The following is a 56,606-nucleotide window of genomic DNA, read 5'->3' as shown; positions in this document are numbered from 1 at the left end:
GCGCAAGGAAGAGGCACCCTTCACCACGGACCAACCGGACCGACCCCGCAAAATGGAGCGGCAAGCTTAGCCCGACCTAACCACCGGAGTCATCGATGACCGAATCGGCAACCAGCGCACGCCAACTCCCGCGCGGCAGGCACGGCCTGCCGCGCGAGCAGGTGGTCGCCTCGCAGCGGGAGCGCATCCTGATCGCGATGGCCGAGGCGATGGTCGAGAACGGTTATGTCGGCACCTCGGTCGCGGCGATCCTGAAACGCGCCGGGGTGTCCAGGGAGACCTTCTACGAGCAATTCCGTTCCAAGGAGGCCTGTTTCGAGGCCGCCTACGAGCGGGCCGTGCAGAACCTGCTCGGCCGCATCGCGGAGGCCTCCGACGAGCAGGCACCCGAGCCCGACTCGGACGGCATGGCCAGGATGGACCGGATCTTCGCGGCCTATCTGCAGCACCTGGTCGATGATCCGGCCAGCGCGCGGCTGTTCCTGGTCGAGGTGTACGCGGTCGGTTCGGCGGCGATCAGCCGCCGGGCCCAGCTACAGGACCTGTTCGTCGGCCGGATCGCCGACGTGCTCGGCGCACGGACCGACGAGCAGCGCTTCGCCTGCCAAACCCTGGCCGCCGCGATCAGCGCGATGGTCACCGGCCGGATCGCGGCCGACGACCTGGATGGTCTGCTCGCGCTGCGGGCGCCGCTGGTGAATCTGGTGCGTCGCGGCGGGGCGCTGTTCGGGGACGCCCTGCTTTCCTCGGACGAGCCGCGCTAGCGCTGCGTTATCGACGCGCTTCGGGGTCCCCAGCCGGGATCGAGGCCTGTTCGGGTTCGACCGGAGCCGGGCGCACGGCACGGATGAGCAGCATGGTCGCGCCGCCCAATATCGGTGCGATCGCGGCAAGCACGACGACGATCAGCCCGCTCAGTGTCGGAGCTGCCGTCGAGATCAGCGTCGCCGCACCGAAATAGAGGAACAGCAGACCCGAGCCGATGCCGATGGCCCGTTCCGGCAGGTGCTTGCCGACCAGGATGCCGATGCCGATGGCGAGTGCGTCGGCGGCGACCATGCCGATCGTCGAGCCGATCCACACACCGACCCAGTCGTAGTCGGTGGCCAGCGCCGCGGTCGCGAACATGGTCCGGTCGCCGAGCTCGGCGAGCAGGAACGCGGACAGCACCACGAAGAACGGCGCGGTGCTCGCCCGCAATGACTTCGGCGCCTGCTCCTCCTCGTCCGCGCGGAAGTGTTCACGCAGCGTCCACAGGCCGACGGCAAGGAAGGTGAGCGCGGCGACCAGCGAGATGGCCCGCGTCGGCAGCGCCGATCCGAGGAAGTAGCCGACGCCCACCGAGAGCAGGTGGACCGCGGCGGAGGCGGTCGCGATGCCGCCGAGCACCACCCACCAGCGGTAGCGCAGCGCGAACGTCAACGCCATCAGCTGGGACTTGTCACCCAACTCGGCGAGAAAGACGATGCCGATACTCAGCAAAACAGTGGCGATCATGATGTGTGCGGCTCCCGGGTCTCCGGCCTGCCGGTCGGAGTCTGGGTATGCCTCCGGCCGACAACGAATAGTTGTCTAGGCCGAAGGTCTCGCCCACCGGATTGTTCCGGTTCACACAGCCGGACCCGAACCCTCGTGGGGTTACGGGTCAGTATGTCGACTATGCAATTGCGGGCTACTCCCCTTCGCTGTCCCCGACTCTACCCGCCGACGCACGAGTGTGCCAACATGGTGTTGCCCAAATCGCAATGCGCGCAATAAGTTTGGCGATCCGTCCAGCGAGTTTCGGGTACCCTTACGCCGCAAGCAGCATGGCCAGAACCGCGGTGTCGGGATCGCTGATCGGGTCCAGGCCGACGCGGCTGACCAGCGAGGTGACCGTGCCGTCGGATTCCGCCTCGGCCCACGCGGCCCGGTGTTCCAGCCCGAGATGCGGCACCCCGGGCAGCAGCACGCAGCCCGACGCCGCGCCCGCGCATTCCGGCAGCGACGGCCGGGTTTCCGAGGGCGGATGCAGCATCAGCAGGGCGGCCGGCACATGATCGGCAAACCGGCCGGGCGCCAGCGCCTCCGCGCCGAGCACCGTGCCCTCGGCCAGCACCAACCCGACCGTGCCCGGCGCCGGATCGTCCGGTAACTCCTCGCGCACCCCGAACACCGTCGAGGTGGTCAGCAGGCCGGGCAGCGTGGCCACCCGGACGGCGAGCACCAGTACCTGGGCCCATTCCTTGGTGGTGTCCGGCCAGCGGCCGGAGATGACGAAGCCGCGCAGCGAGCCACGGGCATGGAAAGGCGTGATGCCGATTGGTCCATTCATCCGCATGGTGCCTCCCGTCGTATAACCGGGGGCGGCTTTGCCCGTCCTCTGTGGATTCAGAGAATGACTGACGAAACACCTGGCACACAAGTACCAAAGAGTGCCAGTTAACCGCAGGAAACGGCCTGACCAGCGGTTGCCTTCGCCCACATACAGTGATGCCGGCGATTGTTAGCCGGACTGATACCGCGCTGCGCCTCGGGCGTGTCCTGTGGAAACTGCCCGGAAACAAGCAAACCCGCGAACAGTGGTTCTGTTCGCGGGTTTAGCTGACCGCTATCGCAACCACACCGGCACTACCGCAGGTTTCGAGCGAAGCGAGATCGAGCATTACTCGTTTGCGGCCCGGCTCGGGCCCGAGTGGCCGATGCGATTGCGACGCAGTCGCGAGCAGCGGTCGCTCGGGCCCGAGCCATCAAGGGGCCGCAAACACGCCGCGCGAAGCGCGGCAATTAGATTCAGCCGAAGATGAGGCCCTTGCCCTGGCCGACGGCGCGCGCGAAGCGATCCTGCACGTCTTCCCAGTTGACGACGTTCCAGAACGCGGTGACGTAGTCCGCCTTGACGTTCTTGTACTGCAGGTAGAAGGCGTGCTCCCACATGTCGACCTGCAGCAGCGGGATGATGCCCAGCGGGACGTTGGCCTGCTGGTCGTAGAGCTGGAAGGTCAGCAGCTTCTGGCCGAGGGTGTCGTAGCCGAGCACCGCCCAGCCGGAGCCCTGCAGGCCGTTGGCCGCGGCGGTGAACTGACCGCGGAACTTGTCGAACGAGCCGAACTGGTCGTCGATCGCCGCGGCGAGGTCGCCGGTCGGCTTGTCGCCACCGTTGGGGGACAGGTTCTTCCACCAGATGGAGTGGTTGACGTGGCCGCCGAGGTGGAAGGCCAGGTTCTTCTCGTACAGGAAAATGGCGCCGTGGTCGCCGCTGTCCCGGGCGGCCTCGAGCTTCTCGAGTGCGGTGTTCGCGCCTGCGACGTAAGCGGCGTGGTGCTTGGAATGATGCAGCTCATTGATCTGCCCGGAGATGTGGGGCTCCAGGGCGCTGTAGTCGTAATCCAGATCTGGCAGCGTGTACTCAGCCACGATGTCCCTTCCTATGTCGGGCTGTGTGCGCCCATCTCGGGCACACCCAACCATCATTCGTACACCCGCTCGGTTCCAACCGGGCCTGATGCCCCCGCATTCCGTTGTGGGCTCGGGCTGTGCACCTCGAGGTCACCTCGGCACCGGGTCGAACCTCACAAATAGCATCGAACCATGTAGTCCTCGTGCCGGATACCCACAAGGTCAACGGTCATCCCCGTCCGCCGCCTATTCCCTAGGGCACCCACAGAAACGAATACCGCACATCCGGAAGCCGGGTGTGCGGTATCGGTGTCGGTGGCTCAGAGCGGCGGTGCGATGCCGGGCCGGGTAGCCCGCGGGTCGCCCGCGTCGTGGGCCTCCCACCAGCGTGCCGCGCCCGCGATGAATTCCGCCAGCGGGATCTCCCGGCCGGTCGAGTCGTTGATGAGCAGGTTGTCGAACCAGACGCGCACGTCCAGTTCGCGCGGGTCGATGCCCTCTTCCTGGGAGAACTCGAGGACGTGGGCGGAGATGTGCTCGTCGATCTCGGTGTCGAAGCTGAGCAGCTCACGCCACAGGGCCCAGCCGCTGTCGTCGAGGTCGATGAACTCCCAGCCGTGCAGCCTGCCGCCGCCGAAGCTGCGGATCGCCTCGTCGAGGCCGTTCAGTTGCAGGGGCAGTACCTGCGGTTCGAGGTCGTCCCAGTTCTGCATGCGCAGCGACGCCGCGACGCGGCCGACTCCGGTGAAGGTCACCTGAACTCGGTAGTCCTCGGTGGGCGTTCCGTTTTCCGGAAGCGTCAGCACCTCTAAGTCGAGTCGTAGTTGCTTGGTCGCCGCGTCGATCTCCAGACCGAGGCATGTCGCCTCGGACAGAGCGACGTTGAGCCCAGCTGTGTCCATGCCGTCGAGTAGCCCCCTGCTCACGTTCATGGCCACAGGCTACCGACAGCTACCGCTAGAGCCCAGTATTTAAGTTTTTCGCTAGTGTTCTCGTTTTTTATGGAACCGAATCGGACCGGCCGCCGTCCAAGTACGTATCGGAACCCGCTGAGCCCGCGAGTTTCGAGGTCGGCGGCGAATGACCGCTCCGGGATTGGATGCTGGAGGGGAGTCCCGGATCGGTCGTTCGCGCCGCACGTTCACGCCGCGAATCTGCTGTCGGCCCGGGAAACGTCTCGGATCGGGTGCCTGGGCTCGCAGAGTGCGTTAGCCGATGGGTAGCTTTGATAGCCAAATCCTGAACTGGTGCGCTGTCTAATAGCTGCAGCCTGTGGATGAAGTTGTGGATTATGTGGATAACTCTGTCGGAGGTATGCACATGCGCGCCCCGAGCGGGGCGTCGATCAGGGATCCGGGACGCAGAACATACCTGAAGTATCGGCTCGATGTCGAGTCGCCGACCGCCGAGGCGCGGGCCGGAACTCCACGGCACCCGCCCACCCATGGCAGGATCGAAACCGTGACGAGCCCCCATGTTCCTTCGGTCCCGGTGGACGCGGTGCCGAGCGAATTCGACAGCAGCCCGCCGAGCACGGCCGAGGGCGCGCGGGCGATCCTGCTCGATGTGCGCGAAGACGACGAGTGGCAGCTCGGGCACGCGCCGGGGGCCGTGCACATCCCGATGGTCGACGTGCCCGCCCGGGTGGACGAACTGGATTACGACGTCGATCTCTACGTCATCTGCAGGCAAGGCGGCCGTTCCCTCCAGGTGGTCGAATACCTCACGCACATCGGCTTCGACGCCATCCAGGTGAACGGCGGCATGGTCGCCTGGCAGCAGGCGGGCCGCCCGCTGGTCGCCGACGGTGACCGGCAGGCGAAGATCTACTAGTCCGGCAAGACACAGGAGGCACGGTGAGCACGGTCGTACAACCTTGTGCGCGGTGTGGCGCGCGCTGGGCCGTGCAGTCGACCCCGATGCACTGGTGCCCACGCTGCCGCGGCGTGCTGCTCTCGCCCGCGCCCATCGACGCGCCCGCCGAGCGGCGTAACTATCGCTGGGTGGCGCGCAGGCCCGATCAGCGCACCCGCCGGTCCTCGGTCGCCGGTCGCCCGCAGAGCCGGGAAACCCCGCGCTACACCCAGATTCCGCGCTGGGGCCTGCTCGACCCGCCGCCCCGACCCGCCGCCGCGCCGCCCCGTCCGCTCACCAGGCTGACCAAGTGGGCGTCCGTGCTACCGATCGCCACCGCGGCGTTGTTCGCGCTCGCGGCCGTCGCCGAGCTGCTGCGCTATCTGCTGCTGTTGCGTAATCGCACGCGGCTGATCCATCCCGCGGTGCTGGTCTGCTCCGATGTGTTCGTCGCCGCCGCCGCGCTGCTGGCTCTGTTGCTCGCGTTGCTGACCGCGGTGGCCGTGATCGGCTGGTTGATCGACACGCGCAGGCTCGCCTTCCAGGAAGCCGGCCGCGCCGACCCGCGCTCGGTGCGGGCACTGGTGCTCGGCTGCGTGATTCCGGTGGTGAACCTGCTGTGGCCCGGCGTTTTCCTGACCGAGATCGTCGCCGAACGCGCCGATCCGAGGGCGCTGCGGGCGATCCGGATCTGGTGGGCCGCCTGGGTATTCGGCGGTCTGGTCGCGGTGGCCGCGCTGCTGTGGCGGACTGCGGATTCGTTGCAGGTGAAGGCGGACGGGGTGCTGTTCACCGCGTTCACCGACCTGGTCGCCGCCGCGGTCGCGCTGTTCACCCTCGCCATGATGCGGGCGGTCGAGGAGCGAGATGTGCTCGGCCGCAGCCGGACCGCGCGGCGCTGGTTGATCGCCGTCGACCCGGCCGTGCCGGTGATCGAGCCGGTGCATCCTGGCGGGCGAGCGCAGCGTGCGGCCGTCGAGCCAGTGGGGGACACAGAGCCGGTGCGGGACACAGCTGCGGTGCGGGACACAGATGAGGACAACGGTGCAGTCGACCGTGAGCACGAGGAGGTTTTGACCAAGTGAGCGAGGCCAGTCGCGCACCGTTCGTGGTGGCGCACCGAGGTGCATCGGCGGCGCGCCCCGAACACACGCTCGCCGCATACGAATTGGCGCTGCAGGAAGGCGCGGACGGCGTGGAATGCGACGTCCGGCTGACCAGGGACGGGCACCTGGTGTGCGTACACGATCGCACCGTCGACCGGACCTCCTCCGGCACCGGCCTGGTCAGCGAGATGACCCTGGACGAACTGAAGGAGCTCGACTTCGGCGCGGACGGCGAAGCGGCCGAGGTGCTCACCCTCAGCGAGCTGATCACGCTGGTGCTCGACTGGCGCAGCAGGCCGACCAAGCTGTTCATCGAGACCAAGCACCCGGTTCGCTACGGCGCGCTGGTGGAGAACAAGCTGCTCGCCGAACTACAGCGGTTCGGCATCGCCACCCCCGCGTCCGCGGATCACTCGCGCGCGGTGGTCATGTCGTTCGCGGCCACCGCGGTCTGGCGGATCCGCCGCGCCGCGCCGCTGCTGCCGACGGTGCTGCTCGGGGAATCGTCGCGCTACCTCGGCGGCGGTGCCGCGACCACGGTCGGTGCCACCGCGGTCGGCCCGTCGGTGAAGACGCTGCGCGACCACCCGGAACTGGTCGACAAGGCCGCCGCGGCGGGACGTGCCACGTACTGCTGGACCGTGGACGACCCCGACGATGTGCGCCTGTGCGCGGATCTGGGCGTCAGCTGGGTCGCCACCAACCATCCCGGGCGCACCAAGGCGTTGCTCGACGCCGCCTGAGTCGCTCGAAACAGGCTCGCGCTGGTCACTTCTGGACCGAAACTCGGCTCGCGCGACAGCCGGGCGAAAGGTGGCTTGACAGAGTCGGTCCGATGTCCAGGTCGCCGCGGTCCACGGCGTGCGCGAACTGGGTTGTGCACCTGCGTAGTTGGCCGGTTGCCGGTCCGCGTTCCGCCCGGACGCTCGCTCCGACCGCGTTCGGTGCCGTGGCGCGCGGGGTGTCGCCGCGCACACCATGTAGGTTGACCCCCCGTGGGTAAGAGCAAGCGGAATAGTCCTAAGCCCGGAGGGAACCGGGCACTGCGTCTCGCCGAGCGGAAGGTGGCGCTGGAGCAGGCGACCCAGACCGTCGCGCGTCCCTTCGAGGGGCTGGCCGCGGAGTGCGATCTGGTCGCACTGTGCGAGTTCGTGCCGTCGGCGACCGCCGAGCTGAAGCTGGCGCCCGGTGTCGCGGCCGAGCGGTCGGTCGTGCTCGCCACCGTGCTGCCCGGCGCGGTGGCCGCGCTGGTCCGGGCCGGCGATCAGCCGAGCGGCTATGTCGGCGCGCAGGTGCAGTTCCAGGGCGCCGACCTCGGTGCCGATCTCGCCGCCGCCATCCTGTGGACCCAGTCCGCCGAGCCCGGCGACTCGCTGGCGTCGGTGGAGAGCGTGGCGGGCGGCCCGCGGCTGACCGACGTGATCGATCCCGGTGCGGACCTGGAACTCACGGTGCACCAGGACTTCGACTGGTGGGTGCCCGAGGGTGTGCAGCCCGACCCGCAGGTCGCCGCGACCATCGAGCAGGCCAAGCAGGCGATCAAGCCGTCGGCGCGGATCGCGCTCGGCCCGGACGCGACCGGCGCGGCGTGGTGGGTGGACGCGGGCGACAAGGCGCACATCCGCTGGGTCCGTCCGGAGAACGAGGACGACCTGATGCTGGCGTTGGCCCGCCTGCACGCCGCGGGTGGTCTGCACCTCGGCGAGGGCTCCCGGTTCGCAGGCTCGTTCCGCACGCACGGCGTGCTGGTTCCGGTCTTCGATCTGGATCCCGAACAGCACCCCGACGAATGGGTAAAGCCCGCACAGGAATTCGATGCCCGGCTGGCCGAGGCACTGGCCTCGGAGGTGCCGTTGACCGCCGGTGAGCGCCGGTCCAGGGACGGCCTGCGGTCGCGTCAGGTGACCCTGCGCTGATCTTGGCAACGGCACGGAGAATTTTGTGAAGAATCCCCCTTTCTAATATTGTCGGCGTTGGGTTCTCCGCTACTATCGGACGCTGGTGGACTCACCGACCTGATGATTGAAAGAGGAAAGACTCCATGGAAGAACTGATCGCCGCGCTTCGGGTACTGCTCAGCTCCATCAGTGCCAAGTAGGCCATCTGTCTGAACGACAAAAAGCCCAGCTCTTCGCGAAGAGCTGGGCCTTTTTGCGTTTAACCGGTAATGCGGATCAGATGGATCCACCCGCGGCCGAAGGTGCACCGGAAGCATCGCTGGCACCACTCATTTCCCTGGCGATGAACTCTTCCAGATCGAACAGGTTGGACCCGGCGCGCTCGGCGATGGTCAGCAGGGTGGTCATGTTGGCGACCTCCTCGACCTGCTCCTTCAGGAACCACTGCATGAACTGCTCGCCCAGGTAGTCGCCCTCTTCGCGGGCGGTGCTCGCCAGCTGGATGATCTGGTCGGTGACCGTCTTCTCCTGAGCCAGGGCCAGCGCGATCGGCTCGTGCACATTCTCGAACTTCGACTTCGTCGCGTCGATGCCGGACAGGTCGACAGTGATATCCCGATCGAGGAAGTACTGGATGATCATCATCGCGTGGTTGCGTTCTTCGACCGCCTGCGCATAGAAACGCTTGGCCAACTGCGGCAGGTCCGCATTGTCGAACCACACCGCGATCGCGATGTATTGATGCTCGGCGTTGAATTCATGCCTGATCTGATCATGGAGCAGGCCGTGGAATTTGCTGCGTGGGGACTCCGGATGGCTGGACATAGTATGGGACATTAGCGCTGGTCACAGTGCTTGTCATCCAAGTGCAACCTTATTGAGGCTAGTATTGCCTAATTAATTCTTCGCTGCCCCAGCCATTCTCGGGGTCGCGTTGTCGACCCGTTGCGGGGCCCGAAGTTCGCGCGCGATGAAGTCTTCGACGTCGAAAAGATCACTCGTCGAACGGTCGATCACGGTCAACAGCGTGGTCATCTTCGCGACCTCGTCGACCTGTTCCTTGAGGAACCATTGGATGAAGCGCTCGCCGAGATAATCACCCGATTGGCGGGCCGCGCGCGCGAGCCCGGTGATCTGCCCGCTCCTGGTCTGTGCCGTCGCCAGCAGGAAAGCTATTGCGGCACGGGGGGATTCGAAGGTGGACCGGACCTCGTCCAGGCCGCCGATCTGGATCCCCAGATCGCGGTCGAGCAGATACTGGACCATCCGTAGTGCGTGTGCGCGTTGCTCGTCGGACTTGGCGTAGCAGTGTTTGGCCAACTGCGGCAACCGATTCGAGTCCAGATACACGGCGGCCGCGAGGTACTGCTGCGCGGCCGTGAAACCGCGACGAATCTGCGTGCTGAGCAAAGTGGGGAACGGCTGATCGAGCTCGGTATCCGTCATGTAATCGACGCTACCGCGTCAGCAGGTCCTCCGGAATCGGTCTGTCCGAGGCAATCGCATCGAAGAACTGGCCCGCCTTGTTCTTGTCCCACAGCAGCACATTGCCGCTGTCGGTATCTTCGAAGCCGCCGACCGGCACCGTCGTCGGTATCGTGTCGCCGCGCATCGCCCAGCCGAGCTGCGCCAGATTCCAGATATGGTCGCCGTCGTCGACCTTCAGCGATTTCACGGTGTCGGTCGCCAGCGGCCACAGCTTGAACGGGTTGGCCAGCGTCGCACCGCTGGTCGCCTTCTTCACCAGCGCCGCCATGAAGATGCGCTGATTGTTGATCCGGTCCAGGTCGGCCAGCGCGGTCGCGCGGCTGCGCACGAAGCCGAGCGCCTCCGGTCCGTTCAGCTTCTGGCAGCCCGCGGGCAGATTGATCCCGGCCAGCGGATCGTCGATCGCCTTCGGCACGCAGACGTCGATGCCGCCGAGCGAGTCGACGACCCCGGCGAAACCGCCGAAGCCGATCTGCGCGTAGTGATCGATGTGCACGCCGGTCGCGATCTCGACGGTCTGCACCAGCAGCTGCGGCCCGCCGATCGCGAAGGCGGCGTTGAGCTTGTCCTTGCCGTTGCCCGGAATGCTGACGTAGGAGTCGCGCGGCAGGCTGACCACCGTGGTCTTACCCGACTTCGGGATATGCACCAGCATGATCGTGTCGGTGCGTTCCGGACCGACCTCGCCGCCGGTGGCGAGCTCCTGCTCCTGCTCGGGCGTCAGGCCGGCGCGGCCGTCGGAGCCGACGAGCAGCCAGTTGGTGCCCGGCGTATCGCCGACCCGACCGGCATAGCCGGCCAGCGCGGGGATGCGGGTCAGCGAGCCGTCGAGTTTCACGACGGCGCCGACCACGGCCACGATCAGGATCAGCAGCAGGACCAGGAACCAGCGGAAGTAGTGGCGCTTGCGGCGCGGCCGCGGCGGACGCGGCTGACGTTCGCCGCGCGGCGGACCGGGCGGCGGTGGCGGCGGCGGCGGGCTGCCCCGGTACGGCCGCTGCGGCGGCGGTCCCTCGCGATAGGGGACCGGCTGCTGCGTCGGCGCGTGGGTCGGTGCCCGGTACGGCTTGTCCGGCGGCGGCGGCCTGCGGGACGCGACGTTTTCCGGCGGGACCTGCGAATACGCGAGCGGCTGCTGCGGGCCGCCGCGGTGCAGCACCTGGGTCGGCTCGATGTAGGGCGACTGCGGGTCACCCGGTGGCCCAGCGCGGTGCGGCCCGGGACGCTGCATCGGCGGCTGGCCGGGCGGCGGCACCCGGCGCATCCGCGCGCGGTACTGGGGGTCGTCGCCATTCATCACTGAGACTCTACTTATCCGTCGTCGTTCGGGGAGGTCGTGCGACGGATGATCTCGCTCCGATTCCGGCGTTCGTCGTACCCAACTGCCCTGCGTACGTCGCGCCGGTCTCAGTGCCCGTCCGTCGGTGCACTCTCTATGAATTCGCCTGTGCCGCCGCGCTGTTATCGCAAAGTGGAGAACAGTTGGATCACGAGCTCGGCTCGGTCGCATCGATGCAGGTGAGGGCGATGTCGGCGGATCGATGTGTTTGTCGACACCGCGTCGGCTGCCGCGCGGACGACGGTCCGGGCTGCCGGGCAGTGCGGGGTAGCGGCGGCGCTAAGGGTGTTCGGAGTGCGGCGGAAATGACTCGAGGGGCGCGGCGCGCGGGGCGTGCGCGTCGCTGGTCGCGGATGGGCAATACATTCGAGTCCATGCGTGGTGAGTCCGGGGCCGAGAGCGGCGAGTCCGAGGTGACGGATCGGGAGCGGCTCGGGATCAAGCTCGAGATCGCGGTCGTGCTGGTGGTCACCTTCGGGTTGAGCGGGCTCAACGCGGCGCTGTCGCTGGTGGAGAGCGCGCTCGCGCCAGGCGGGGTGGGCGGGCGCACCGTCGCGTTGAATCCGTCGCGGTCCGCGCAGTCGACGATCGATCTGCTGTTCCAGCTGCTGAGCGTGGCGCGGCTGGTCGGGTGGGCGGCGCTGGGCCTGTATCTGTTGTGGCGCAGCGGGATCGGGCCGCGCCTGATCGGGGTGGCGGCGCGGCTGCGCTGGCGCGCGGATGTGGTGCCGGCGCTGGTGCTCGCGGCCATCATCGGCCTGCCGGGCCTCGGCCTGTATCTGACCGCACACGCCATGGGGATGAGCGTGACGATCGTGCCCGCGTCGCTCGGCGACCACTGGTGGCGACTGCCCGCCCTGATCCTGTCGGCCTGCGCGAACGCGCTGGCCGAGGAGATCATCGTGGTCGCCTACCTGATCACCCGGCTGCGCAAGCTCGGCTGGTCGGAGAACTCGTCGCTGCTCGCCTCGGCCCTGCTGCGCGGCAGCTACCACCTGTATCAGGGCCTCGGCGGCGGCATCGGAAACCTGGTGATGGGCTTGATCTTCGGGCGCTACTGGCAGCGCACGAACAAGCTGTGGCCACTGATCCTCGCGCACGCCACCATCGACACGGTCGCCTACCTCGGCTATACGATCCTGCACGGCCACGTGTCCTGGCTGCCATAGCGAACCCCGTCAGCCAGCACCCACACAGTTCGAACACCACGTCTGACGGTGGCCGAGATCGCCGGCGGACCCGACGCCCCCGACCGGTGGGCGAGCCGAGACCCGTACTGCGGACAGGCATGGTTCCTCGCACATCAATCAAGGGCTCAGGCGCTAGGTGAAGTACCAAGCAGAAGGTGCGAAGTCGGCCGAATTGGGTTGGAGTTCAACCTGTTCTGCGAATACGAATGCCCGCAGTCGGCTAGTTGTCAGGGGTTGAGCGACCGGCCGGATCAGTCGGTGATCAGATGCGGCGGAGTCCGTTGAGGAATGGGCAGCCCGCCAAGGTGCGGACGGCGCGGCTGAGGGATTCGATGTCGTCGGCGGGGGAGCTGAACGGGAGGCGGAAGTCGTGGTCGCCGTCGCGGCCCTCGATGCGCAGGGTGAGGCCGTAGCGGTCGATGGCGAGCGGGTGCACGATGCCGTGCTGGAGCCGGGGCGGCAGGTGGCGGGCCAGCTGCGCGACGACGTCCGCGTGGTCGGCGTCCATGTGCTGCAGCCAGGCGGATTCCAAGGTGCAGAACGGATCCGGCTGGGCCAGCCGCAGTTCGTCGATGCTCACCGATTCGGCGCCGGTCGAGTCGGCCACCACCGCGGAGTTGATCACCAGTCGCAGCAGGGTCGCGGTGTGTCCCACGTCGAGCAGGCCGGGATCGGGGTTCTCCTTGGCGACCTCACCGGCCAGCGCGCGCTGGGCCTGCGCGGGCACCGCGCGCACCCAACCGCGCAGCCACACCAGTGCGCGAACCGGTTCGCGCAGCGGCAGCGGCGCGTGATCGGTGAGCTCCAGCACCGCGGGCGCACCGGCATCCGGGGAGTTCCCGGCCACGATCGCCGCCACCGAGGTGGTCGGCACCGCGATCACCGCGTCGCCGCACTCGCGCACGTGATGCACGGAGACGGGCGTCGGGTCGATGCCCGGCATGGCCAGCACCGCCTGTTCGGCATGCGCGCACGCACTGCGCACCCGCTCTGCGGTGGACGGTGTGACAGTCGGTGTCGGACGCGGCATGCAAACCTCCGTGGTCGGGCGTTGTTCGCCTCGCTCGGGCGCTCAATTAGGTTACCCTAAGCTAAGTGACGAGCGGAACATCCGCAACCGTTCGCCCCATCCTGATCCTGAGAATTCGCCCGCGCGTCCGCGCTCGGCAGCGTGCCCGGACCCGGTTGTTACGGTGGATCAGTGGCGCACGGATCGGAATCAACCGCAGAACCAGTACTCATCGCATTGACGACCCCGGCCCGACGCAGCATCGTCGACGGCCTGGTGCGCGCCCCGCACCCCGGCACCACCGCCCCGATCCTCGACGCGGACGCCCCCGACCCGGACATCGCCGCCTTCCTGGCCACCATCGTCCACACCGACACCGGCTTCATCGCCCGCACCTCCTCCGGCCCGCGCGCCCTGGCCATCGTCGCCGCCACCGCCGCCGCCCTCTGCGGCGAAGACATCCGCACCGCCCTCGCCACCCCGGACACCACTTTCCTCAACGCCCTGAAACCCCCTGCGGTAGAAGCCCTCCGAACCGTCCTCCTCGCCATCGAGACCGACGCCATCGCCGAAGTAACCCAAGCCCTCCACCCCTTAGCCCGCCCCTGACCTATGACTGACACACCTCGACGGGCCTGACGGCCGATGCCGCCACCGTCACCGGGTGGCTGCGGTGAGGTAGCTCGGGATGTCACCGGCGGACCGTCGAGCGGCCGCGGCGCGCTGGGGTCGGCGGCGGAAAAGCCTGGTCGGGTGGGGGTGGTGGTTAATAGCGGGGGCGCCGGTCGCGGACGCAAGTAAGGTCGTAACCGTGCCGCGTATCGCGTACTTCGGGCCCTCCGGAACTTTCACCGAGATGGCCCTTGCCGACCTCGAAACCTCGGGGGCCTTCGAAGGGGTCGTCGAGCGGGTTGCCGCGCCCAGTCAAGGGGCCGCGCTCGAGCTGATCCGGTCCGGCGACGTGACGGGGGCGGTGGTGCCGATCGAGAGTTCGGTCGAGGGCTCGATCTCCGCGACGCTCGACTCCCTCGCCATCGGTCCGCGGCTGCAGATCGTCGCGGAGACCGAACTGGAGGTGACCTTCACGATCCTCGGTCACCCCGGCACCAGCCTGTCCGAGGTGCGCACGCTGGCCGCCTACCCGGTGGCCGCCGCCCAGGTGCGCGAGTGGGTGTCGCGGGAGCTGCCGCAGGCGCAGCCCTACGTGTCGGCATCGAACGCCGCGGCGGCCGAGGACGTGGTGGCGGGCAATGCGGATGCCGCGGTGTCGACGGCGCTGGCCGGGGCGCGGCTCGGGTTGGCGGTGCTGGCCTCCGGCGTGGCCGACCATGAGCAGGCGATCACCCGTTTCGTGCTGGTCACCCGTCCATGCGTGGCGCCGCCCGCGACCGGTGCGGACCGCACGTCGATCGTGCTGGAGTTGACCAACGAGCCGGGTTCGCTGATGCGCGCGTTCGCCGAGTTCGCTACTCGCGGCATCGATTTGACCAGGATCGAATCCCGCCCCACCCGCACGGGCATGGGCACCTACCGTTTTTATCTCGACTGCGTCGGGCACATCGATGACACCGCGGTGGCCGAGGCGCTCAAGGCTTTACATCGCACCGCCCGGATCCGGTTCCTCGGTTCCTGGGCCGCGACGTCGGCCACCGGCACGCCGCCGCCTTCGGACGACGCGGCCGCCGAGTGGCTGACCCAGCTACGAAAGGGGGTGGCGGATCTGTGACCGAAGCAAAGATCGGCCCGGGCAAGTTGGTTCTGGTCCGGCATGGCGAGACCGAGGGCAACGTCGCGAAGCTGCTCGACACCAAGGTTCCTGGCTTACCGCTCACCGAACGCGGTGCGGCACAAGCCAAGTTGTTCGGGGAGAACCTGCTGAACCCGCCGCAGGTCCTGTTCTGCTCCGCGGCGCAACGCGCCCGCCAAACCGCCGGCTACATCGAAGCCGCAACCGGCGTGCCCGCCGTCGTCTTGGACAACGTGCAAGAGGTGCAGGCCGGCGACCTGGAGGGCAAGCACAGCGAAGAGGCCCACCTCTACTTCCAGCGGATCTACCGCGCCTGGCACAACGGGGACCTGGACCAGCGCGTCCCTGGCGGCGAATCCGGCCGCGACGTCCTCGCCCGCTTCCTCCCCATCATCGAGGAACTCCGCGAAACGTACCTGACCCCGGACTCGACCACCGGCGATGTCCTCCTGGTAAACCACGGCGCCGCAATGCGTTTGGTCTCCCGCTACCTAGCCGACGTCCTCCCCCCATTCACCACGAACAACCACCTCGACAACACCGAAACCATCGAACTCGTCCCCCTCCCCGACGGCACCTGGGACTGCACCCGCTGGGGCCACTTCACCCCACCCTTCGGCTACGACGTGGCCCCCACCTCCGACGACCCAATGGGCTAGCGGCACGTTGCGGAGGTACCCGTTGCGCCGCAAACCAATTCGAGGCGAGTCCAGGCTGGACCGTGTGCGCACTGTGCGAACGGCGTCGAGTGGCCGATATCAGGACGTTGCCGCGCGCTCATCTTGTATTGATCTGGACAGGCGGGTGGCGAGGGTCGCGACGCCGATGCCGAGCAACCAGCCGGCGAGTACATCACTGGGCCAATGCGCACCTAGGTACACCATCGCGCAGCCCACCACCACAACGATCCCTGTCAGAGCGACACCTATCATCCATCGCACCGATGTCGCGGACCACGCAGCGCTCAGGATGAGCGTCGCTGCACTGGCTGCCGTAAGGGCAGCCACCGTGGACGGCATCGACCAGCCACCCACCTGCACAATCGACACGTCTGCCGAGGGCCGCGGTCTGCCGATGATCGTTTTCAGTACCCAGGTCAGAACCGACGCCGACACCGCAGCGCCACCCGTCACCAGGCCAAGCCGCCACCACCCACCCACGATCACCACGACAAGCCCAACGACACCACACCCCAGAATCACGAGTGAACTGGTGCCGAAATCCATCGCCCACCGCGCCGCCGTCGTGACCGCCGGATCTCGATGAGCGTCAAGAAAGGTCATGATGATTCGATCCACCTTCATGACTGCGCCTCGCGACCACTCGGCTCCGTCATGCACAACCACGCGCTACATCGTCGGCCCACTCGTTGACACTTCCACACGAGGCCATACTGCCGACCCTCGCCGAAAAGCGCACTGTCTCGCATAACTCACGCGCACGTATTCTGCTCACGCGCACGAACTTGCTGGCAATGTCCTGCGCTACAAGCAAATCCGTGCGCCACGATGTCGGCCTGACTCGCCTCGAACGACCGAGCCCTTAGACCTGCTCCGGCTTGCGCGGGAACTCCGCACGCTCCGGCAGTTCACTGATCAAGTCCTGCAACGCTGTTCGCAATCGTGCCGGGGTTCCGGTGGCAAGCGACGTCCACTTCACACCGTCGTCGGACTTGCTTGCGGTTGCGATGAAGCGGCCGCCGCGGGTGTTGAAGACGGCGATGTGGTTGTCGGTGACGTCGCGGGTGCCGTCGCCGTACACGACGGCGACGATCTCGGCGTGTGAGTCGATCTGCACCATGGCCGAGGCGAGGGCTTGGGCGTCGGCCGGTGGGGTGCCGACCTTTGCCAGCCGGGTGGTGGTGGCTGCCGCGTCGCCGGTGTCGTCGAAGATCGGGACCAGTTGTTCGGTGGGTGCCCGCATGCCGGTGAGGTCGAGCGGCTCGGCGGGGCCGAGGGCCGCGATCACCGGGCCGGGCAGGTCGTCCTCGGCCTCGTCGATCACGTAGGACTGCGGCCCGCGCAGGGCGACGGTGACAACATCGTCGCCCTTCGCGAGACACATGCGACTCGCCTGACCGTCCACGAACAGCCGCAGCGCGACCACCCAGTGCGGGCGGTACAGCGCGAGCAGCCGGTCTTCGAGTTCCTGATGGATCACGTCGCCGATCAGCAGTTCCCGATCGGCGAGCGACTGGGCGGCCACGGCCATCGCGGCATCGTGATCGGCCACGTTGTCGTATTGCCCGCGTGCGTCCAGCACGACGGGCACCTCGTCGATCTCCAGCTTCTCCAGGAGAAACTGCATCTCGTCGAGCGACAACACCACCGACGCGAGCATCGACGGGCCGCGGCCCGCACCGAGCACCGTCACTTAGCGGCCGAACCGGCTGCGTCGGCGCCGATCACTCCGTCGGCGGCGTAGCGGCCGTCGTTGAAGTGCTCCGAGCGCAGGTAGTCCTGGCTCTTGTGTTCGGTCTCGTCGTCCTCGTCGCGAACCTGGTTGCCCAGCAACGGGCTACCCGGCGTGTTGTTGCGCTGCACCGGTGCCGCGGTGGGCTGGCTGACCGAGACGTTCTCGGCGACCGGCGCCGCGGTGGGTGCGCCACCGATCGTGCTCGAGCCCCAGCCTTCGGGCAGCTTCATCGAACCGTTGCTGAGCGAGGCCGAGGCCCCGGAGCCGAACGACGCGGATCGCGTGCCCGCGGACACCGCGGCGGACGCCAGACCCGCGCCGCCGACCATGGTGGCCGGTGCGACGCTGCTGACGCTGGGTGCCGCGACGCTGCTGACGGCCGCGATCGCGTGCGAGCCGATGGTGCCCGCGGTGGACACACCGGTGGTCGCCACCGAGCCCGCGACGTTCGCCGCCTGCGTCACCGCGCCGACCACGCCGGGGTTGTTCACGAGCGCCGCCGCCGTCGAGATCGCGGTCTGCACCGGATCGGCGTTGGTGGCCTGGTACGCCTGATCGGCCTGGCCCGCGGAATCCGCGGTGCCCGCGCCGTGCGCGATCGCGGGCGGGTTGATGAACTCGCCCGGCGTCAGCACCATCGCGGTGGTCGCCGCCTCGTAGGTCTCCATGGTCAGCGCCGCCCGCAGGTCGAGCGCGGCCTTGGCCGCCTCGGCCGCTTCCGAGGAGCCGTTCAGCACACCGCCGGTGGAGGCGGCGGCGACCCGCGCCGCGTCGACGGCGGCGATCTCCGGGATGCTCGGCATGGCCAGCGAGGCCACGGTGTACGCGATCGCGTTGCCCGCCGCCTTCGAGCCCATGGTGGCCGCCATGACGCCCTGCTGCTCGGCCCAGCCGATGAAGCCGGTGAGCTTGGACAGCGCCGAGATGCCGTTGATGCCCTGCATGCCGACACCGAGCTCCGCCATCACCCGGGCGACGGTCGCGGTGGCGTCGACCCAGGCGGCGGTGAGCCCGCCCCAGGCGGTGGCCGCGGCCGAGATCGGGATGGCGTGCGCGCCCGAGTTCAGCGCGATCGAGTTTCCTTCTGCGAGGCGGGGCAGCCAGAACACCCCGGTGATTCCTGCGGTCATGCTTTCTCCCCTTGCTCGTGCTGTTTGCGATGCCCGCAGGCGTTAAGCGATTGTTCCGCTGATGATGCTGACGACGCCCGCCCGGGCGACGTCCTCACCGATGTGGGTGACGAGCTGGCTGCGCAACGTCGCGGCGGCGTGATGCAGCTCCAGGATCCCCTGGGCGACCGCCTGGTCGTGCGTCATCGCGCCACGGTTGAGGTGGTTCGCGGCGTGCAGCGACACCTCGTCGACGCCGGAGGGGATGACGTGCGTCGCGGGCGCGGTCACCGCGGCGGCGGCAGCCAGCCGCTCGGCGAGTAGATCCAGCTCAGCGGCGGCAGCGAGGACGACTTCGGGTTGTACTAATACGTGGCCAACCATGACTCGACTCCTTCTAGTGGCGGCTATGGGGCGGAACCACGAGAATTCCCCCTTCGAGTGATAGGACGCGACAGCGAAGCGATCGGTTCCATCGAATCCCCTAAAGTTTCTTCCTGTCTCACCCCAACTGCAACCGCACTCTTACAGCTGGGATAAAGACTAGCCCCATCCCAGCTGATGTAGGCGGTCTTCGTCAATGCCGAAATAGTGTGCGATCTCATGGATCACGGTGATTACCACCTCTTCCACCACCTCATCCTCGTCCGCACAGATGGCGAGGATGGACTCGCGATAGATCGTCACCGTGTCCGGCAGCGAGCCGCCGTAGTGGCTGTCGCGTTCGGTCAGCGCGATCCCGCGATAAAGCCCGAGTAAATGTGGATCCTTCGGATTGCGTGGTTCGATCAGCACGACCACGTTATCGATGGCTCGGGCCAGCTCCGGCGGAATGCGGTCGAGCGCGTCGCCGACCAGCTCCTCGAAACGGTCCTCGGACATGGAGACCGGCATCGTCGCGGATTACCTCGGCTGCGGGGGCAGCGGCGCCGCGCCGGGCAGCGGCGTCGGGGTCGAGCGCCCGGTGTTCGGCGGCGGCTGCGGGGCCTGGCCGTTGATCAGGATGTCGCCCTTCGCGGAACCGGTGATCGGCGCGAATCCCTCTCGATCGGCCCCCTTGCCGACCATGCAGTCCAGCTTGCGACTGCCCGCCAGCCAGCTGCGCGCGTCCAGATAATCGAAGAACAGCGTCAGCGTTTTGTTGCGCACCACATCGGGCCCGCCGAGATAGTCCGACGAGGTCCGCGCGCATTCGTCCTCGACGAACTTGTCCTGATCATCCTTGGCGGGCGGCCCGCCCTGGAACCGCTGGCCGAGGTCGATGGTGGACACGACCTCCACCGCGTGCACCTGACTGCAATCCACCGGGTCGGTGGGCAGGTTCTGATTGATGCCGAGGCATACGCCGGGCCCGTACACCTTCGACTGATCGTGTTCGGCGGCGCTGCCCACCGACGGCGGCGTGCCGGTGCTCGCCGCGTACTGCAGTCCGCAGCGCAGCGTGCGGTCGCCGTGCTGCCAGCCGTCGGGGCTCGGATACATCAACCCGACGATGTAGCGCCCGCGCGGATCGAACTTCCCGCCCAGGTACTGCTGCACCGCGGGCACGCAGTGCTCTTCCTTCAGTTCGGTCAGCCGCAGCGAGTCCGGGAACCGCGAGCCGGGCCCGAATTCCTTGCCCGGGTACTTGCTCATATCGACATCCGCCGCGACCTCGAACATGTGCTTGGTATCGCAGCGCACCTTGAACAGATCGGAGTGGTCCGGCTTGGACCAGCTCAGGCAGTCGCCCTTCACCGCGGTGCCGAATTCCTTGTCGACCACCGGCTCACCGGGCGAGCCCGGCGTGTGCGCCTCGATCTTGTTGTTGTCGAACCCGGTCACGAACAACGTCACCAGCGCGGCGATCACGGCACCCGCGGCCACCAGCAACAGTCCCCAGCGCAGCGTCGGCGCGGGCAACGGCGTATCACCGGTGAACAAGCCCCGAAACGTGTCGAGCGAACGCCGCGCCCCGCCGGGGCGCGACGGCAGGCCACGTTTGGTCAGCCGGCTCGATGGCTCTGGCTTGGGTGCACGATCGGAGGAGGACATCGCGATCCATCATGGCAGCCTCCGCGCCGCAGTGCCACGACCCGGTCTGATCAGCCCTTTTCGCCCTGCCCGGCCCGGTTAGCCGCGGAACGCGGAGACGAAGATGCCGGGAATACGCGCCGGGTTGCCGCTCGCGTAGAACTCGGTCAGCTTGCGTCCGGTCTCCGCCGCGGCCGCGTTGTCGACGAACCACGGCGGCTTCGGCGACAACGCCAGCTCACCGTGCAGCACCGAGCGCGGTGCGGGCCGGAACGGTCCGTGCACCACCGTGCGTTCCACGTCGTCCAGCAGGAAAGCGTTGTGCACCACGCCGATGCCGCTCTGCACGTCGTCGAGGGTGTGGCCGGGGAACGCGCCCCACGAGGCGCGCGGGGCGAGGAAGGCGAGCCCGGTCCACGCGTTCACCGCGATCGCGCCGTAGCGCAGCCGTTCGATGGCGCGGTCGAAGCCGATGCCGAGTTTGCGGATGGTCGCCGGATGGGCGAGCACGTTGGCGCCGAGCGTGCCGGTGAGTTCGTTGTTCGCGAAATCGACCGCCTGCTGCAGGAATTCGCCATCCGCATAGGGCAGTTCGACTACGCCGAGGACGGGCGAGAAGTATTCGGTGCGCAACAGCGGCGTATCGGTGAGCGGCAAATGTTCGACCAGCACCCGACCCGATCCGACCTGGTCGGCGTCGGGATAGGCGGCGAGCGCGTCGGCCACCCGCGAGTCGCTACCCGGGTAGTAAGCGGTCCGCTGCGGCGCCTGCGCGAGCGCGGTGCGCAGCTCGGCCAGGAACTTGTCCTTGAGCGCCCAGTCCTTGCTGAGCACGATGGCCTGCGCGGCGATGCAGTTGTAACCGCCGTTGTGCAGCCGCTGGGTGGCCACGTGCTCGGCCTGGAACCGCAGATCGGCATCGGACCAATCACCCGGCACCACGATGGTCGGCGAGACCCCGCCCAGCTCGCTGGTGATCGGCTTGTCCAGCAGCGGCCGCTTGTCCTGCTTGCGTTCCAGCCCTTCCGGCCCTGCTCCCCACACGATCGCGTCGTGCGTCTGCGCGCTGCCGGTCATGTGCACATGCGCGACGTCCGGATGATGCACCAGGTAGCCGCCGGTCGCCGCGCCACCCGTCACGATCCGCAGCACACCCAGCTCACACAGCGGCGCGAACACCATCTCGAACACCGTGTACAGCGGATCGGTGATCGGGTTCAGCTTCAGCACGACCACCCGGTTGTGCGCGTACAGCTCGTACAACGCGTCCAGCGGCGGAATGGAGGTGATGTTGCCCGCGCCGAGCACGACCCCGATGCCGCCGGTCGCGGTCGGATCGAGCTGCGCCAGCCCGGCCCGCCGCCGCGCGGTTGCCGCGTCGACGCCCGGCCGCAGCCACACCTCGCCGTGAAAACCGTTGAGCAACAGTCGGTCATAGGTGCTCAGCGGCAGAATCGGGACCGCGACCCGATTGCCCGGCGCGGCTTTGATCGACACCCCATCGAGCGGACTGCGCCCATCCTCGAGCGCGGCCATGGTCGCGGACAGCGCCGCCGTGGCCTGCAGCAGGGTCATCGGTCCGGACATCCACTCCTCGCCGACCAGCGGCGAGTCCACGTCCAGGCCCTTGATGGTCCGCGCGGCCCGCACCCAGTCGTCGGCGAAGCGTCCGGTCCGGGCGTGGATGTCGTCGAGGAGCTCGCGACGGCGGCGCAAGGGGGTCTGTGCCCACACCTTCGCGCCCGCGGTCAGCTCGGCCAGTGCTTCATCGATCGCTGATTCGTCGAAAGTTGTACCCACAAGCCAACTATGCGCGCGTCAGCGGCCGAGTGGCCAGCGTCCTGGGATATCGGGGTGAAACAGTAATAGCCGGACCACTAGGCTGAGGACCCATGATCGACCTCCGATTCCTGCGGGACAACCCCGACGCGGTTCGCGCCTCGCAGCGTGCCCGCGGCGAAGACCCCGCCCTTGTCGACGCCCTGCTCGCGGCGGACACGGCACGCCGCGCGGCGGTGGCCACCGCCGACAACCTGCGTGCCGAGCACAAGGCGATGGGCAAGCTGGTCGGCAAGGCGAGCAAGGACGAGCGCTCCGGGCTGCTCGCGCAGGCGCAGGAGATGTCGGTCAAGGTCAAGGAGGCCGAGGTCGCGCAGCACGCCGCCGACGCCGACATGGACGCCGCGCACCGCGCCATCTCGAACGTGGTGCAGGACGGCGCGCCCGCAGGTGGCGAGGCCGACTATGTCGTGCTCGAAAATGTCGGCACGCCACCGGAATTCGATTTCGAACCGAAGGACCACCTGGATCTCAGCGAGTCGCTCGGCCTGATCGACATGGAACGCGGCGCGAAGGTCTCCGGCGCCCGCTTCTACTTCATGACCGGCTACGGCGCGCTGCTGCAGCTCGGTCTGCTGCAGCTGGCGGCGCAGAAAGCGGTGGCCAACGGCTTCACCATGATGATCCCGCCGGTGCTGGTGCGCCCGGAGATCATGGCGGGCACCGGCTTCCTCGGCCAGCACGCCTCGGAGGTCTACCGGCTCGCCGAGGAGGACCTCTACCTGGTCGGCACCTCGGAGGTGCCGCTGGCCGGTTACCACTCGGACGAGATCCTCGACCTGAGCAACGGCCCGAAGCGGTACGCGGGCTGGTCGTCGTGCTTCCGTCGCGAGGCGGGCAGCTACGGCAAGGACACCCGCGGCATCATCCGGGTGCACCAGTTCGACAAGGTCGAGATGTTCGTCTTCACCACGCCCGAGCAGGCCGACGCCGAGCATCAGCGGTTGCTCGGCTGGGAGCGGGATATGCTCGCCGCCGTCGAGGTCCCGTACCGGGTCATCGACGTTGCCGCAGGCGATCTCGGCAGCTCGGCCGCGCGCAAGTTCGACTGCGAGGCCTGGGTGCCCACCCAGCAGACCTACCGGGAACTCACCTCGACCTCGAACTGCACCACCTTCCAGGCTCGCCGCCTCTCGGTCCGCTACCGCGACGAGAACGGAAAGCCTCAGATCGCAGCCACTTTGAACGGCACGCTCGCGACGACCCGCTGGATCGTGGCGATCCTGGAGAACCATCAGCAGGCCGACGGTTCGGTGCGCGTGCCCGCGGCGCTGGTCCCGTTCGTCGGCACCGAGGTGCTGACTCCGCCGAAGTAGGCATAGCCGAAGTCCGCCGCGCCAGCAGGCGATAGGCGGACATCCGCCCGTCCGAACTGCCTGCGGTTCGCCTCTGTACAGACAGCGCCGGTGCCGACGAATGTGGACTGTGGGCACCGGTGGCCAAGTCGCGTTGGCTACCCGAATGTTTCGCGAAGATGAATAGCTACCAGTTCGCCATGCCGGATTCACGGGATGTGGCAACCGCTGGGATTCGTTGTGTCTAGGCTATTCCCCGTGCGAGGAATCGGGGCGCGCGGCGATACCCGAACCCGGGTGCGGGCGGCATCGGCGCTGGCGACAGCTATGGTCATGGCTCGGACCACCGGGGCGTTCTACGTCATGGGTGGTGTGCTGGGTCTGCTGATTACTGCGATCGCCCCGGGCGAGGAGGGTAATCGGCCGCTGGTCGGCACGGCTGCGGCGATTGCGCTGACGCTCGGACTCACCCTGCTCGCGTGGGGTCCGCGGCTGCCGCACTCCGTCCATCACGGGTACGTCGCCATCGCGACGGTGCTGGTGACGGTCGCGGTCTACGCCTTCCCCAATACCGTCGGCGCGATCAGCCTCGCCGCCTTCTATGTCTTCGTCGCCTGTGACGCCGCGCTGTTCTTCGCGTGGTCGCAGGCCGCCGCGCACATCGCCTTCGCCATGGTGCTGTGTCTGTGGGTATTGCCCTTGCGGCCGGTGCATCCCGGCTTGCCGTGGTGGTCCGGGTTGATCCCGGCCGGGGTGACCCTCGGCGTCGGCGTGGTCGTCGGCATCCTCACCCGGATGGCGTCGGAAGCCGATATCGACGTGCTGACCGGCCTTTTGAACCGGCGCGGCTTCGATCGCGCGCTCAACGCCGCGATCGAGCAGGCCACCCGCACCGGCCAGGGGCTCGCGCTGGTGCTCGTCGACCTCGACCGCTTCCAGAAGATCAACGACCACCTCGGCCACCGGGCCGGCGATGCCGTGCTGCAGCGGGTCGCCGACACCTGGTCGAAACTGCTTGCGCCGGACCAGCGCCTGGCCCGCTACGGCGGCGACGCGTTCGCGATGCTGCTGCCGAACACCACCGAGCAGGCCGCCATCCTGCTCACCGAGCAGTTGCGCGCGGCGGTGACCACCGGCTGCTCGGCGGGCGTGACCTCTTGGCAGCCAGGCGAATCCGGTTCGCTGCTGGTGAGCCGGGCGGACGTCGGCCTGTACCGGGCCAAGCAGGCGGGCCGCAACCGGACGGTGCTCGAGTCCTCGCGCCAGCTGCCGCTCGCGGTGGAATTGCGCGAGGCCATCGACCGCGGCCTGCTCGACGTGCACTACCAGCCGATCGTCAGCCTCACCGAGGGCGGCGGCAAGGCGGTCGGTGTCGAGGCGCTGCTGCGCTGGTCGTCGAGCGCGCAGCCGGACGTCACCACCGAGGGCCTGATTCGGGTCGCCGAGGAATACGACCTCATCTCCGATCTGGACGAGCTGGTGCTGCGCCGGGCCTGCGCGGACGCGGCGCGACTGCAGGACACCTTCGCGCAGCTCGATCTGACCTTGAACGTGAACGTCAGCGGTTTGGAGCTGGCCGAGGCCGGCTATGCGGACCGTGTCGCGGGCATCCTCGCCACCACCGGCTGGCCGGCCGAGCAACTGGTGCTCGAGGTGACCGAGAGCGAGCTGGCCGCCGAATCGCACACCGCCATCGCGAATCTGCACACCCTGCGCGACCGTGGCGTGCGCATCGCCATCGACGACTTCGGCACCGGGTACTCCTCGCTCAGCAGGCTGGCCACGCTGCCGAGCGACATCCTCAAGGTCGATCAGTCCTTCGTCGCCGCGATCCGCTCCGACTCCCCGGCGCCGCCGCTGCTCGGCGTGATCGCCGCGCTGAGCAGCGCGCTGGACCTGCAGGTGATCGCCGAAGGCGTGGAGACCGAATACCAGGCCGCGGTGCTCACCGAACTCGGCTTCGCCCTCGCGCAGGGTTACCACTACAGCGACTCGCATCCAGTGGCGGACCTGATCAGCGACCTCAACGAGAACCACGGACGGGTCGGGCCAGGCACGATCGGCCGGGAGCTCGACGACGGCGATTCGATGCATGCCGCCAACGGTTGGCTGCCGCTCGGATAACTGCTTGACGTGGCCTATCCGGGCTCGCATGCTCAACAACATGCGTTTGATCGTCTACGTCTGTTGATCTGTCGGATGGGTGCTCGCCCGGCTGACGGGTAGCGCCGCCACGCACAGTCTTCATCCACGTTCGTCCCCGCTCCGGGTGCCGACGGTTCCGTCGCTGCGCTCGCTGACGATCCGCGCCGTGCTGTTCAAGGGCATCGGCGACCTGATCCCGCTGTACGCGCTGTACTCCCTGCTGTTCGCCGACCATGGGCTGAGTACCGGGCAGATTTCGTCATTGTTCGCGATCTGGTCGACCACGGCGTTTCTGCTCGAGGTGCCGTCCGGTGCGTGGGCGGACACGGTGTCGCGACGCGCGCTCCTGGCCCTCAGCGGTGTCCTGCTGACGGCCGGATTCGCCCTGTGGACCCTCCTCCCGACCTACCTGGGCTTCGCCGTCGGATTCGTACTGTGGGGTGCCGCAGGCGCTTTGGTGTCGGGCACCTTCGAAGCGCTCTTGTACGACGACCTGGCCGCTCGCGGCGAGCAGTCCGCTTACGCCCGCATTCTCGGTTACACCCGCGCGGCCTCGGAAACCGCGATAGTCGTCGGGATCGTCGCCGCCACACCGTTGTACCTGTGGGGTGGGTACGCGCTGATCGGTTGGTCCAGCGTCGGATTCGCCGCACTGCATACGATGATCGCGATGTCGTTCCCCAGCGCGCCGAAGGTGGTCTCCGCCGCTGAAATCGATGAACTGGAAGACGAAGAGACGACACCGGCAGCCAGATCATCGGCGGATAGGGGCACCTCGCCGCCGGATGATCGTGCGGCCGAGCCGAATCGGGATGTCAGCACTGACGGTCTCGCAACGACGGTTGGTGATCGAGTCGTATCAGGCGACGCCGACGCGAAGCATCGGCGTACGGCGGGACCGTTCGCCCGTTACCGCACCATGGTGAAGACCGGTGTCGGAGAAGCGATTCGAGTACGCGCGGTGCGCAACGGCGTGTTGCTCGGCGCTGTGTTGTTCGGTATCACCGCCTTCGACGAGTACTTCGCCCTGCTCGCCGAGTCGGTCGGTGTGTCGACCGCGGTGGTGCCGCTGCTCGTCGGCCTCACTGTCCTCGGTTCGCTGGGCGGCTCGGTCCTGGCCGGACGCACCGAAGGCATGTCCGGCCGCACGATGGCGATCGCTGTCTGCCTCGGCGGCGTGCTGTTCCTCGGCGGCGCACTGATCGCCGGACTCGCCGAACACCGCCCGAACGCCGTGTATGTCCTGACCGGCCTGGGTTTCACCGCGATCGGCCTCTCCTACGGCATCGTCTACAACGCCGGTGTCGTCGCCGGCGCGCGTCTGCAAGACGCGATCGAAGGCCCGGCCCGCGCCACCGTCACCTCGGTATCCGGCCTGCTCGGCGAGGTCGTCGCCCTGGCCGTCTTCGCCTTCGCCGCGCTCGCCACCACCTGGTGGTCCATGTCCACCACCCTCGCCTTACTGGGCGCGACGATGCTCCCGATCGCCTTGCTGACCCCGTCCTGGCTACCGCCGAGGCCTCCCGGCTCGGGGCCGACCGAATGAGCCACCTCTTCCGCCCGGAGGGGCGGCCGTGTGCTTTCGTCGAGCGGGGCATGGCGATGCTGCGACTCGGCCGATGCCGAAGCCTGGTCCCGTTCGACGACTAGTCGAGCGGCGCGCCGATGAGATGGCTTGCGGTGAGCAGGAATTGGTCGGTGGAGCGATCGATCAGCGCCGCGCGGGTGACCGGGAGCGTGCCCGCAAGCCAGCTGTTGGTGGTTTCCCAGAGGCCGCCGAGCAGGTGGGTGGCGGCGAATTCGGCTTGGTCACCGGCACTTTCGACCACTTCGGCGCCCACCTCGTCCGCGCACACCGCCATCATGATGCCCGCGAACGAGCGCATCACCTCGGCTCTGCGCATCAGCAGGGCCGGGTTCAGCTGCGCCTCGACGGTGGCGATGCGGGCCTTGCGCGGGTCGTCGGCGATCAGGTCGATAGCCGCGGCGATCGCCGCCCTGGTCTTGGCGCGGATATCGGTGGGCGTGGTGACGAACGCGGTGACCACCGCCTGCCCGATCTCGTCGACGATCCGGTCGAACAGCTCGCTGAACACCGCGTCGAGATCGCTGAAGCTCTCGTAGTAGTACCGCTCGGACAGCCGGGCCTGGCCGCACAGCCCGGACACGGTCAGTTTGGCGAAACCCGAGGTCCCGATGATTTCCTGCGCGGCGTCGAGCAGCGCGGCGCGCCGCCGCGCTCTGCGCTGCTCGATCGGCACGCCGCCATAGGACCGCGAGGTGGTAGCCATCCGAACCATTCTGGCATACATCCTTGCCAGATATCCGATTCTGTGGGACGGTCTTGTCAGAATGCTCGACCGCGAACCTCGATCCGACGGGTGAAGTGCAATGGCGCATGACAACCAGAAACTGCCCACTCCGCAGCTGTTCACGGAGTTCCCGTACAAGTACGCCGTGCCCGTGCTCGCACCCGGCGACCTGAGCTGCACCGCCGCCCAGCGCGACTCCTTCCGCCGATTCACCACCGTCGGCGACCCGCTCGCCGACGCCATGGTCGCGATGTTCAAGCAGCTGCCGGTCGGCGAGGGACGCCGGATGTTCGAGGTCGCGGTCGAACGCGGCATCGCCGCCGTACCGGACGCCCCTGCGGAACTGGCCGCGTTCTTCGAACAGGTGGAAGCCGATCCGTACTGGCTGGATCGGGAGAAGATCGACCGCGGCGCCCGCGTCGTCGGCCGCACCAGCGTCTGGGGTGGCATCGCGATGGGCATGTTCGCCCTGATGGGCGGCTACCTGGCCTCGCGCGCGGACAAGACCCTGGTCGGCACCGGCGATCTCGACGCGATGGCGCCGCGCCGCCTCGCCGAAACCACCCAGTGGTGGCTCGACGTGACGACTCCCGGTGGCCTGCAACGCAATGCGGTCGGCTACAAGAGCGTGCTGCGGGTGCGGTTGATGCACGCGCTGGTGCGCGCGGGCATGAACCGGCGGCCCGACTGGGACTACGAGGCGTGGGACCATCCGATCAACCAGGTGCTCACCGTCGGCACCCTCGGCCTGTTCTCCATGGCGAATCTCGTTGGCGCCCAGGCACTCGGCCTGCAGTTCTCGGCCAAGGAGAAGGACGCCGTCTTCCAGCTCTGGCGCTACGTCGGGTTCCTGCTCGGCGTCGACCCGGAGATCCTGCCGACCTGCGAGACCGACACCTGGCGCGCCTTCTGGATCCTCGCCGACACCGAATTCATTCCAGACGCCGACTCCCAGCGCCTGGCCCAGGCCCTCATCCCCGCGGCGGGCGGCCTGTTCGTCGGCGACACCACCGCCGCGCAGCGCGCGCTACGCCGGGTGATCACCGCCTACATGGTCGCGTACAGCCGAATCATCCTCGGCCCCAGCAACGCCGACTTCCTAGGTCTGCCCGACAGCAGATTCTTCCAGAGCGCCGTCATGGCCACCGCCGTCGTCAACGGCGCTCTCGAGCTGCCCCGCCGCATCCTCCCCGGCGCCACCCGCTTCCACGAAAACCTCGGCGCCCGCCTCCGCACCCGCCTGGTCCGCGGCTCCATCGCCCGCAACGGCGGCGACCGCACCTACGCCCGCCACGACACCTACGCCACCCGCCCCGCCCTGCGCGCAGGCTGACCCGCAGTCGCCTCGACCCAGCCACCCTCCGGCCCTGCGCACGAACTGTTCCGGCGCGCGCGAATTTGCCGGCGATCTCGCGCGCGGCAAGCAAATCCATGCGCGGCGCGCGCGGCTCGATGCGATGGATGCTGACTGGGGAGTTCCGACTGGGCCAGGGGTGCCTCGGTGTGCGGGTGTGCGGCGGTAGCGTGCCGAGGGTGACCGCGCGGGTGAGGTTGGGGCTGGGGTTCGGGTTCTGCATCGGTGCGGGAGTGGCGGTGCAGGGGCGGATCAATGGTGCGCTCGGGGCGCGGCTGCATGACGGAATTGCTGCGGCCACCATTAGTTTCGGGTCTGGTCTGTTGATTCTGGGGATCGCGTTCGCGTTCAGTGGTCGGCTGCGTGGTGGTGCGGCGAAGGTTCGGAAGGCGCTGTCGGCGGGGACCTTGCGGCCGTGGCATCTGCTCGGTGGGCTTTGTGGTGCGTTCTTTGTCGCGTGTCAGGGGCTTACTGTCGCGGCGATCGGTGTCACCGCGTTCACCGTCGCGGTTGTAGCGGGTCAACTCCTGAGCAGCCTGGTGGTCGACCGCCTCGGCGTCGCCCCGAGCGGTCGAACTCCGGTCACCGCGTTGCGGTTCGGTGGTGCCTCTCTCGGCGTACTCGCGGTACTGATCGCCGGGGTCGGCCGCTCGGGCGCACCGGCAGGAGCTCTCTCGGTCCCCGACTCGCTGCGCGGCGCACCGACCGCACTGCTGATCATCCTGCCCGCCTTGGCGGGCATCGGGCTGGCCTGGCAGCAAGCGGTGAATGGTCGCGTCGGCGAGGTCGGCGGCTCGCTGTCCGCCACCTTGGTCAACTTCTGCGTCGGCCTCGTCGCGTTGGTCGTGATCGAGGGCGTCGTGCTGGTCGGCTCCGGCCTCCCCGACGAATTCCCCACGCAGCCTTGGCTCTACCTCGGCGGCCTAATCGGCGTCGCCTTCATCGCACTGGCCGCGATCACCGTCCGCTGGATCGGCGTCCTCCTACTCGGCCTGACTTCCGTGGCTGGCCAACTCCTGATGTCGATCGCTCTGGACATCGCCGCTCCAACCAGCGCGGGCTTGTCCGTCACGGCGGTAGTAGGCAGCGCCTTGACCCTGGTCGCCGTCGGCGTCGCCACCCGCTCCCATACCTGACGCCGCAGCGCCTTAGTCGGACCCGGCGAGGTGTGCCGCTCATCTGGGTGCGCCATGAGGCTCCACCGACCAGCCTTATGCGCGCGAACCGACCCCGGCCGGTGCGTGGTGCTCAACCGCTGACGGGCTCGTCGCACCATCGATTTTAGGCCGGAAGTAGTTCTGCCGATTCGTCTTTCAGCGGTTTGCCGGTGTGGGATCGTGCGCTCATGCTGATCGAATACGGGGTGTGGATTTCGCGGCTGGTGGTCGGTGTGCTGTTCGGGTTGTCGGCGGTGGGGAAGCTGGCGGATCCGGTCGGCACGCGGAAAGCGGTGGGGGAGTTCGGTATTCCGATACGGAGGGTGGCGACGGTGGCGTGGGGGTTACCCGCGCTCGAGGCGCTGGTCGCCGTCGCCGTGCTGGTGCCGTGGACGGTTTTGCCTGGAGCTCTGCTTGCGCTGCTGTTGCTGGTCGTGTTCACGGTGGCGGTGGCGCGGCTGTTGCGACGCGGGGAGCGCCCGGCCTGTTCGTGTTTCGGCGCGATGAGTGCGGCGCCCATCGGGGCACGGACGCTGGTGCGCAACGGAGTCTTTCTCGTGCTCGCGCTGCTGGTCGCGTGGGGTGCGGTTGCCTGTCCCCGGGTGCCTGCCGCGCTGCCGACCGACGATGCGGTCTGGCTCGCGGTGGCGGCGGCGCTGGTCGCGGTGCTGGCGTGGCTGTGGGGTGAGGTGCACGCGCTGCGCAAGCGGGTCGATGAGCAAGCGTTGTCGACGCTCGGCGCGGAGGGCTTGCCGGTCGGCGCGGTCGCCCCGGAGTTCTCGCTGCTCGATATCGCCGGTGGCAGAACGAGTTTGGCGTCGCTGCTGGAGCGGGAACGTCAGGTGCTGCTGGTCTTCGTCCATCCGGGCTGCGAGTTGTGCGCGGCCTTGGCGCGCGAGCTGCCGCGCTGGCAGGAGCGCACCGAGCGGGTGCTGACCATCATCGTTGTCGGCAACGGTGACGCCGCCGAACACGCCGAATGGGGCCGTGACCAGGGCCTCGCCGATATCCCGGTACTGGTGCAGCAGGGCAACGAGGCGGCATTGCGCTACCGCGTCCGCGGCACCCCGTCGGCGGTGCTCATCGATGCCGAGGGCCGGGTGGCCGCACCCGTCGCCAGGGGCGCGATCGCTGCCAGAGAGCTGATCGTGCAGGCAAAAACGGTTGTCCGGCGTTGATCACCCGCTGAATCGGGATTCTGGTACGCAACACGCACTCGGTAACACCAAGCTCGGCCGCTTGTTGCGACGCATACGGGGCGGTCCTCTAATTATGTTGCCGCGCAATCGATTTCGCCGGAAATAGGACATAGCGACTGGCTACCATCGAATGGCAAGGCTCCATCGGTCGATTCATCGAGGTGAAATATCATGGCGGACTTCGCATTCACGGACTACTCCGGCAAGGAATTCGTTATCCGATTGACCAACGAGCAGCGCATCGCGGAAGCGCGGCGAATCCTGTCCGGCGACGAACAAATGTCGATCCATGTCATGGGCAAAATCCGGAAACGGACGGCCGACTACAACCCCGGCTGGAGTTTCCATATGGACCCGGACACGATCAGCTTCTTCACCATGGCGATCGAAGTCTGCGACTCCAGCATCACCTACACCGAGGATTACCTGGACGAGGCGTGCGGCGCGTTCCTGCCCGGCTGCTTCTGGTGTCCGTGGTCGTCGAAACTCACCAGGGAGCTGACAAACGCCTGACCACCGTCGATAAGGAAGTGCACGCCGGGTCGGCAGCGCAGGCCGCCGACCCGGCGTGTGGCTCAACTCAGCTTGCGCGACCGCAGCTCGTGACCCTTGGACGTCTTGCACCGTCCTGATTCCAGATCCCACTGCCAACCATGCAGATTGCATGTCAGCGTGTTTCCTTCGACCACACCGAATTTCGACAGATCCGCCTTGAGATGCGGGCAGCGGCGCTGCACTTCCCACCCGGCCAATTCGGTCGAGGCGGAATCGTCGTGCGCCTCGGAGAACCAGCCGTCGGCGTAGGCGATGCGTTCGTCGGTAAGACATTTGAAGAAGGTGTAGAGGAATTCGTTGTAGCCGCCGATCCGCCACGCCTGGAAACGGGTGGACAGGAAAATGGTGTTCACCCAGTCGGGTTCGTTGTCCCGCAGCACGGTACGCACCAATTCGGGGGCGATGCGGAAACCGTAGCGGTACTTGCCTTCTCCCTCGATGGCGCCGCGCACCACGCGCTTGGGAAAGTCGAGCACCACGGTCTCGTCGCCGATCACCAGGCCCACCGGATAGCCGATGCCGTCGCAGATCAGGTCGCTCTGCGCCATGATCGGCTCGAACAGCTCCTTCAGCGGTTCCAGCAGCGGCCCGTCACCCGTTGCCCAGGAAGCCTTTTCGGCCGCGAGCACCGGCGCGAGGCGCTGTGCCATCAGCTCGATGTATTCGGCCTTGTTGTCGTAGACCAACCCCGGCTCGAACGGATGGGTCAATTCCAGCTCGGCCCCGCGCACGTCGGCGACGGACCCGGGGATCATCAGGATCCCGCCCTCGTTGCCGTGGATCCGCATCTGGTCCAGGAACACCATCTGGTCCGGGAAGATATTGCCCTCGTCGCCGCGATCGTCGTTCAGGTAGCGCAGCTCGTCGTCCAGGAACACCGGCGGCCCGGCCGACGGCACCACCCAGGTGGCCCCGACCTGCTCGATGTAGCTGCGGCACCGGTCCATGCCGCGCTGGCGCTTCTGCTTGCCGAAGTTCGACTTGGTCCGGCTCGGGATGTCGTAGACCATCGGATACCAGATGGCGCCCGAGTACTGCAGCAGGTGGATGTCGATGTGGCCGAACGAGTCGTGCAGCACGTCCATGTCGACCGGGCGGGCGTCGTTCATGTTGAAGCAGGTGGTCTCGCCGTCGGAGACGACCAGCCCGGAGTCGCCGATCGGCCCGTCGGCGGGCGCGCGCAACGCGATGATCATGATGTCGAGCTCGGCGCCGTTGCCGGTGATGGTGTGCTTGACCGAGTCCTCGGTCTCGAAGAACTTGTGGAAGCCGAGCTTCTCCAGCTCACGCTTCAGATCCGGCACCGGATAGTCCGGCAGCAGCACCGTCGCGTCCTTGTTGACGTGCTTGGCCAGGTTCTCCGCGTCGAAGTGGTCGCGGTGCAGATGCGAGACGTAGAGGAAATCGCAATTGCCCAGCTCGTCCCAGTCCAGCTGGGTGTTGTCGGGAAACGGGAACCACGAACCGAAGTACGCGGGGTTGACCCAGGGGTCACAAAGGATCGACCCCGCCGCGGTGCGGATGTGGAATCCGGCGTGTCCGACGCTGGTGATCTGCACGAGCTGCTCCTCCTACCGTTACCAGCCATCCAGGGTAATGGCTGTATGGAACTACCAGGCGCTCGCGGTGCCGATGGCGAGCGGGTTAAGGGGAGACGTCGCCGATGCAGTAGCCCTGCGTCCCGGAGGTCAGGGTGAAGGTGCGGGTCTGGGTCGCCCCTGCGGCGTTGGTGACCGGAGCGAAGACGGCGATGTAGTCCCCGCGCAGTGGTTCGGATCGGATCTCCTGGTCGGCGAACTTGGTGACGCCGGTCAGCTTGCCCGGGTTGTCGGCCAGCGGCGCGGCAATCGACTTGCCGGTGCCGGTGGGATCCCAGGTCGCCGGGGACGCCTTGCAGACCAGCGGGTAGGTGCCCTCTTTGTCGGCGGCGTCGAGCGGAGTGCCGACCAAGCGGGACAGGTAGCGCCGGACGGTGTGCCTGGCGTCGGCGTCGTCGTACTCGATGTCCGCGCCCGCCGAGGCGACGCGGGGGCAGGCGTAGCCGGTGTCGAGCGCGGCCCGGTCGACGGCGACGGTAGTGGTCCGAGACTTCCAGGTGATGGTGTCCTGCGTCGCGGTGCCCGGCTGGGCGAGGGCGGCCAGGATCGGCTGCTCGTCGGCGTACATGGTGGCCACGTTCTTCGGCGCGATGGTCCAGCACTTGGCCTGCAATTGAGCGACGGTGCTCGTCTTCAGATCGGCGGCCCAACGCTGCACGGCGGCAGGCAGTTCGGCGACCGGGCCGACCGAGGGAGCCGTCGAGGTGGTGGTCGGCGCCGGGGTGCTCTGGGGGGACGGGACAGCGGCCGCCGGCGTCCCGATCGAGGCCGTGGTCTTTTCCGGTTCTTCGTTCGGAATGCCGACCGCCGAGTCGCATCCGGCAAGGACCAAGGCTCCGGTGATCGCCAAGCCGCCCGCCAATACCCGTCGGGCACCCGACCTGCGCTCTAGTCGTGAGGTGGTCGCACGGATCGCGGCCGTAATCGGGTGGCCGGGGGAGTCGGGCGCTGTCCTGCCGAGGTGATCCGGTGTTGTCCGGTCGCGTCCAGGTGGATTCAGATGGGCGCTTGGCACTTCGACGATCCTCTTCTCTACAGCGTGCGACGGGCCGATCGAGCCGCCCAGCCCCGGTGTGACCCATAAAGCAGCGGCCCACTGCCGGATGGGACAGTCAGCGACTACGCTAGCGGAATTGTGGAACCCGTCTACCGGACGATCATCGGCCTTGCCCGTACCGTCTTCTTCGTCGAAGGCCTGAAGTTCACCGTCAAGGGCGCTGAACATATCCCCGCGCGGGGTGGTGCCGTGCTCGCGGTCAACCACACCGGATACATGGACTTCACCTACGCGGGCCTGCCGGTGCGCACGCCCAAGCGCTACATCCGGTTCATGGCCAAAAAAGAGGTCTTCGACGACAAGATCTCCGGCCCGATCATGCGTGCGCTCAAGCACATTCCGGTCGACCGGGGTGCGGGCGCCGACTCCTATAAGGCCGCGGTCGAATACCTGCAGCGCGGCGAGCTCGTCGGCGTGTACCCCGAGGCGACCATCAGCCGCAGCTTCGAGATCAAGGACTTCAAGTCCGGCGCCGCCCGGATGGCCATCGAGTCCGGCGTGCCGATCATCCCGATCGTCATCTGGGGCGCGCAGCGGGTGTGGACCAAGGGCTTCCCGAAGCGGCTGGGGCGCACCAATACGCCGATCTCGATCGCCGTCGGCGCGCCGATCGCCCCGTTCGAGCCGGCATCCGAGCTGACCGCTCAACTGCGCACGACCATGCAGGAGATGCTGCTCGACCTGCAAAAGGACTACACCCACGAGCAAGGCGCGTACTGGGTACCGGCCCGGCTCGGCGGCAGCGCTCCTACCCTGGAGGAGGCCGACGCGCTCGATGCCGCCGAGGCCGCGGAAAAGGCAGCTCGGAAGAAAACAGCCTCGTAGTAGCGGAGATTCGGATGGCGCGGGAACCGGTTTACGACATCCTCACCGGCTTGGTTCGCACCATTTTCCGGTTACAAGGGCTGCGGATCGACATCGCCGACCAGCACCGGATTCCGAGTGCGGGCGGCGCGGTGCTGGCCGTGAACCACACCGCGTACCTGGACTTCATGGAGGTCGGACTAGTCGGCCGCAAGTCCGGCCGCAACGTCAGATACATGATGAAGGCCGAGCTCGAGCACGGCATCGTCGGCTTTCTGATGAAGCACTGCAAGGCAATCGGCGTCGACCGAACGGCGGGCGCCGAATCCTATAGTCGCGCCGTGCAAGCGCTGCGCGACGGCGAGCTCGTGGTGGTCTATCCCGAGGCGACCATCAGCCGCAGCTTCGAACTGAAGGACTTCAAGTCGGGCGCCGCCCGGATGGCGATCGAAGCCGACGTCCCGATCATCCCCGTCGTCATCTGGGGCGCCCACCGCGTCTGGACCAAGGACATCCCGAAACAACTCGGCCGCCACCGATTCCCGATCAACATCCGCATCGGCGCCCCCATCCCACCCGCCGACCCCCCAGAAACCCTCACCGCCACCCTCCACACCCACATGACCGCCCTCCTCACCACAGCCCAACACGACTACCCCATGGACCCCGGCGCCCGCTGGGTCCCCGCCCGCCTCGGCGGCACCGCCCCCACCCTCGCCGAAGCCGCCGTCCTGGAACAGGAAGAACTAGCCCGCCGCCGAGCCAAGTCTCAACGCCAAAACCCCTGAGCGCGTGCGGTCGAGCCCCAGGGTGGCGCGAGGGCCGATACTGCCGAAATCAATCTGCACGTCCGGTTCCGCGAGCCGCGGAGCAGTGATCGACGCGAACGAGCCGAACCGACTGACTCTTGATCAGCGGGCTCAGGGTTCGAGGCACCTAGTATTCGCTTTCTTCGTTTTGAATACGCTGCCGGATGCCGTCGACGGTGCGGTCCTTCGGGATCCGTTCCGGCCACAGAATCGCCGCCAGGCTGACAGCCAGTGGCAGCGCGAACACGATGACCCATCCGAGTGTCAGCCATCCGCCGCTCATCGGATCTCGATGTCGCGCACGTCGATTGGGTCCACGTCGATCAGCAGTGTGGTCAAGGTCGCCAGGACACTGGTCACGTCGGTGGCCGGTTCGACGTTGTCGTCCAGCTCGACCGGCCAGCCGTCCGGGCCGACCAGCGACCAGGACCCGTCGCTGTGCTGGAGGTACTGCGGACCGTCCTCCGGGGCCAGCGCCAGCTTCCGGGCGTTCTCCTCGTCATCGTGTCGTGCGGGAAGTCTCACGGCCTGCCCCTTCCGCCGTCAGGGTTAATGGGCACCCGCCGCCGGGGAAGCGTTCGATACCCGGCGGCGAGGCCATGAAAAGGACGCTAGGCGTGTGCTTTTGGGCCCTGGGCCCCGCTTGCTGTCCACAACCGTCTACAACGAAGGTGACGCACGGCTACCGTGGGTCGTATGGACCCCGGCGGGGAGAACGTCACCGGTGAGCGGCTGCGTGCGGCGCGCGAGGCGGCCGGACTCAGCTTGTCCGCCATGGCGGCGCGCACGCACTACAGCAAGGCGTTGCTTGGGCTGCTGGAGACGGGGCAGCGCACTGTCAGAGCCGAGCATGTGCGCACGTACGCCGATGCGCTGGGAGTTGGCTCGGCCCTGTTCGTCGAACCAGCCGATGGCGAACGGGCGGCGGCGGAATGGATGCAGCGTGCGGCGGCCTCGGATATCGGAGGCGACACCCTTGAACGGCTCGAACTCGCTGTTGACGACCTGGCCTCTGCTTATCCCACGACTGCGCCGGGCGAATTGCTCGTGCGCATCCGCCGGCATCTTGGTTACGCCGGACGACTCATGGACTCCCGCAAGACCTTGACCCAGCACCGCCGGTTACTCGTCGCGGTCGGCTGGTTGTCGCTGCTGGGTAGTACCTGCCATGTCGACCTGGGCGACATCCCCGCCGCAGCGGGCCGTGGGCACCTGGCGTGGAAGCTGGCCAACGAAGCGCAGCATCCGGAGATATCGGCCTGGTGCCTCGAGACGCGCGCTTGGCAGCTACTGACCGCCGGAGAGTTCACCGCCGCCGCTGAACTGTCGCGGGCAGCACAAGCCATTGCCCCGGCGGACAGTTCGGTCCACATTCAGGCGACGGCTCAGGAGGGCCGCGCGCTGGCGCGACTCGGAGACAGCACTGGCACGTACGGCACGCTGCGCAGAGTCGCTCGGCTGGTGTCCGGGCTCAGCGCTCCCGACCGGCCGGAGCATCATTTCCGGTACGACCCTGCCAAGTCGGACGCCTATGTGGCTACCACCCTGGCTTGGCTCGGCGATCCTGCCGCCGAGCCCTACGCCCGGCATGTCCTGACCGATCTGTCCGGCGCGACCTCCACCCGCCCGCGCCGGATCGCTTCGGCGAACCTGGATCTGGGCCTGGCCCTCGTAGCCGCCGACAAGCCCGATGAAGCTGCGGATGTAGCACTGGCGGCGGTGACCTCCGGACGTCTGGTTCCGTCGAACTACTGGCGCGTGACCGAGGTGGTCACCGGCATTGAGAATCGTGACACCGCTGACGCGGCCGTCGTGCGCGAAGCGTTCCGGGACACCTACCGGCCGTAGCGCCGCTAGACGCGGGTCCCGCTCGGCAGGAGTTGGAGTAGGCAGCGTCCTTTGAAATGGCGGTCAGGAGTTGTGTCCATGGGCGACCGGAAGTCGGCGGTCAGATGTGGTCGAGGGGGCGGCAGGGGGAGGGGGTGGGGACGGCGCCGCGTAGGAATGAGCTCGGGGGGACGCCCATGAGGGTGCGGAAGTCGGCGGTCATGTGGGATTGGTCGAAGTAGCCGTTGTCGGCGGCTAGTCGGGCGAGGGACGTTGTCGGCTTGTAATCGCCGGTGGAAGGCAGTTGCGCCGACGGTGTGCTTCGCGCTTGTGCCAGGATGCGGCGCACCCGATCGATGCGCGCGAAATGTTTGGGGGAGACGCCGATTCCGGCGGTGAACAGGTTGCGGAGGTGGCGTTCGCTGACGGCGAGGTCGCCGGCCAACGCACTCATGGAGCGGCCGGTCGGATCCGCCGACAGCGCCGTGATGGCCGAGCGAAGCACCTCACGTTGCGCGCGTCGTGTTGCGTCCTCGGAAATGCGTTGCGGCAGTGTATCTTCCAGGAACTTGAAGACCTCGTCGGCTCTCAGCTCGATCAGCTCGTCGGCGAGATCGGCGGCGACGCCGGGCAGGTCGGCGAGGCGGATGACCCGATCGGTGAGCAGTGCGGCGGGCACGCCGAGCAGCGGCCGGGCCGCGCCGTGCGCCAAGCGCAGTCGCAGGCACGACGCGGGCTTACTCGGATGGGAGTAGAGAGCCTTGGTCTGCGGCCCGATGACGAGCGCCTCGCGGGGGCCGCCCTCCTGCGAGCGCAGCACGATCGTGGTCGCGGCCTGCGGGATGTGCGCGAACGACTCGGCCAGGTCCCGCACGGTCGGAATGCGCCCGAGTTCGGTGAACCACGGCCGCAACGACTCCGGCGCGGGGACCGTCGTCTCGACGAGGTCGGCGGTCACGACGGGCGCCGTGCGCAGCATGGTGGTCACCGAATCCACTGTAGGCACTCGGCAGCGCGGCGGCTGTGCCGAAATTTCCTAGCGAACCCGGTGGTCCGGGCGGCAGCGTTGGGCTCATGATTCTGATCACCGGTGCCACGGGCACCATCGGCAGCGAAATCGTCCGGCAGTTGGTGGCGCGCGGCGAGCAGGTCCGGGCCGTCACCCGCGATCCGGCGCGGGCCCAACTGCCCGCAGGCGTCGAGGTGGTGCGCGGCGACTACCACGACCCGGCCTCGATCGCGGCGGCCGCGAAAGGCGTCGACGCCGCGTTCATCGTCGGCATCCTCGGTCCCGAATACGTCGACGCCGACCGCGCGCTGATCACCACCGCGCGCGACGCCGGCGTCCAACGCATCGTGAAGCTCTCCGCCATCGGCACCGGCGAGGACGCGGTCGGCCGGATCGGCACCTGGCATCTGCCCGGCGAACAGGCGGCCCGCGCGAGCGGCGTCGAATGGACCATCCTGCGTCCCAGTTCCTTCGCCTCGAACACCCTGAGCTGGGCCGACGCGATCCGCAACGGCCAGCCCGTGCCCAGCATGACCGGCAGCGGGCAGCAGGGCGTCGTCGATCCGCGCGACGTCTCCGCGGTCGCGGTGGCCGCCCTGACCTCGTCCGACCATGCGGGACAGATCTATACCCTCACCGGCCCGGAGCTGCTGACCAGCGCGGACCAGGTGGCCGTGCTGGCCGAGGTGCTCGGCCAACCGCTGGAAGTCGTCGACGTACCGAACGAGGCCGCCCGCGAACACATGCGCGCCGCCGGGCTGTCCGAGGCGTTCATCGACGGCGCTCTCGCAGGTCAGGAGTATGTCCGCAGCGGCGGCAACGCCATCGTCACCGACGACCTCCGCCAGGCCCTCGGCCGCGCCCCACGCACCTACGCCGAGTGGGCCGCCGACCATGCCGCGGTGTTCCGCGAAGCGCCGACGGCTGCTGCTCGTGGCCTCGGAACTATCGCGTAGCTACGCGTTGTCTGCGCCGAATCACCGGCTGTGAATCGGCTGGCAATTGCGCGGGAGGTTGCCGAGAGTTCCGCTTCGACCATTGTGGAGTGCTGTTGGGCGGCAGTAACTTTCGCTTGCTGATCAATGGCTCTATGGAAGGTCGAAATCATGCTTGCTCTGCTCGCCCTATTGGGTGCGACTGGTAGCGCCGCCGCGGCGTGGGGTACTGGAAGTGCCGCGATGGCATTGGGAAACAGCGGCGTCCTGCAGTAGCCCGAAGCGCCGAACGGGACGGCACCATTGGGTGCCGTCCCGTCGGGTTTCCGGGGCTACTGCGCGGTGGAACGGAACGTGCGCAGCCGCAGGCTGTTGCTCACCACGAAGACCGACGAGAACGCCATGGCGGCGCCCGCGAGCATCGGGTTCAGCAGACCGGCCATGGCCAGCGGGATGGCGGCGACGTTGTAGGCGAACGCCCAGAACAGGTTGCCCTTGATGGTGCCGAGGGTCCGGCGGGACAGCCGGATCGCATCGACCGCCGCGCGCAGATCGCCACGAACCAGCGTGAGATCGCTGGCCTCGATGGCCACATCGGTGCCGGTGCCCATGGCCAGGCCGAGGTCGGCCTGAGCCAGGGCCGCGGCATCGTTGACGCCGTCACCGACCATCGCGACGACCCTGCCCTCGGCTTGCAACCGCTTGACCGTCTCGACCTTGTCCTGCGGCAGCACCTCCGCGATCACCTCGTCGATGCCGACCTGTGCGGCGATCGCCGCGGCGGCGGCCGCGTTGTCGCCGGTCAGCATGATCGGCGTGAGCCCGAGCGCCCGCAACTGCGAAATCGCTTGGGCTGAGGTCGGTTTCACCGCATCGGCGACGACGAGCACGCCGCGCGCCTTACCGTCCCAGCCCACCGCCACCGCGGTCTTACCCTCGGCTTCGGCGGCCTGCATGGCCCGCTCCAGCCCGGCATCCAGGTGCTGTGCCCAGTCGGCGAGCAGCCGAGCCCGCCCGACGATCACCGCGCGCCCGTTCACAACGCCCTGCACCCCGAGGCCCTCGATATTCGCGAAGCCGTCGACCGCCTGCAGCGCACCGACTTTGTCCCTGGCACCCTTGGCGATCGCCTGCGCGATCGGGTGTTCGGACGAATCCTCCAGCGCCCCAGCGAGAGCGAGCACCTCGCCGCTGTCTTCACCAACGGCCGCAACGACATCCAGCAGCGTCATCCGGCCAGTGGTGACGGTGCCCGTCTTGTCCAGCACCACGGTGTCCACCCGCCTGGTCGATTCCAGCACCTCGGGACCCTTGATCAGGATGCCGAGCTGCGCGCCGCGACCGGTGCCGACCATCAGCGCGGTCGGCGTGGCCAGCCCGAGGGCACACGGGCAGGCGATGATCAGCACCGCGACCGCGGCGGTGAAGGCCGCCGCGACGGAACCGCCGGTGCCGAGCCAGAATCCGAGCGTCGCCACCGACAGTGCGATCACGATCGGCACGAAGATGCCGGAGATCTGGTCGGCCAGCCGCTGTGCCTGCGCCTTTCCGGTCTGCGCGTCCTCGACCAGCTTCGCCATCTGCGCCAGCTGGGTGTCCGAGCCGATCCGGCTGGCACGCACCACGATTCGCCCGCCGACGTTCACCGTGGCGCCGACGACCGCGTCGTCGGTCCCGACCTCCACCGGCACCGACTCGCCGGTCAGCATCGAGGCGTCGACCGCCGAGGAGCCGTCCACGACCACGCCGTCGGTGGCGATCTTCTCGCCGGGACGAACCACGAACTGATCGCCAACGGCCAACTGCTCCACCGGTATCCGCTGCTCGGTCCCGCCGCGCAGCACCGAAACCTCTTTGGCGCCGAGCTCGAGCAGGGCTCGCAGTGCCGCACCGGCGCGCCGCTTGGACCGCGCCTCGAAGAAGCGTCCGGCCAGGATGAACGTGGTGACGCCCGCCGCGGCCTCCAGGTAGATGCTGCCGGTGCCGTCCATCCGGGAGATGGTGAACTCGAACGGGTGCTTCATGCCCGGCATGCCTGCGGTGCCCCAGAACAGCGCGTACAGCGACCAGCCGAATGCGGCGAGCGTGCCCATCGACACCAGGGTGTCCATGGTGGCGGTGCCGTGGCGCAGATTGGTCAGCGCGGCCCGGTGGAACGGCAGCGCGCCCCACACCACGACCGGCGCGGCCAGCGTGAGCGACAGCCACTGCCAGTTGGTGAACTGCAGCGCGGGGATCATCGCCATCGCGATGACCGGCACCGTCAGCACCAGCGAGACCAGCAGCCGGGTGCGTAGCGCGGCGGTCGGATCACTCTCGGCCGCAACGGTTTCCGCGACCTTCGGGGCGGGCAGTGTCGCACTGTATCCGGCCTGCTCGACCGTCGCGATCAGTTCCGCAGGCGAGACATCGCCGGTGACATCGACGCGAGCCTTCTCGGTCGCGTAGTTCACCGTCGCGGTGACACCGTCGAGCTTGTTCAGCTTCTTCTCGATGCGATTGGCGCAGGACGCGCAGGTCATGCCGCCGATCACCAGTTCGACCTGCCCGATGGCGGGTGGTTGTGCCGTGGTGGTCATGGTGTGCTCCATTCTGTGCGGCACGGTAGTGGATGCGGGGGCGGCCCCGCGACGATCAGTGGCTGTGCGCCGGTTCCGGTGCTGGTGAGCCGTGTCCGCTGTGCGCCGGTTCCGGGGTGGGTGCGCCGTGTCCGGTGTGCGCCGGCTCGGGAGTGGGCGCGCCGCCGTGCCCGTCGTGTGTCCCGGGCTCGGCCGTCGCGGTGCCCTGGCCGGCAGTCACGGTGAATTCGGCCGTGCGGACCACTCCTTCGTGCTGGACGTCGAGGAACAGGCGGTAGTTGCCTGCGCTCGGCGCGGTGACGTAGAAGGTGATGCCGGGTCCGGCCGGGGTGACGCCGTCGCCGGGGTGGCCGTCCGGGTGGACGTGCAGATAGGCGAGGTCGGCGGTGCGCAGCGCGACCAGGTGACCGTACGCCGCCAGGTAGGGCTGCAGGTCGGTGACCGGCTTGCCGTCCCGGCTCACCGACAGCGTGACCTTCGAGGCCTGGCCGGCGGCGACGGTGCCGTCGAGGGTGACCGTGTAGCCGCCCGCGGTTGTGGTGGTCGACGCGGCAGGCAGCGGCTGCGGGTCGTAGTTGCCCGCGACTCGCAGATCGGCGGCGAGGGTGAGGTTCTGGCCGCCCTCGGGGATGAAGTCGGCGGACACTCGGTAGTCACCCGCGCGGGTGAGATCCAGTGGGACGCTCCAGGTTCCGTCGCCGCCGAGGACGGGGTGCACGTGCTGGAAGGCGACCATGTCGCGCCGGACCACGATCAGGTGCAGGTCCTTCTCGTGGTTGGGCTGGTAGCGGGTGACCGGTGTGCCGTCCTGGTTCAGGATGCGGAAGCGGAGCGGGACGTTCGGCGCCGCGGCGGTCAGCGCGGTGTCGAGCCGCAGGGTGTATCCGCTTTCGGTGGTCATCATTCCTCCGGGTGTCTGGTCGGTGCGGGCGGCGGGCTCGTCCGCATGAGCGTGTGATTCGGGAGCGGCGGGATCGGGGCCGATCGCCGCGCCGGTGGCAATGGCGATCCCGAAGACGGCGGCCAGGCAGAGGGCGAAGCCGGCGAACTTGGTGGATGCGTTCATCGGATGCTCCGTTTCCGGGTGGTCGCGGCGTCAGCCTGCGACGGCGTAGCCGGCCTGGTCGATGGCGGCGACGATCTCGTCGCGCTCGATCGAACCGGCGCCTTCGACGGTGACTCGGCCGGTGGGCAGGTCGACCGTGACGCCGTCGACGCCATCGATCCGGCCGATCCCGTCGCGCACTCGGTTGGCGCAGCCGCCGCAGGTCATTCCGGTAACGGTCACGGTGATCGCGGTGCTCATGGTGTCTCTCCTTCTGCGGCGACGGCCTCCGCCGTGCTCCTGAGAATTACCATACCCCCCTAGGGTATTTCGTCAAGACGGAGTTTCGCGGCGTGCGGCGTGCGCCTGGTCACAGTCGGACGAACAGGCTGGTTGGGGCCATCGCGGGACGACCAACGGACATGAAAAAGCCGTCGCCCCGGGGGATCAGGGCGACGGCTCGTGCTGTCGGTCGGGTCAGCCCGCGTGCAGCTTGCGGGCGGTGGGAGAGGCCTCGGTGTCGGCGGGGTCGGGGTGGGTGCCGAAGAGGCGGTCGGCGGTGCCAGAGGTGGTGACGGTGAACCAGTAGTGCTCGTTCTTGTAGTGATGGTGGCGGTGGTTGCGCCAAACCGCCCGGTAGAGCGAGCCTTTCGGCTTGTAGTCGGTGTGGATGAGGTAGTGGGTCCACTCGTAGCCGAGGCCCAAGACCGTGATGGTGAGCAGGAAGGTCAGGCCGAGGCCGAGGCGGGGAAAAGCGAAGACGCCCAGCGCGATCAGGACGACCACCAGCACCGACAGCGTCTTGGTCGGGATGAAGATCAGCGGGATATCGCGCGGATCGACATGGTGCTCACGATGTTTACGCGCCAGCTCGCTGTCGATCGGGATCGGGCCGAGTTGCCTTGGCCGCCAGTGCAATACGGTGACGTGCGCGATCCATTCGAAGACCGGGAACACCGCGAGCATCGCCGCGGGCACCAGCGCGTCGGTCAATTGCCAGTCGCCGACCAGGATTCGGCCGATCAGCGCCGCGATCAGGGTGAGGCCGATGAGCCATGGCGAGGGATGGCGCAGGAACTCGCGGAAGGCCGCGCCGAGCGTGAGGCCGCGGCGCAGTGCTGGTTCGTCGTTGCGCACCCGCGCACGGGCGTTCGCCTCCACCGAATCCGGCTCGGAGGAATGGGGTTTCGTCATCGTGATTCCTAGGTGAAGCGTGATCAGTGTCCGCCGAGGACTTCGATCAATGCGGTGGTCGCCGGCTCGAGCAACGCCCGAGCGATATCGGCGGCCTCTTGCGGCCGGCCCGCCACAATGGCGGCGGTCAATTCGCGATAGGCCCCGACATTGCCCACCTCGGCGGACATGATCGGGGCCAGCGCCACGAGCGCCGGTTCATAAGCGGCGCGCAACATGTTGAACATCAGCCGGAACACGATCGAGTCGGCCGCGTCGACGACGTGATCCCAGAACTCCATCGCATGCCGCTGCTGCGCCACCGGATCCTGTTCCACGGCAAGCGCTTCCACGCTCCCCGTCAATGCGGCACCGACCGTCGCGGAATCCGTCGCACCGAGCCGGACGGCGGCGAGCTCGGCCACCTTCGGCCCGTTGTGCAGCCGCGCCTCCAAAATGCTGCGCGCCACACCGGGATCCAACTCCCCGGCCTGCACCAGCAACCGAGGCAAAACCTCCAGCCCAGCCCCCCGCCGATAATCCAGCACGGTCGTCGCATCCCCCTGCCGCACCGCGACCAACCCAGCCGCCGCCAGCCGCTGCAACGCCTCCCGCACCGCAGGCCGCGACACCCCCAACGCCTCAGCCAACTGCCGCTCACTAGGCAACGTCGCCCCCGGCGCCAACTCCCCACTCAACACATCCGCCGCGATCTGCTCGAAAACATCCCCCGACACCGACCGCTTGACCACAGGTTGCAACGCCATACCCTCACTCTGCGCCCAAATAGGTCAGGAGGTCAAGTGGTCAGACCAATTCACTAGGCACGGGCACTCTCGCGTTTGCCGCCGCCATGTTCCGTGGTGGGTCTAGGAGCGGGTGGGCCAGGTTCGCCACGGCAGCAACAACGAGCTGCTCAGCAGGGCGACGGCCGCGCACCCGATCGCGAAACGGACGCTCGTGACGGTGGCCAAGACACCGCCGAGAGCGATGAAGGCGGGCTGACAGCTGCGAGAGCTGATGGACCACGCGATGCCTACCCGCGACATGTATTCGTCGTCCGTCGCGCGCATCCGGAATGTGGTGAAGACCGGGTTGAAAACACCGGCGCAGAACAGCAGCGCGGTCTCCGCCGCGACGATGACGACCAGTCCTAGGACGCCTGGCCCGGCAAGTACCAGGAAGCCCATCCAGCAGGTACGCAGCACTCCGAAGCCGAGTAGGACAGTGCGCTCGCCGAGACGGGTGACCAGTCGGCTCGTCAGCAGCGAACCGATGATGCCGCCGAAGCAGGGAATTCCGAGCGCCACTCCGTACTGCCATGGCGCGAGGTGCAGATCGCGCAGCATGAGAATCGCCAGCAGTGGGCCGGTGAGCCTGATCGCGCCACCGAAGACCATCGCGTTCCAGAACAACGCGTGCAGCGTGCGATCCCGGAAGATGTAGGCCCACCCGGCGCGGATATCGGCCATCCAGTGCCGCTCGTCCTGCGCGACCGGCGGGGGTGGCTCGGGTCGCTCCAGCAACCGAATCCCCAACGCGGACAACAAGAAACTGACGGCATCGATCAGCACGGTGGCACCAGCGCCGAACACTCCGATCAGCACGCCGCCGATCGGCGCACCGAGCCCGGCGACCGTCCAGGCGGTCGTCTCGAATCGGCTGTTCGCGGTAGTCAGCATCGACCCTGGCACCAGCGCTTTGAGATGCGCCCCGCTGGCCGCGCTGAAGACCATTGTGCCGAGCACCTGAGCGGTGGCCACGACGCACAGCTGCCCGTAACTGAGCACCCCGAACGCCATCGCCGCCGGAACGGTCGCCAACGTCGCGAAGCTCAGGAGATCCGTGCCGATCATGACCGGACGTTTGCGGCGGAATTCGACAAAGGGACCGAGCGGCAACGCAATCGCCGCGCTGACCACGGCCGACAGCGCCGCGAGCAATGAGACCCGAAGGTCGGACGCCCCCAGCACAATGATCGCGATCAACGGCAATGCGCCTGTACTGAGCGAACTTCCGAGCTGACTGACCGTGAAAGCGGCCCACAGTCGATGAAAGTCCTTGGGTAGCTTCGCTTCCGTCAGAGTGGACTGTGTGGTCAAGGCTCAGCTCGGATCGGAGCCGCGGATCGCGGCGAGCCAGAGAGCGGTGGTGGCGGCGACGGAGGTGGCGGCGAGGAAGGTGGTGAAGTCACCGCCGTCGATGTAGATCCACATCAGCGCGGCGAACGGGGCGGCGACGGTGGATTGCGCATCGAGCAGCAGGCGTCGGTGTGTCCGCGTTGCGGTGGTGGTGAGTGCTGGGGCATCCGGGTCGGGGCGGGACGGGTTGTCGATGAGCCGCCCCGGCGGTTCCGTGGTGCGGATGCGGCCGGATGGATAGAGGCGGTGGCCCGCGATGTGGATTGTTCGGTCCGTCAGCTCAGCCTGCGTCTCGGTCATGCTCATCAATGCCGAGTCGAAATAGACGGGGAGCCAACGGGGTCGCCCGGTTCCGCTTATCTCCAGCCACGACCGGCTGACCAGCCGATGCTGTTGGCGAATCCGCGAAATACCCACGGTGCGTGCCGTTCCCGAGGGCCAGAATGCGAGAACCCCTTTCGCAACAGCGATCCGGTAACCCGAGTATCCGATGACCCCCAGCACCACCGTAGCCAACGCCGCCACCTGGTCCACATCGCCGAACGGCGCCCAGGCGAGGCATACCGCCAGGGCGCCGATCGTCACGCTGATCGGATAGGCCAGGGGCTGGCCCGATCCGAAACTCACTTCAAGAAGCCGATTTTCGTGTAGTCGTAGGTCGCCAGGCCGGCCGCACCGAAGTTCGCCAGGTTGTCGCGGACCGCGATATTGCCCGCTGTCTGCGTGAGCGGCAGCGAGTGCCCCTCCTCGAAGATCTTGCGGTCGACCTGATTGGCCAGTTCGATGGCCTTCTTCGGGTCGAGCTCCGACACCGCCTGCTCGATCAGGTCATTGAGCTCGGGCGAGCCGATCCGGCCGTAGTTGCCCTGTACGTCGTCCGGGTTATAGCCCCAGATCTGCGAGAGGCTGCTGAGCGGGAACGGGTCGCCCACCCAACTCCACTGCCCGACATCGAAGTTGCCCGGAATGATCACGTCGGTGAACAGACCGTTGCCCGGCTTGGTCTCGATGTTCAGCTTGACGCCGACCTGCGAGAGGTTCTGCTGGATGATCTGGGCGATCTGGACCCAGACGTCCTGGTTGTACATGACATCGCGGATTTCCAGCTTGCGGCCGTCCTTTTCGCGGACATTACCGTTGAGCTTCCACCCGAGATCGTCCAATTCCTTTGCCGCGGCGGCCGGATCGAAGCCGAGGCTGTTGTCCTGGTAGCCCTCTTGGCCGTTCAGGTAGACGTGGTTGTTCATCGGCTTCGGATTCTCGACCAGGCCGTTCTGGGTAGCGGTCGCGATGGCCTGCCGGTCGATGGCCTTCGAAATCGCCACGCGCAGTTTGGCATCGGCGAGGATAGAGCCCGGCGCGCCATTGAATGTCAGATGCGACCACTGGTTACCCGGCGCGCGGCGAAGTGCGATCCCCGCGGTGTTCTGTGCGGTTTTCAGTTCATCTCGGCTGGCGAGACCGACGGCGTCGATCTCGTTGTTCTGCAGGGCAGGCAGTTGCGCTGAGTTGTCGAGGACGCTGAAGGTAATCGTGTCGAGCTTCGGTTTGTCGCCCCACCACTTCGGGTTGTGGCCCAGCACCACTCGCCCCTGCGCGCGGTCGACGGATTGCACGATGAACGGGCCCGCACTCGGCCCTGGATCCTGCAGCAGGCTCTTGTTGAAGGCCTCCGGTGTCGCGGTGACCGATTTGGGGTAGAAGAACGTCGTGCCCGCGAACTGTCCACGCCAATCGGCGTAGTGCTTATTGAAGGTGATGACCGCTTGCCGATCGTCTACCCCGCGTTCGACCTTCTCCACCCGGTCGAAGCCGGCATTGGCCGCGATCAGGAACGACTTGTCCACACCACTCATCGCATGTGCTTGCGACTGAATATCTTCCCAGGTGATCGGAGTGCCGTCGGACCAGACCGCCTTGGGATTGATGGTGTAAGTGACCACCTGCTTGGGTTCGGTGCTGGTGAGCTGAATATCGGTGAAGTAATCGGTATTCACCGAAAGATTGGCCGCCGCATCGGTTTTGAATGCACGCGGCATCGTCGGCCGCAACAGGGCGGAGGTATCGCCATCGTTTCCGTCGTTGTTGAGCCCGTTCCAGTTCTGCGGGAGCGCGCTGAGTGACAGCCGTAGATTCCCTCCGTCACGCAGCTCGCTGACATCTTTCGGATTGATGTCGTTCGTAGTCCCGAGCGCATCGGTGGAACCCGCAGGCGCACCGGTGTCGTCGGAGCTGCATCCTGCCGCGATCAGCCCGATGGCGACCAGCGGGATCGCCAATCGCGTTGTCCATGAACGAACCCGCATGTTTCGCTCCTTCCCGCAGGGATCCTGCGTAATCACTTGACGAAACCGATTTTGGTGTAGTCGTAGGAGGCCAGCCCGGCCGCCCCGTAATTGGCGAGCTCGGCGCGGACACCCACATTGCCCGGCGTTTGATACAGCGGCAGCGAATGACCTTCCTCGAAGACCTTCCGATCCACCTCGTTGGCCAGCTCGGTCACCTTCTGCGGATCGAGTTCCGAGACGGTGCGTTCGATCAGCGCGTTCAGCTCCGGCGAACCGATCCGGCCGTAATTGCCCTGCAGGTCATCAGGGTTGTAGGCGAACAGCTGGGCGAGATCGCCGATCGGGAAAGCGTCACCGACGAGGGAGAATTGGGCGACGTCGAAGTTGCCCGGCCGGATGACGTCGGTGAACAAGCCCGCGGCGGGCTTGGTGTCGATGATCAGCTTCACGCCGACCTGGGCCAGATTCTGCTGCATGATCTGCGCCATCTGGATCCAGCCCTGGCTGTTGAGCATCACGTCGCGGATCTCGAGTTTGCGGCCGTCCTTCTCCCGGACGTCGCCGTTGAGTTTCCAGCCGAGATCGTCGAGCAGCCGAGCGGCCGCGGCGGGGTCATAGGCGATAGCCGCCGAATTGTCTTGGTAGCCGACCTGACCCGCCAGGAAGACGTGGCTGTTCAACGGTTTCGGATTCTCGACCATGCCGTTGTGGATGGCGGTGACGATGCCCTGCCGGTCGATGGCCTTCGAGACGGCAATGCGCAGTTGCGGATCGGCGAGGATGGCACCCGGCGCGCCGTTGAAGCGCAGATGGCCCCAGAAGTTGCTGGTCGCGCGGCGGATCGCGACGCCGGGGGTGCTGCGCGCCGTCTTCACATCGTCGAGGGTGCCGAGGCCGACCGCGTCGATCTCGTTGTTCTGGAGGGCGGGAATCATCGCGGCGGGATCGAGCACGCTGAAGGTGATGGTGTCGAGTTTCGGTGTCGCACCCCACCATTTCGGATTGTGGCCGAGGACGACACGTCGCTGGGTGCGATCGACGCTCTGCACGATGAACGGCCCCGCGGTGAGGGTGACGCCGGCGATCAGGCCCTTGTTGAAAGCCTCCGGCGTCGCGGTCACCGATTTGGGATACAGCGACCCTTCACCGGCGAATTGGCCCTGCCACTCCGCGTACGGCTGTTTGAACGTGATGACCGCCTGCCGGTCGTCGGTACCGCGTTCGATCTTTTCCACGCGGTCGAAGCCGAACGACTGCGCGATCAGGTACTGCTTGTCGGCCCCACTCAGCGCCACGCCCTGGGCACGCATGTCCTCCCAGGTGATCGGCGATCCGTCGGACCACACCGCCTTCGGGTTGATCGTGTACCGGACTACCTGGGGATTGGTGCTGGTCAGCTGGATATCGGTGAAGTAGTCGGTGTCGATCGACAGCTTGCCTGCCGCATCGGTCCGATAGGCGCGTGGCATCGCGGGCCGCAGGATGCTGGTGATCGAGGCGTCGTTTCCGTCGATGGTCAGCGTGTTCCAGTTCTCCGGAATCGCCGAGGTCGCCAGCCGCAGGTTGCCGCCGTCGCGCAGTTCGTCGCGCTCTTTCGGGTTGATGTCGTTGGTCGTGCTCAGCGCACCCGTCGCACCCTCGGCGTGACTGGTGTCGTCGGCGCTGTCACAACCGCTCACGATCAATCCGAGCGCGACCATCGGAACGGCGAATCGGGTTGCCGCCGAACGTCTCATCAACGACGTTCGTGCTCGGATCGGCATCGTGCTCTCCTTCTATCGACTGACGGCCGGAACCGGGACCGCGTCGATCAGATCGCGCGTGTACCAATGCTGAGGGTCGGCGAAAATCAGTTCCGCCGGGCCGGATTCGACGATCTTGCCGCGATACATCACCGCGATGTCGTGGGCCAGATTGCGCACCACGGACAGGTCGTGCGAGACGAACAGGTAGGACAGCCCGCGCTCGATCTGCAAGTCGCGCAACAGGTTCAGCACGCCGGCCTGGATGGACACGTCCAACGAGGACACCGGTTCGTCGAGGACGAGGATCTCCGGATCCAGCGCGAGCGCGCGGGCGATGCTGATGCGCTGCTTCTGCCCGCCGGAGAAGTCGGCGGGATAGCGTTCGGCGTGATCGCGGCGCAGGCCGACCTGTTCGAGCAGTTCCGGTACCCGGCGGGCGATCTCGTCGCGCGGGCGGCCGTCGATGCGCATCGGCTCGGCCAGCGCGTCGAAGATCGGCAGGCGTGGGTCGAGCGAGGCGGTCGGATCCTGGAAGACGATCTGCATCTTGCGGCGGATGTCGCGCTTCTGCGCCTTGGTCAGGGTCGCGACGTCGCTGCCCATGATCTCGATGGCGCCCGATTCCGGCTTGACCAGGTCGAGAATCTGGCTGAGCGTGGTCGATTTGCCGGAACCGGACTCGCCGACCAGGGCCAGCGTGCGGCCCGCGCGGATCTCGAAGCTGATGCCGTCGACCGCGCGGATCTCGCCTTTGCGGCGCTTGAACAGGATGCCCGCGGTGATCGGGAAGGTCTTCACCAATTCCGAAACCCGAAGCACCACTTGGTCACTGACTTCGGCCTCGACCCTCGGCTCGGTGACTTCCTGCCGATAAGCCTCGAACAGTGCGTCGCTGCCGACCTCCGCGGTGCGGATGCAGGCGGCCGAGTGCCCGGGGTTGGTCTTCTCCAACGGTGGCTCGGCGACCAGGCATTCATCGATCGAGATCGGGCAGCGTGGCGCGAACGAGCAGCCCGGCGGCAGCGCGTGCATGGCGGGCGGCGCGCCGACGATCGGGATCAGCGGCTGGCGGGCCGGGCGGTCCATCCGCGGGATGGAGCCGAGCAGACCCACCGTGTACGGCATCCGCGGTGCGCTGAAAAGCTCGGTGGTGGTGGCGGTTTCGACGATCTTGCCCGCGTACATCACCGCGACCCGGTCGGCCAGGGTGGCGGCGATGCCCATGTCGTGGGTGATCATGATGACGCCCGCGCCGGTGATATCGCGCGCCTTGCGCAGCAGGTTCAGGATCTGCGCCTGCACCGTCACGTCGAGCGCGGTGGTCGGCTCATCGCAGATGATCAGCGCGGGATCGTTGGCGATCGCCATGGCGATGACCACCCGCTGGCGCATGCCGCCGGAGAACTCGTGCGGAAAAGCCTTGGCGCGCACCTCGGGTTCCTCGATGCCGACCAGGGCGAGCAGCTCGATCGCCTTGGCCGCCGCCTCGGACCGGCTCATCTTGCCGTGTGCCAATAGGGCTTCGGCGATCTGCTCGCCGACCCGGTACACCGGGGTCAGCGCCGAGAGCGGGTCCTGGAACACCATGCTGATGGAACTGCCACGCAGCCTGGACAATTCGCGATCGCCGAGGCCGAGCAGTTCGCGACCGCGCAACCGGATCGAGCCGCCGATCCTGGCTTGCTCGGGCAGCAGGCCGATCACCGCGAGCGAGGACACCGACTTGCCGGAACCGGATTCGCCGACGATGGCGAGCACTTCGCCGTCGGACACGGTGTAGTTGACACCGCGCACCGCCTCGATGCGGCCCTCCTCGCTGGGGAAGGAGACGCGCAGGTCGGTGACCTCCAGCAGCGGTGCGGTGAAGTTCTTCTCGACCACGACCTTCTCGGTGGGGTCAGCGCCCGTCATACCTTTGCCTTCTTCTTCGAGCGCGCCCGCTTGGCGCTGGGATCGAACGCGTCGCGCAGTCCGTCACCAACCAGGTTGGCGCACAACACGATGGTGATCAGCAGGCCACCGGCGAACAGGAACAGCCACGGATAGGTCAGCGCCGACTTGGTGCCCGACGCGATCAGCGAGCCGAGCGAGACGTCGGGCGGCTGCACGCCGAAACCGAGGAAGCTGAGCCCGGTTTCGGCCATGATGGCCGCGCCGACCGCCAGCGTGGTGTCGATGATCAGGATCGAGGCGATGTTCGGCAGGATGTGGCTGATGATCACGGTGCGCGTCGGTGCGCCCATATACCTTGCGGCCCTGACGAATTCACGGTCGCGCAGGCTGATCGTCAGGCCGCGCACGATGCGCGCGCTGATCATCCAGCCGAACACGCTGAGCAGCAGGATCAGCAGCAGGATCGAACCGTTGCCCTTGGTCCGCGGCGCGAACAGCGCGACGATGATGAAGCTCGGCACCACGAGCAGCAGGTCGACCAGCCACATGAGCGCGCGGTCGGTCCAGCCGCCGAGCAGGCCGGCGGTCGCGCCCGCCGTCGCGGCGATGGTGGTGGAGATGAGCGCGACGCACAGGCCGATCACCAGCGACTTCTGCATGCCGCGCAGGGTCTGTGCCAGCACGTCCTGGCCGATCTGGGTGGTGCCGAACGGATGTCTGCCGCTCGGCGGCTTCAGCAGGGCGGTGTAATCCAGCTGCTGGTAGTCGTACTTCAGCAGCGGCGGCAACGCGAAGCTGGCGATGAAGAGCAGGATCAGGATCACCGCGCCGACCACCGCGGGCTTGTTCCGCAGGAATCGGCGCAGTACCAGCTTGCTCCGGCCTGCCGCGGCGGGCTCGGGGGCACCCTGGACGATGATTTCGGCTTCGGTCATCGGACACGCACCCGGGGATCGAGAAGGGCCAACACGACGTCGGAGAGCAGGCCGGACACCAGCACTATCAGTCCGGCGAACGCGGTCACCGTCACCACGGGGTACAGGTCCTGGGCGTTGATCGAATCGACCAGCCACTCACCGACGCCGTGCCAGCCGAAGATCTTCTCGGTGAACGTCGCTCCGGTGATCAAGCCGAGCAGGCTGTAGGCGAACAGCGTCGCCATCGGGATCAGCGCGGTGCGCAGGCCGTGCTTGTAGAGCGCCTTGCTGCGGGTCAGGCCCTTGGCGCGGGCGGTGCGAATGAAATCGCTCTGCAACACGTCGAGCATGGCGTTGCGCTGATACCGGCTGTAGCCCGCCATCCCGCCGAGGGCGAGACCAGCCGTCGGTAGCACCAGGTGCTGGGCTCGGTCGAGCAGTTGCGGCCAGAATCCGTCGATCCGATTCGCCGAGGTCTCCCCGGTGTAGAGGAATATCTGCGACCCGGTGAGCGAATTGATTTCCAGCGCACCGTATTTCAAGAGTGTCGCAAGAAGGAACACTGGGGTGCTGAGCACGAGCAACGAGATGATCGTGGTGAAGTAATCGCTGAATTTGTACTGCCTGATCGCACCGGCCGCGCCGATCAAGACGCCGAGCACGGTGCCGATCAGCGAACCGATGATCAGCAGTCGCAGACTCACCGCGACCCGGCGCGGCAGCTCCTCGCTCACCGGCTGCCCGGCGAGGGTCTTCCCGAAATCCCCTTGCGGTATCCCTTTCAACCAGGTGATATAGCGCTGCGGGATCGGGTCGTTGAGGTGTAATTCCGCAGCTTTGGCATCGATCACCGCCTGCGGCGGGCGCGGATTGCGTTGTTCCAGACTGTCCAGCGGGCGGAACGTCAGCGACGCCAAGCTGAAGGTCAGGAACGACGCCAGCAGCAACAGCACGACATAGTGAAGCGCGCGTCGTAGCAGGAAGCCGGTCATCAGTCCTCGTGGTCTTTCGGCTGGACGGACCAGCGCCGAGTATTAGCCCCTGATCATAAGGACGAAGACCCGGACGCGCGTGTCACGCGGGGCTCGGGCATGTCCTTTATTCTTGCGGCACACGCGTTACGCGGTCGGTTCGACGCGACGAAGGGGGAGTCATGAGCGAGCGTCAGCGAGTGAAACGAAGGCACAGTACGCTTTTGCGAACGGCCGAGCGGACTGTCGGCGAGGGGGACACATGAGTTATCCGCAATATCCGGGTGGGTACAACCCGTATCCGGCGTACTCACCCGGAATGTCGGCGCCGAGCGGGGCCACCGCGATCACCGCCGGAGTGCTGGCCTGTGTCGGTGCGGTCGCCGAATTGTTCGGCGGCGGAGTCAGTTTGGTGTTCGGGATCATCGGCGCGCAGCTCGGTGAATACGACACCACCGGGCTGTTCTCCGAAGGTTGGTTCCAGACCTGGGCCATCGTGTCCGGTGCGATCGGGCTGGTTGCCGCGGTCCTGCTCGGAGTCGGTGCCGTCGCGATGTTCACCAGGAAATCGTTCGGCCGGGTGCTCATCGTCGTCGGCTGCGTCGCGGCGATCGCCGTCGGTATCACGGGGACCGTGCTGGTCCACTCCTCCGACACCACCTCGGACAGCCTGAGCTCCCTCAGCGGCGGAGTCGGCGGCCTGCTCGGTCTCATCTTCCCCGTCGCCACGGCAGTACTCGCCCTCCTCCCGATGACCAGCCGCTGGCTGGCACACACCCCGGTCGCCGCCGCCCCGCCGCCCTACGGCTACCCCTATCCCGGCCAGCCGCAGCCCGGCACAGCTTGGTCGATGCAGCCAGGTGCCGCCGGTCAGGCCGACGGGCAGCCGCAAGCCGCTTGGGGGCAGCCCGGACAAGTCAGCGGCTCGGTGCCCGCTGGTCAGGCCTCGTGGCAGCAGGCGCCGTCCGTGCCGCCGGCCGCCGGAAGCCCGCCTGCTCAGGCCTGGCAACAGCCGGGACAACCGAATGGCGCGGCCCCGGCTGGTCAGGCCTGGCAGCAGCCACCGTCCGTGCCGGGGGCGTCCGCACAGCCTGCTCAGGCCTGGCAGCAACCGGCCACCGACGAGGCCGACAAGCAATCGGCCGCACCGCAATCCGCCTGGGGCGTACCCGCACAGCCAGCTCCCTCGGCACCGGATCAGCCGCAACCCTCCTGGGGTGTGCCTGCCCAATCGGACGCCGCTGCACCGAACGGCCAAGCCGCGTGGCCGCCGCCGCAGGGGGCCTGGGGCGTACCTGCACAGCCTGCTATCGGACGCAACGACGAGACGGTGCTCCGGCCACCAACCGCAGTCCCACCGTCTGATCCCGTGGTCCCGCCACAGACCGCGGATGACACCGTTTGGCGTCCGCC

General features: G+C 67.4%; 55 protein-coding genes (2 of these 55 cut by a window edge). 22 read left to right on the top strand and 33 right to left on the bottom strand.

Annotated features, from left to right (window positions below):
• Positions 1-70, top strand: partial view of an SDR family NAD(P)-dependent oxidoreductase gene (locus ACIBK2_RS41460; protein WP_396975962.1) — the final stretch only. The gene continues 809 nt to the left of window position 1, outside the view; only the last 70 of its 879 coding nucleotides appear in the window; the start codon falls outside the window, past its left edge; it ends in the stop codon at positions 68-70.
• A 25-nt stretch (positions 71-95) separates the two neighbouring features.
• Entirely contained in the window at positions 96-764 is a 669-nt protein-coding gene (locus ACIBK2_RS41455) for a TetR/AcrR family transcriptional regulator (RefSeq protein ID WP_396975961.1), read from the top strand.
• 7 nt (positions 765-771) lie between these two features.
• On the opposite strand, the gene ACIBK2_RS41450 is transcribed toward ACIBK2_RS41455, so the two are convergent.
• From ACIBK2_RS41450 to ACIBK2_RS41435, 4 genes are all read right to left on the bottom strand, one after another.
• On the bottom strand, positions 772-1,497 hold the full coding sequence (locus ACIBK2_RS41450) for a TMEM165/GDT1 family protein (protein WP_396975959.1): 726 nt from the start codon (positions 1,495-1,497) through the stop codon (positions 772-774).
• 295 nt (positions 1,498-1,792) lie between these two features.
• A complete protein-coding gene (locus ACIBK2_RS41445) occupies positions 1,793-2,320 on the bottom strand; it encodes a peptidase (protein WP_357380065.1) in 528 nt (175 codons plus the stop codon).
• A gap of 452 nt (positions 2,321-2,772) precedes the next feature.
• Positions 2,773-3,396 (bottom strand): superoxide dismutase, encoded by a 624-nt coding sequence (locus ACIBK2_RS41440; RefSeq protein ID WP_357380064.1) that lies wholly within the window; start codon positions 3,394-3,396, stop codon positions 2,773-2,775.
• 302 nt (positions 3,397-3,698) lie between these two features.
• Entirely contained in the window at positions 3,699-4,310 is a 612-nt protein-coding gene (locus tag ACIBK2_RS41435; RefSeq protein WP_396975957.1) for a hypothetical protein, read from the bottom strand.
• Between the two features lie 529 nt (positions 4,311-4,839).
• Between ACIBK2_RS41435 and ACIBK2_RS41430 the strand changes: the two genes are divergently transcribed.
• From ACIBK2_RS41430 to ACIBK2_RS41415, 4 genes are all read left to right on the top strand, one after another.
• Positions 4,840-5,211 carry a rhodanese-like domain-containing protein gene (locus ACIBK2_RS41430; RefSeq protein WP_396975955.1) on the top strand — a complete coding sequence of 124 codons (372 nt, stop codon included), beginning with the start codon at positions 4,840-4,842 and terminating at the stop codon, positions 5,209-5,211.
• A gap of 23 nt (positions 5,212-5,234) precedes the next feature.
• Complete coding sequence (locus ACIBK2_RS41425) at positions 5,235-6,317, top strand: DUF4328 domain-containing protein (protein WP_396975954.1); 1,083 nt, start codon at positions 5,235-5,237, stop codon at positions 6,315-6,317.
• Positions 6,314-7,081 carry a glycerophosphodiester phosphodiesterase gene (locus tag ACIBK2_RS41420; RefSeq protein WP_379283071.1) on the top strand — a complete coding sequence of 256 codons (768 nt, stop codon included), beginning with the start codon at positions 6,314-6,316 and terminating at the stop codon, positions 7,079-7,081. The genes ACIBK2_RS41425 and ACIBK2_RS41420 overlap by 4 nt, the downstream gene beginning before the upstream one ends.
• Positions 7,082-7,333: 252 nt before the next feature.
• Complete coding sequence (locus ACIBK2_RS41415) at positions 7,334-8,254, top strand: DUF5926 family protein (RefSeq protein WP_396975952.1); 921 nt, start codon at positions 7,334-7,336, stop codon at positions 8,252-8,254.
• 258 nt (positions 8,255-8,512) lie between these two features.
• On the opposite strand, the gene ACIBK2_RS41410 is transcribed toward ACIBK2_RS41415, so the two are convergent.
• From ACIBK2_RS41410 to ACIBK2_RS41400, 3 genes are all read right to left on the bottom strand, one after another.
• Entirely contained in the window at positions 8,513-9,061 is a 549-nt protein-coding gene (locus tag ACIBK2_RS41410; RefSeq protein WP_379283069.1) for a ferritin, read from the bottom strand.
• 72 nt (positions 9,062-9,133) lie between these two features.
• Positions 9,134-9,682, bottom strand: coding sequence for a ferritin (locus tag ACIBK2_RS41405; protein ID WP_396975950.1), 549 nt, complete (start codon positions 9,680-9,682; stop codon positions 9,134-9,136).
• Between the two features lie 10 nt (positions 9,683-9,692).
• Positions 9,693-11,021 carry an LCP family protein gene (locus ACIBK2_RS41400; protein WP_396975948.1) on the bottom strand — a complete coding sequence of 443 codons (1,329 nt, stop codon included), beginning with the start codon at positions 11,019-11,021 and terminating at the stop codon, positions 9,693-9,695.
• A gap of 416 nt (positions 11,022-11,437) precedes the next feature.
• Between ACIBK2_RS41400 and ACIBK2_RS41395 the strand changes: the two genes are divergently transcribed.
• Positions 11,438-12,232: a CPBP family intramembrane glutamic endopeptidase gene (locus tag ACIBK2_RS41395; RefSeq protein WP_396975946.1), complete on the top strand. Its 795-nt coding sequence runs from the start codon at positions 11,438-11,440 to the stop codon at positions 12,230-12,232.
• A 283-nt stretch (positions 12,233-12,515) separates the two neighbouring features.
• On the opposite strand, the gene ACIBK2_RS41390 is transcribed toward ACIBK2_RS41395, so the two are convergent.
• Positions 12,516-13,283 carry a DUF2470 domain-containing protein gene (locus tag ACIBK2_RS41390; protein ID WP_396975944.1) on the bottom strand — a complete coding sequence of 256 codons (768 nt, stop codon included), beginning with the start codon at positions 13,281-13,283 and terminating at the stop codon, positions 12,516-12,518.
• Between the two features lie 171 nt (positions 13,284-13,454).
• On the opposite strand from ACIBK2_RS41390, the gene ACIBK2_RS41385 reads away from it, so the two are divergent.
• From ACIBK2_RS41385 to ACIBK2_RS41375, 3 genes are all read left to right on the top strand, one after another.
• Positions 13,455-13,871, top strand: a complete 417-nt coding sequence (locus ACIBK2_RS41385; RefSeq protein WP_396975942.1) for a hypothetical protein — start codon at positions 13,455-13,457, stop codon at positions 13,869-13,871.
• 202 nt (positions 13,872-14,073) lie between these two features.
• A complete protein-coding gene (gene pheA, locus ACIBK2_RS41380) occupies positions 14,074-14,988 on the top strand; it encodes a prephenate dehydratase (protein ID WP_396975940.1) in 915 nt (304 codons plus the stop codon).
• The gene (locus tag ACIBK2_RS41375; RefSeq protein ID WP_396975938.1) at positions 14,985-15,668 is read left to right on the top strand and encodes a histidine phosphatase family protein; all 684 of its coding nucleotides are present in this window, start codon (positions 14,985-14,987) and stop codon (positions 15,666-15,668) included. Before pheA ends, ACIBK2_RS41375 begins: the two co-directional genes overlap by 4 nt.
• Positions 15,669-15,767: 99 nt before the next feature.
• Here the strand turns inward: ACIBK2_RS41375 and ACIBK2_RS41370 are convergent, their stop codons facing one another.
• The 7 genes from ACIBK2_RS41370 to ACIBK2_RS41340 all read right to left on the bottom strand — a co-directional run bounded on the left by ACIBK2_RS41370 (position 15,768) and on the right by ACIBK2_RS41340 (position 22,346).
• Positions 15,768-16,313 carry a phosphatase PAP2 family protein gene (locus ACIBK2_RS41370; RefSeq protein ID WP_396975936.1) on the bottom strand — a complete coding sequence of 182 codons (546 nt, stop codon included), beginning with the start codon at positions 16,311-16,313 and terminating at the stop codon, positions 15,768-15,770.
• 238 nt (positions 16,314-16,551) lie between these two features.
• Positions 16,552-17,382 carry an ESX secretion-associated protein EspG gene (locus ACIBK2_RS41365; protein ID WP_396975934.1) on the bottom strand — a complete coding sequence of 277 codons (831 nt, stop codon included), beginning with the start codon at positions 17,380-17,382 and terminating at the stop codon, positions 16,552-16,554.
• A complete protein-coding gene (locus ACIBK2_RS41360; RefSeq protein ID WP_396975932.1) occupies positions 17,379-18,554 on the bottom strand; it encodes a PPE domain-containing protein in 1,176 nt (391 codons plus the stop codon). The genes ACIBK2_RS41365 and ACIBK2_RS41360 overlap by 4 nt, the downstream gene beginning before the upstream one ends.
• Positions 18,555-18,596: 42 nt before the next feature.
• Positions 18,597-18,917 (bottom strand): PE domain-containing protein, encoded by a 321-nt coding sequence (locus ACIBK2_RS41355; RefSeq protein ID WP_357380045.1) that lies wholly within the window; start codon positions 18,915-18,917, stop codon positions 18,597-18,599.
• A 159-nt stretch (positions 18,918-19,076) separates the two neighbouring features.
• Positions 19,077-19,427, bottom strand: a complete 351-nt coding sequence (locus tag ACIBK2_RS41350; protein WP_396975930.1) for a metallopeptidase family protein — start codon at positions 19,425-19,427, stop codon at positions 19,077-19,079.
• Positions 19,428-19,436: 9 nt separating this feature from the next.
• A complete protein-coding gene (locus tag ACIBK2_RS41345) occupies positions 19,437-20,567 on the bottom strand; it encodes a septum formation family protein (protein WP_396975928.1) in 1,131 nt (376 codons plus the stop codon).
• A gap of 78 nt (positions 20,568-20,645) precedes the next feature.
• Complete coding sequence (locus ACIBK2_RS41340; RefSeq protein ID WP_396975926.1) at positions 20,646-22,346, bottom strand: aldehyde dehydrogenase family protein; 1,701 nt, start codon at positions 22,344-22,346, stop codon at positions 20,646-20,648.
• Between the two features lie 92 nt (positions 22,347-22,438).
• On the opposite strand from ACIBK2_RS41340, the gene serS reads away from it, so the two are divergent.
• From serS to ACIBK2_RS41325, 3 genes are all read left to right on the top strand, one after another.
• A complete protein-coding gene (gene serS / locus ACIBK2_RS41335) occupies positions 22,439-23,701 on the top strand; it encodes a serine--tRNA ligase (RefSeq protein ID WP_396975924.1) in 1,263 nt (420 codons plus the stop codon).
• Between the two features lie 237 nt (positions 23,702-23,938).
• Positions 23,939-25,804, top strand: coding sequence for a putative bifunctional diguanylate cyclase/phosphodiesterase (locus ACIBK2_RS41330; RefSeq protein ID WP_396975922.1), 1,866 nt, complete (start codon positions 23,939-23,941; stop codon positions 25,802-25,804).
• 145 nt (positions 25,805-25,949) lie between these two features.
• Positions 25,950-27,371, top strand: coding sequence for an MFS transporter (locus ACIBK2_RS41325; protein WP_396975920.1), 1,422 nt, complete (start codon positions 25,950-25,952; stop codon positions 27,369-27,371).
• A 100-nt stretch (positions 27,372-27,471) separates the two neighbouring features.
• Here the strand turns inward: ACIBK2_RS41325 and ACIBK2_RS41320 are convergent, their stop codons facing one another.
• Positions 27,472-28,116: a TetR/AcrR family transcriptional regulator gene (locus ACIBK2_RS41320; protein WP_396975918.1), complete on the bottom strand. Its 645-nt coding sequence runs from the start codon at positions 28,114-28,116 to the stop codon at positions 27,472-27,474.
• Positions 28,117-28,216: 100 nt separating this feature from the next.
• Here ACIBK2_RS41320 and ACIBK2_RS41315 point away from each other — a divergent pair, with 100 nt between their 5' ends.
• From ACIBK2_RS41315 to ACIBK2_RS41300, 4 genes are all read left to right on the top strand, one after another.
• Positions 28,217-29,470, top strand: a complete 1,254-nt coding sequence (locus tag ACIBK2_RS41315) for an oxygenase MpaB family protein (protein ID WP_396975916.1) — start codon at positions 28,217-28,219, stop codon at positions 29,468-29,470.
• A 200-nt stretch (positions 29,471-29,670) separates the two neighbouring features.
• A complete protein-coding gene (locus ACIBK2_RS41310; protein ID WP_396975914.1) occupies positions 29,671-30,627 on the top strand; it encodes a DMT family transporter in 957 nt (318 codons plus the stop codon).
• Positions 30,628-30,836: 209 nt separating this feature from the next.
• Positions 30,837-31,826 carry a MauE/DoxX family redox-associated membrane protein gene (locus tag ACIBK2_RS41305; protein ID WP_396975912.1) on the top strand — a complete coding sequence of 330 codons (990 nt, stop codon included), beginning with the start codon at positions 30,837-30,839 and terminating at the stop codon, positions 31,824-31,826.
• A gap of 192 nt (positions 31,827-32,018) precedes the next feature.
• Positions 32,019-32,360, top strand: a complete 342-nt coding sequence (locus tag ACIBK2_RS41300) for a calmodulin (RefSeq protein WP_396975910.1) — start codon at positions 32,019-32,021, stop codon at positions 32,358-32,360.
• 62 nt (positions 32,361-32,422) lie between these two features.
• Here ACIBK2_RS41300 and ACIBK2_RS41295 read toward each other — a convergent pair whose 3' ends face one another.
• Together ACIBK2_RS41295 and ACIBK2_RS41290 are read right to left on the bottom strand one after the other, a co-directional pair.
• The gene (locus ACIBK2_RS41295; protein ID WP_396975908.1) at positions 32,423-33,961 is read right to left on the bottom strand and encodes a Rieske 2Fe-2S domain-containing protein; all 1,539 of its coding nucleotides are present in this window, start codon (positions 33,959-33,961) and stop codon (positions 32,423-32,425) included.
• An 85-nt stretch (positions 33,962-34,046) separates the two neighbouring features.
• Entirely contained in the window at positions 34,047-35,015 is a 969-nt protein-coding gene (locus tag ACIBK2_RS41290; RefSeq protein ID WP_396975906.1) for a hypothetical protein, read from the bottom strand.
• A gap of 120 nt (positions 35,016-35,135) precedes the next feature.
• Between ACIBK2_RS41290 and ACIBK2_RS41285 the strand changes: the two genes are divergently transcribed.
• Together ACIBK2_RS41285 and ACIBK2_RS41280 are read left to right on the top strand one after the other, a co-directional pair.
• Complete coding sequence (locus ACIBK2_RS41285) at positions 35,136-35,882, top strand: lysophospholipid acyltransferase family protein (protein ID WP_396975904.1); 747 nt, start codon at positions 35,136-35,138, stop codon at positions 35,880-35,882.
• A gap of 14 nt (positions 35,883-35,896) precedes the next feature.
• Positions 35,897-36,649: a lysophospholipid acyltransferase family protein gene (locus tag ACIBK2_RS41280; RefSeq protein WP_396975902.1), complete on the top strand. Its 753-nt coding sequence runs from the start codon at positions 35,897-35,899 to the stop codon at positions 36,647-36,649.
• A 148-nt stretch (positions 36,650-36,797) separates the two neighbouring features.
• On the opposite strand, the gene ACIBK2_RS41275 is transcribed toward ACIBK2_RS41280, so the two are convergent.
• Positions 36,798-36,953: a hypothetical protein gene (locus tag ACIBK2_RS41275; protein ID WP_396975900.1), complete on the bottom strand. Its 156-nt coding sequence runs from the start codon at positions 36,951-36,953 to the stop codon at positions 36,798-36,800.
• Positions 36,950-37,195 carry a hypothetical protein gene (locus ACIBK2_RS41270; protein ID WP_396975898.1) on the bottom strand — a complete coding sequence of 82 codons (246 nt, stop codon included), beginning with the start codon at positions 37,193-37,195 and terminating at the stop codon, positions 36,950-36,952. Before ACIBK2_RS41270 ends, ACIBK2_RS41275 begins: the two co-directional genes overlap by 4 nt.
• Positions 37,196-37,366: 171 nt before the next feature.
• Between ACIBK2_RS41270 and ACIBK2_RS41265 the strand changes: the two genes are divergently transcribed.
• On the top strand, positions 37,367-38,518 hold the full coding sequence (locus ACIBK2_RS41265; RefSeq protein ID WP_396975896.1) for a helix-turn-helix domain-containing protein: 1,152 nt from the start codon (positions 37,367-37,369) through the stop codon (positions 38,516-38,518).
• A 100-nt stretch (positions 38,519-38,618) separates the two neighbouring features.
• On the opposite strand, the gene ACIBK2_RS41260 is transcribed toward ACIBK2_RS41265, so the two are convergent.
• The gene (locus tag ACIBK2_RS41260) at positions 38,619-39,485 is read right to left on the bottom strand and encodes a hypothetical protein (protein WP_396975895.1); all 867 of its coding nucleotides are present in this window, start codon (positions 39,483-39,485) and stop codon (positions 38,619-38,621) included.
• 86 nt (positions 39,486-39,571) lie between these two features.
• Here ACIBK2_RS41260 and ACIBK2_RS41255 point away from each other — a divergent pair, with 86 nt between their 5' ends.
• On the top strand, positions 39,572-40,462 hold the full coding sequence (locus ACIBK2_RS41255) for an SDR family oxidoreductase (RefSeq protein ID WP_396975893.1): 891 nt from the start codon (positions 39,572-39,574) through the stop codon (positions 40,460-40,462).
• A 311-nt stretch (positions 40,463-40,773) separates the two neighbouring features.
• Here the strand turns inward: ACIBK2_RS41255 and ACIBK2_RS41250 are convergent, their stop codons facing one another.
• The 12 genes from ACIBK2_RS41250 to ACIBK2_RS41195 all read right to left on the bottom strand — a co-directional run bounded on the left by ACIBK2_RS41250 (position 40,774) and on the right by ACIBK2_RS41195 (position 55,214).
• Positions 40,774-43,020, bottom strand: a complete 2,247-nt coding sequence (locus ACIBK2_RS41250) for a heavy metal translocating P-type ATPase (protein ID WP_396975892.1) — start codon at positions 43,018-43,020, stop codon at positions 40,774-40,776.
• Positions 43,021-43,075: 55 nt separating this feature from the next.
• Positions 43,076-44,086 (bottom strand): hypothetical protein, encoded by a 1,011-nt coding sequence (locus ACIBK2_RS41245; RefSeq protein WP_396975890.1) that lies wholly within the window; start codon positions 44,084-44,086, stop codon positions 43,076-43,078.
• Positions 44,087-44,116: 30 nt separating this feature from the next.
• Complete coding sequence (locus ACIBK2_RS41240; RefSeq protein WP_396975888.1) at positions 44,117-44,326, bottom strand: heavy-metal-associated domain-containing protein; 210 nt, start codon at positions 44,324-44,326, stop codon at positions 44,117-44,119.
• 216 nt (positions 44,327-44,542) lie between these two features.
• Positions 44,543-45,259, bottom strand: a complete 717-nt coding sequence (locus ACIBK2_RS41235; protein WP_396975886.1) for a sterol desaturase family protein — start codon at positions 45,257-45,259, stop codon at positions 44,543-44,545.
• Positions 45,260-45,282: 23 nt separating this feature from the next.
• Positions 45,283-46,005 carry a FadR/GntR family transcriptional regulator gene (locus ACIBK2_RS41230; RefSeq protein ID WP_396975884.1) on the bottom strand — a complete coding sequence of 241 codons (723 nt, stop codon included), beginning with the start codon at positions 46,003-46,005 and terminating at the stop codon, positions 45,283-45,285.
• A 102-nt stretch (positions 46,006-46,107) separates the two neighbouring features.
• Positions 46,108-47,340, bottom strand: coding sequence for an MFS transporter (locus tag ACIBK2_RS41225; protein ID WP_396975882.1), 1,233 nt, complete (start codon positions 47,338-47,340; stop codon positions 46,108-46,110).
• A gap of 3 nt (positions 47,341-47,343) precedes the next feature.
• Entirely contained in the window at positions 47,344-48,006 is a 663-nt protein-coding gene (locus tag ACIBK2_RS41220; protein WP_396975880.1) for a hypothetical protein, read from the bottom strand.
• Positions 48,003-49,685: an ABC transporter family substrate-binding protein gene (locus tag ACIBK2_RS41215; RefSeq protein WP_396975878.1), complete on the bottom strand. Its 1,683-nt coding sequence runs from the start codon at positions 49,683-49,685 to the stop codon at positions 48,003-48,005. Before ACIBK2_RS41215 ends, ACIBK2_RS41220 begins: the two co-directional genes overlap by 4 nt.
• Before the next feature lie 32 nt (positions 49,686-49,717).
• A complete protein-coding gene (locus ACIBK2_RS41210; RefSeq protein ID WP_396975876.1) occupies positions 49,718-51,430 on the bottom strand; it encodes an ABC transporter family substrate-binding protein in 1,713 nt (570 codons plus the stop codon).
• A gap of 12 nt (positions 51,431-51,442) precedes the next feature.
• Positions 51,443-53,323, bottom strand: coding sequence for an ABC transporter ATP-binding protein (locus ACIBK2_RS41205; protein WP_396975875.1), 1,881 nt, complete (start codon positions 53,321-53,323; stop codon positions 51,443-51,445).
• A complete protein-coding gene (locus ACIBK2_RS41200; protein WP_396975874.1) occupies positions 53,320-54,240 on the bottom strand; it encodes an ABC transporter permease in 921 nt (306 codons plus the stop codon). Before ACIBK2_RS41200 ends, ACIBK2_RS41205 begins: the two co-directional genes overlap by 4 nt.
• The gene (locus tag ACIBK2_RS41195; RefSeq protein ID WP_396975872.1) at positions 54,237-55,214 is read right to left on the bottom strand and encodes an ABC transporter permease; all 978 of its coding nucleotides are present in this window, start codon (positions 55,212-55,214) and stop codon (positions 54,237-54,239) included. The genes ACIBK2_RS41200 and ACIBK2_RS41195 overlap by 4 nt, the downstream gene beginning before the upstream one ends.
• 241 nt (positions 55,215-55,455) lie before the next feature.
• On the opposite strand from ACIBK2_RS41195, the gene ACIBK2_RS41190 reads away from it, so the two are divergent.
• Positions 55,456-56,606: the 5' portion of a hypothetical protein gene (locus tag ACIBK2_RS41190; protein WP_396975870.1), read on the top strand. The gene runs 10 nt beyond the window's last position; 1,151 of the gene's 1,161 nt are visible here — the first part of the coding sequence; it begins with the start codon at positions 55,456-55,458; its stop codon lies beyond the right edge, outside the window.

It is taken from the genome of Nocardia sp. NPDC050175 (genome assembly GCF_044459885.1).
Classification (GTDB): Bacteria; Actinomycetota; Actinomycetes; order Mycobacteriales; family Mycobacteriaceae; genus Nocardia.
The sequence above is the reverse complement of the archived record's forward strand: the minus strand, read 5'-3'. Positions and strand labels throughout refer to the sequence as shown.

What these genes read in the sequence shown, in the direction of transcription:
- ACIBK2_RS41455 (WP_396975961.1), top strand. Translation starts at nt 96, where the DNA reads ATGACCGAATCGGCAACCAGCGCACGCCAACTCCCGCGCGGCAGGCAC.
- ACIBK2_RS41450 (WP_396975959.1), bottom strand. Translation starts at nt 1,497, where the DNA reads ATGATCGCCACTGTTTTGCTGAGTATCGGCATCGTCTTTCTCGCCGAG.
- ACIBK2_RS41445 (WP_357380065.1), bottom strand. Translation starts at nt 2,320, where the DNA reads ATGCGGATGAATGGACCAATCGGCATCACGCCTTTCCATGCCCGTGGC.
- ACIBK2_RS41435 (WP_396975957.1), bottom strand. Translation starts at nt 4,310, where the DNA reads ATGAACGTGAGCAGGGGGCTACTCGACGGCATGGACACAGCTGGGCTC.
- ACIBK2_RS41410 (WP_379283069.1), bottom strand. Translation starts at nt 9,061, where the DNA reads ATGTCCAGCCATCCGGAGTCCCCACGCAGCAAATTCCACGGCCTGCTC.
- ACIBK2_RS41405 (WP_396975950.1), bottom strand. Translation starts at nt 9,682, where the DNA reads ATGACGGATACCGAGCTCGATCAGCCGTTCCCCACTTTGCTCAGCACG.
- ACIBK2_RS41400 (WP_396975948.1), bottom strand. Translation starts at nt 11,021, where the DNA reads ATGAATGGCGACGACCCCCAGTACCGCGCGCGGATGCGCCGGGTGCCG.
- ACIBK2_RS41395 (WP_396975946.1), top strand. Translation starts at nt 11,438, where the DNA reads ATGCGTGGTGAGTCCGGGGCCGAGAGCGGCGAGTCCGAGGTGACGGAT.
- ACIBK2_RS41390 (WP_396975944.1), bottom strand. Translation starts at nt 13,283, where the DNA reads ATGCCGCGTCCGACACCGACTGTCACACCGTCCACCGCAGAGCGGGTG.
- ACIBK2_RS41370 (WP_396975936.1), bottom strand. Translation starts at nt 16,313, where the DNA reads ATGAAGGTGGATCGAATCATCATGACCTTTCTTGACGCTCATCGAGAT.
- ACIBK2_RS41360 (WP_396975932.1), bottom strand. Translation starts at nt 18,554, where the DNA reads ATGACCGCAGGAATCACCGGGGTGTTCTGGCTGCCCCGCCTCGCAGAA.
- ACIBK2_RS41355 (WP_357380045.1), bottom strand. Translation starts at nt 18,917, where the DNA reads ATGGTTGGCCACGTATTAGTACAACCCGAAGTCGTCCTCGCTGCCGCC.
- ACIBK2_RS41350 (WP_396975930.1), bottom strand. Translation starts at nt 19,427, where the DNA reads ATGCCGGTCTCCATGTCCGAGGACCGTTTCGAGGAGCTGGTCGGCGAC.
- ACIBK2_RS41345 (WP_396975928.1), bottom strand. Translation starts at nt 20,567, where the DNA reads ATGTCCTCCTCCGATCGTGCACCCAAGCCAGAGCCATCGAGCCGGCTG.
- serS (WP_396975924.1), top strand. Translation starts at nt 22,439, where the DNA reads ATGATCGACCTCCGATTCCTGCGGGACAACCCCGACGCGGTTCGCGCC.
- ACIBK2_RS41320 (WP_396975918.1), bottom strand. Translation starts at nt 28,116, where the DNA reads ATGGCTACCACCTCGCGGTCCTATGGCGGCGTGCCGATCGAGCAGCGC.
- ACIBK2_RS41315 (WP_396975916.1), top strand. Translation starts at nt 28,217, where the DNA reads ATGGCGCATGACAACCAGAAACTGCCCACTCCGCAGCTGTTCACGGAG.
- ACIBK2_RS41305 (WP_396975912.1), top strand. Translation starts at nt 30,837, where the DNA reads ATGCTGATCGAATACGGGGTGTGGATTTCGCGGCTGGTGGTCGGTGTG.
- ACIBK2_RS41300 (WP_396975910.1), top strand. Translation starts at nt 32,019, where the DNA reads ATGGCGGACTTCGCATTCACGGACTACTCCGGCAAGGAATTCGTTATC.
- ACIBK2_RS41280 (WP_396975902.1), top strand. Translation starts at nt 35,897, where the DNA reads ATGGCGCGGGAACCGGTTTACGACATCCTCACCGGCTTGGTTCGCACC.
- ACIBK2_RS41275 (WP_396975900.1), bottom strand. Translation starts at nt 36,953, where the DNA reads ATGAGCGGCGGATGGCTGACACTCGGATGGGTCATCGTGTTCGCGCTG.
- ACIBK2_RS41265 (WP_396975896.1), top strand. Translation starts at nt 37,367, where the DNA reads ATGGACCCCGGCGGGGAGAACGTCACCGGTGAGCGGCTGCGTGCGGCG.
- ACIBK2_RS41255 (WP_396975893.1), top strand. Translation starts at nt 39,572, where the DNA reads ATGATTCTGATCACCGGTGCCACGGGCACCATCGGCAGCGAAATCGTC.
- ACIBK2_RS41250 (WP_396975892.1), bottom strand. Translation starts at nt 43,020, where the DNA reads ATGACCACCACGGCACAACCACCCGCCATCGGGCAGGTCGAACTGGTG.
- ACIBK2_RS41245 (WP_396975890.1), bottom strand. Translation starts at nt 44,086, where the DNA reads ATGAACGCATCCACCAAGTTCGCCGGCTTCGCCCTCTGCCTGGCCGCC.
- ACIBK2_RS41240 (WP_396975888.1), bottom strand. Translation starts at nt 44,326, where the DNA reads ATGAGCACCGCGATCACCGTGACCGTTACCGGAATGACCTGCGGCGGC.
- ACIBK2_RS41235 (WP_396975886.1), bottom strand. Translation starts at nt 45,259, where the DNA reads ATGACGAAACCCCATTCCTCCGAGCCGGATTCGGTGGAGGCGAACGCC.
- ACIBK2_RS41230 (WP_396975884.1), bottom strand. Translation starts at nt 46,005, where the DNA reads ATGGCGTTGCAACCTGTGGTCAAGCGGTCGGTGTCGGGGGATGTTTTC.
- ACIBK2_RS41215 (WP_396975878.1), bottom strand. Translation starts at nt 49,685, where the DNA reads ATGCGGGTTCGTTCATGGACAACGCGATTGGCGATCCCGCTGGTCGCC.
- ACIBK2_RS41210 (WP_396975876.1), bottom strand. Translation starts at nt 51,430, where the DNA reads ATGCCGATCCGAGCACGAACGTCGTTGATGAGACGTTCGGCGGCAACC.
- ACIBK2_RS41205 (WP_396975875.1), bottom strand. Translation starts at nt 53,323, where the DNA reads ATGACGGGCGCTGACCCCACCGAGAAGGTCGTGGTCGAGAAGAACTTC.
- ACIBK2_RS41200 (WP_396975874.1), bottom strand. Translation starts at nt 54,240, where the DNA reads ATGACCGAAGCCGAAATCATCGTCCAGGGTGCCCCCGAGCCCGCCGCG.
- ACIBK2_RS41195 (WP_396975872.1), bottom strand. Translation starts at nt 55,214, where the DNA reads ATGACCGGCTTCCTGCTACGACGCGCGCTTCACTATGTCGTGCTGTTG.